This window comes from Streptosporangium brasiliense (genome assembly GCF_030811595.1).
GTDB lineage: Bacteria > Actinomycetota > Actinomycetes > Streptosporangiales > Streptosporangiaceae > Streptosporangium > Streptosporangium brasiliense.
The window spans coordinates 3,239,370-3,295,477 of the sequence record NZ_JAUSRB010000002.1 but is presented as its reverse complement, the minus strand read 5'-3'; the positions used below and the strand labels follow the sequence as shown (position 1 = coordinate 3,295,477).

The following is a 56,108-nucleotide window of genomic DNA, read 5'->3' as shown; positions in this document are numbered from 1 at the left end:
GACGTGGGCCGGTGGAAGCGGGCCGATCTGCGCACGGTGCTGCTCGACCGGATGCCCCAGGTCGTGGAGGACCCGGACGCCGCCGCCGACGGCATGGTGCCCGCGGTCCGCGCCTACCTGACCTTCCTGTCGGAGACCGACCGGCTCGCCAAGGGCTCCGCCTCGCTCAAGGACCTGCTCGCCGAGCTCGACGACCTCGAGGACGACTTCGTCGACGCGATGGAGGACCTCGTCGCCGAGCAGGACGACGAGGACGAGGAGGACGAGGAGGAGGACGAGGGGCTGGGCGACTTCGAGCCGTTCGCCGACGAGCTCGCCGAGCTGCCGACGATCCGGCTGCGTCCCGACGCCGAGCTGGCCGCGGCCACCCGGGCCGCACCGCTGATCGCCAAGGCGCGCGACCTCGCGGTCTGGGTCGGGTCCGAGCGCCGGGTGGGCGAGACGAGCCTGCTCACCGACGCCGAGATCACCGAGGCCCTGGCCGCCCTGGGGCTGCCCGCGCCCAAGGGGGGCGACAGGTCGCTGGCCGACTCGGTGCCCGCGCTCTGGAACATCTGGAACCTCGCCATCGACCTGGACTTCCTCCAGCCCGAGGGCGAAGACACCGTCAGCGCGGACGCCGACACCGCCGACTGGCCCTTCGAGGAGGACGACGACGCCCTCGACGTCTGGATGGCCGGCCTGCACTCGATCGACTACGGCGACCCCGAGCTCGAGGACGAGGACGCCACGATCGCCCTGTCGGGGCTGACCCGGGCGCTGCTGGTCCGGGTGCTCCTGGCGACCGGCTCCAAGCCGCTGGCCGAGCTCCGCACCGAGCTGGCCGAGGCCGCCGCCGAATACGACGAGCAGGGCGCCGAGGCCTGGGCCGCGGCCACCGCCCAGTACGGCGACCCGCTCAGCCCCGTCCTCGACTGGCTGGCCGGCTACGGCATGGTCGAGGTCGAGCACGACCAGGTACGGCTGACGCCGCTCGGCATGGAGGGCGTGGTCCACCTGGCCGACGACGCCGACATCGAGCTGGACGCCCGGCCCGCCATCGACGCGATGACGGCCCTGGACCTGCTCTCCTTCAGCGCGGAGCTGCCCGAGGAGGAGGCGGACGCCGAGTTCGCCGCCTGGATGGAGCTGCGCGAGCCCGACCGGGCCGCCAAGGAGCTGCTGGAGGCCGCGGCCGAGGACGACGCGGACGCCCTGGTCCGGGTCCAGGCGGCCAGCATGGTCGGCTCGCTCGGCGAGGTCGCCGTGCCCGCGTGGCAGGACGCCCTCGACGAGCCGTCCCTGCGCCCCTACGCGGCCACCCACCTGGCCCAACTCGGCGTCGACGACGCTCCCCCACCCACCCAGGCCGACACCCACTGGCTGATCCTCGACATGCTGACCATCTCCGCCGGTCTCGGCCGGCCGGAGTTCGTCAGCAGCCTCGACGACATCGGCAACGTGCCGAAACTGATCAACCTCCTCGACGTGATCTGGAAGGTGCCCCACCCGCACCTGGAGGAGCTGCTGGAGGCGATCGGCAAGGCCCACCCGGACAAGCAGGTGGGCAAGGCCGCCAAGCGGGCCCTGTTCAAGGCCCGTTCCACCAACAACTGAGGTGACGGGGGGTGAGCCGGGGCGGGCCACGGGAGCGTGGCCCGCCCCGGCCCACCTCCCCTGACCGGCCCGGCACGCCCTGACCGGCCCGCCGTACCCTGAGCCGCCCTGAGCCGCCCGGCCCACCCCGCCCGGCACGCTCCGGCCCGTCGGGCGCGCCCCGGCGTGCTCCGGCGTGCTCCGGCCCAGACCGGTCACGTGCGAGCACCTGCCCGGCCCGGCCCTGCCCGGTCACGTGCGGGCATCGGCTCGGCCCGGCCCTGCCCGGTCACGTGCGGGCATCGGCTCGGCCCGGTCACGCGCGAACACCAGTCCGGACCGGTCATGCGCGGGCTCCGGCCCGGTCCGGCCACGGGCACCGGCCCGCACCGCGGCGCCGGAGAGGCACCGACAAGAGACAGACGAGAGGGCAGACCATGACATATCCGGATCCGACTTACTTCGGCGACAAGGGCGAGATCAACGCGACCTACCGCCCGGCCGCCCACGCGCCCGAGCTGACCTACCGGTCCGGCAACATGGTGCACTACCTGGCGACGGGAGCCTCCACCAACGGCCAGTTCGGCCTCTACCGCTGGGAGATGGGGCCGGAGCCGAGCGGGCCCGACCAGCACTTCCACCGGTCGATCTCCGAGTCGTTCTACATCCTCACCGGAACGGTCCGGATCTACGACGGCAGCCGCTGGCTCGACACCGAGCCGGGCGACTTCGTCCACGTCCCCGAGGGCGGCGTCCACGCCTTCCGCAACGAGTCGGGCGAGCCCGCGTCGATGCTGCTGCACTTCGCCCCGGGCGCTCCCCGCGAGGGCTACTTCGAGGGCCTGGCGGAGTTCGCCGTCTCCGGCCGTCCCAGCGACGAGGAACTGGCCGCCTTCTACTTCCGCCACGACACCTTCTGGCTCTGACCAGATGACCCGTCGCCGTTCACCCGCACCGTGGCGGGCGGGCCCGCCCAGGCCCGGGGCGCCGGCCGCCGGCCGCCCCCGGGCGGTCCGGGGGCCCGGCGGCTAAAGAGGATCCGAAAGGGATCGTCTACTTCAAAACTATCTGCTACGGTCTCTCCTGTTACCTCATTCGACAGGAGTGCCCTCATGTCTGCCGCTTCCGCCCCTTCGGCGCCCCGGTCGCGCTGGCTCGCCCTCGGAGTGATCGCCACCGGGATGCTGATGATCGTCCTCGACGGCAGCATCGTGACCGTGGCGATGCCGGCCATCCAGAACGATCTGGGCTTCTCCCCGGTCGGCCTCAGCTGGGTCGTCAACGCCTATCTGCTCGCGTTCGGCAGCCTGCTGCTGCTGGCCGGACGGCTCGGCGACCTGATCGGCCGCAAGCAGATGTTCCTGGCCGGCACCGCGGTGTTCACCGCGGCCTCGCTCCTGGCCGGGGCGGCCACCTCCCCCGCCGTGCTGATCGCCGCCCGGTTCCTGCAGGGGATCGGCAGCGCGATGGCCGCCGCGGTCAGCCTGGGCATCCTCGTGACGCTGTTCACCGAGCCCCGGGAGCGCGCCAAGGCGATCGCCGTCTTCAGTTTCACCGGCGCCGCCGGCGCCTCGATCGGCCAGGTGCTCGGCGGCGTCCTCACCGACGCCCTCGACTGGCACTGGATCTTCTTCATCAACCTGCCGATCGGGCTCGCGGCGCTCGTGATCGCCGTACCCGTGCTGCCCGCGGACCGCGGGCTCGGCCTGGGGGCCGGGGCCGACGTCATCGGCGCCCTCCTGGTCACCGCCGGGCTGGTGCTGGGCATCTACACCGTCGCCAAGGTCGAGGAGCACGGCTGGACCTCGGCGCCCACGCTCGGCTACGGCGCCCTCGCCGCCGTCCTGCTCGCCGCGTTCGTCATCCGCCAGGCCACCGCGCGGAACCCGCTCATGCCGCTGCGGATCTTCCGCTCACGCAGCGTCTCGGGGGCCAACCTGGTCCAGATCCTGATGGTCGCCGCGCTGTTCTCCTTCCAGATCCTCCTCGCCCTCTACCTGCAGCGGGTGCTCCGGTACGGCGCCGCCGAGACCGGCCTCGCGATGCTCCCGGCGGCGGCGGTCATCGGCGCGGTGTCGCTGGGCGTCTCCGCCCGGCTCAACGCCCGCTTCGGCGAGCGCAACGTCCTGCTGGTGGGGATCGCGCTCCTGATCGGGGTCCTCGGGCTGCTCGCCCGTGTCCCCGTGCACGCGGACTATCTCACCGACCTGTTCCCGGTGATGCTGCTCGCCGCGGGCTTCGGGCTCGCCCTCCCGGCGCTGACCACGCTCGGCATGTCCGGCGCGGGGGACGACGACGCCGGGCTGGCCTCCGGACTGTTCAACACCACCCAGCAGATCGGCATGGCCGCGGGTGTCGCGGTGCTGTCCACCCTGGCGGCCTCCCGCACCGAGGGCCTGCTCGCCGCCGGCGAGAGCCGGGCCGTGGCGCTGACCGGCGGCTACCACCTGGCCTTCGCCACCGGTGCCGGGCTCCTCGTCGCCGCCTTCGTCGTCGCCCTCACCATGCTGGGCCGGCCCGAGCGGAGCCCCGCCGCGGAGCCGGAGGGCGGCAGCCCGGCCACCGCGCACGCCGTGATCGGCTGACCCCGCCACGGCCGACGACTGGCCCCACACCACCACCAGACGACTGACCCCACACCACGACCGACGGAAGGCTGATCCGATGAACACGGACACGAACACGAACGCGAACGAGAACGGGACCGTGCCGGCGGAAGAGGCGCCGAAGCCGGGCGCCGGGCCCGCGCCCCGCGTCCTCACGCAGGAGGAGCTGTCCGGGCTGCTGCGCGAGCAGCGGTCCGGGGTGCTGGCGAGCGTCCGGCAGAGCGGCCATCCGCACCTGTCCACCGTGCTCTACCACTGGGACCCCGAGGAGCGCGTGCTGCGGATCTCCACCACGGCCGACCGGCTCAAGACGCGCCAGCTACGGCGCGACCCGCACGCCGCCCTGCATGTCGACGGCCCGGACATGTGGTCCTTCGCCGTCGCCGAGGGGGAGGCGGAGGTGTCGGAGGTGACGGCCGTGCCGGGTGACGCCGTCGGGCGGGAGCTGCTGGCCCTGACGCCCGGCTTCGAGGATCCCGCGGACGAGGCGGCCTTCCTCGAGCAGATGGTGGCGGACCGGCGCGTGGTGATCAGGATCCGGGTGTCCCGCCTGTACGGAACGGCCCTGGACATCCCCGGCTGATCAGCCGCTCCCGCCGGCTGCCCCGGCGTACCCTCCCCCGGACCTCCCGGCCGGCCGTACCGGGAGATCGTTCACCGGGTTTCCTCGTGCCAGTCGGGCAGCGGACGGTAGATCGCCACACCGCTGTCCTCCAGCTCCTGGCGGAGCTTGAAGTACTCCTCGCCGAACGGGTCGACGCCGTTGAGCGGCATCAGGCCGCGGCGGATGGCCAGGTCGTGCGGGGCCAGCCCGGCGGCCTGGGCGAGATGCCGCTCGGCGGCCACCGGACGGCCGCCCCGGAACAGCCACGCCGCCAGCCGCGCGTGCAGCCGCGCCAGACGCTCGTCGTCGGTGGGGGCGCGCAGCTCCCGGACGGTCGTCCCGGCGTCGCCGTCGATCACCCACCTGCGCAGGGCGGCGGTGGCCCGCTCGGAGGACAGGCCGTTCATCGACCGGAAGGTGTCGGTGGCGGTCATGGTGTCCTGCGGCCGGGCGATCCGGCCCTCCTCGTCGATCCAGACCACGGTCGGCACGTTGATCACGTTGTAGAGCTCGGCGATCCGGCCGTCCGCGTCGATCACCGCGGGGTGGGTGACGTCGGCGAGCCACTCCCGCGCGTCCTGAGGGTCACGGTCGAGGGAGACGCTGACCACACTGAACCCGTGTCCGCCGAGCTCCCGGTGGAGGGCCTCCCAGGCGGGCAGGTCGTAGCGGCAGCCGCACCAGGAGGCCCAGAAGACCAGCGCGACCTTGGTGCCGCGCAGGCCGGCCAGCGGGCCGAAGTCCGGGGCCCGGTCGAGGGTGGGCCCGGCCGGCTCGCCGACCGCCACCACGCCCTCGTCGAGGTCGGCCACCGCCTGCCTGCCGAGCAGCCCGGCGAACCTCACCAGGTCCACACCGTCGCCGCTCTCGGCCGCCGCGGCGCGGAAGGACGGGATGCAGGCTTCTTCCCGGCACCAGCCGTGCGGCTTGCGCTCCCAGCCGAGGATCTTCACCCCGTGCGGCACGACCGGTCCGTCGATCTTCTCCTCGTGCCCGTCGGCGAGCAAGGTGATCATCTTCAACCCCCTGTTGGATAGCGTCACTCTCCAATTATTGGACAGCAGGGCTATCTAATCAAGAGGTAATCTCGGACCATGTGCCGGAAAAGCAGAAAACCCCCGGAAGCCGATGCTTCCGGGGGTTTCACCCATGTAGCCCCGACCGGATTCGAACCGGCGCTACCGCCTTGAGAGGGCGGCGTCCTAGGCCACTAGACGACGGAGCCTTGCAGAGATGACAGTGGTAGTCCCGACCGGATTCGAACCGGCGCTACCGCCTTGAGAGGGCGGCGTCCTGGGCCACTAGACGACGGGACCCTACACACTGTCGTCAGATCCGGGGGGACCGGATCTGGAGCATCCCCTTGGAAGGGGATGCAGCTGGGGTACCAGGACTCGAACCTAGAATAACTGAACCAGAATCAGTCGTGTTGCCAATTACACCATACCCCACCGCGTTTGACCCCCTTGCGGGGCTCGCTGGCGACTCCGAAAGAATAGCCCAGGTTGGGGGTCAAGGCCAAAACGATTGGCGACGGCAGGATCCACCTGGCGGCGGAGTGCAGCCGAGGGTCCGTTATGTAACGCTGCTTTCGGAGATCTGTCCGCATGTGAGGAGCCCACGCCTTGACCGAGAACCCGTTCTTCTCCCCCAGCACGCTGCCCTACAAGCTGCCCGACTTCACCCGGATCCGGGAGGAGCACTACCTGCCCGCCTTCGAGCGCGGCATGGCCGACCAGCTCCGGGAGGTCGAGGCGATCGCCGGCGACACCGGCCCGGCGACCTTCGCCAACACGGTCGAGGCCCTGGAACGCTCCGGCCAGATCCTGAAACGGACGGCGACGGTCTTCATGAGCATCGCCTCCTCCGACACGACCGACGGCATCCGGGAGATCGAGACCGAGATCCTCCCCAAGCTGACCAAGCACGGCGACGCCATCCACCTCAACCGCGCCCTCTACGCACGGATCAAGCAGGTCACCACGGAGGACCCGGAGGAGGCGTGGCTGCTGGAGAAATACCGCGAGGACTTCGTCCGGGCCGGCGCCGACCTGTCCGAGGCCGAGCAGGAGCGGCTCAAGGAGCTCAACGAGGAGCTGACCAGGATCGCCACCGCCTTCTCGCAGAATCTGCTGACGGCCTCCACCGCCTCGGCGCTGGTCGTCAAGGACGCCAAGGAGCTCGACGGGCTCTCCGAGAGCGCGATCAAGGCGATCGAGAAGGACGGCGAGTACGTCCTGCCGCTGCTCAACTTCACCAACCAGCCCGCCCTCGCCGAGCTGACCGACCGGCAGACCCGCAGGAGGCTGTACGAGCTGTCGGTGAGCCGGGCGCCGGAGAACTTCGACCTGGCCGTCAAGCTGGCGACGCTCCGGGCCGAGCGGGCCGCCCTGCTGGGCTACCCCAACCACGCCGCCTACTCCGTGGCCGACCAGACGGCCAAGACCACCGACGCCGTCGAGGAGATGCTCGGCAAGCTGGTGGGTCCGGCGGTGGCCAACGCCCGCCGCGAGGCCGAGCTGCTGAGCGAGCAGGCCGGCTTCCCCATCGAGGCGTGGGACTGGTCGTTCTACGCGGAGAAGGTGCGCAAGGCGCGCTACGACTTCGACAGCTCCGAGCTGCGCCCCTACTTCGAGCTGGACCGGGTGCTGCGGGACGGCGTCTTCCACGCCGCCGGCGAGCTGTACGGGATCACCTTCGCCGACCGGGACGACCTGACCGGCTACCACCCGGACGTGCGGATCTTCGAGGTGTTCAACGCCGACGGCTCGCAGCTCGGCCTGTTCGTGTTCGACCCCTACGCCCGGCCCACCAAGCGGGGCGGCGCGTGGATGAACAACCTCGTGGACCAGTCGCACCTGTTCGGCGAGCTGCCCGTGGTGATGAACAACCTCAACGTCACCAAGCCCGCCGAGGGCCCGACGCTGCTGACCTTCGACGAGGTCAACACCGCCTTCCACGAGTTCGGCCACGCCCTGCACGGGCTGTTCTCCGACGTCCGCTTCCCCCGGGTCTCCGGCACCGAGGTGCCGCGCGACTTCGTGGAGTATCCCTCCCAGGTCAACGAGATGTGGGCGACCTGGCCGTCGGTCCTCGCCAACTTCGCCAGGCACCACGAGACCGGCGAGCCGGTGCCGGCGGAGCTGCTGGAGAAGATGAAGGCCGCCGAGAAGTTCAACCAGGGCTTCGCGACCGTGGAGTATCTCGCCGCGGCGCTGCTCGACTGGGCCTGGCACAAGCTCGCCCCCGGCGAGACCGTCGAGGACGCCGAGGCGTTCGAGGCCGCGGCCCTGGAGCGCGCGGGCATCGCCTTCGACCTGGTCCGCACGCGCTACCGGACCAACTACTTCGCGCACATCTTCTCCAGCGGCGTGGGCGGCTACAGCGCCGGCTACTACTCCTACATCTGGAGCGAGGTGCTGGACGCCGAGAGCGTCGAGTGGTTCAAGGAGAACGACGGCCTCAAGCGCGACAACGGCGACCACTTCCGGTCCGCCCTGCTGTCGGTCGGCGGCTCCATGGACGTGATGACCGCCTTCCGCAACTTCCGCGGCCGCGACCCCCGCATCGAGCCCCTGCTGGAGCGCCGTGGCCTGCTGACCTGATCTCCGCCGGCCGCCGGGGTGGAGGCGCCTCCACCCCGGCGGCCGGTCAGGACTCCAGCTCGGCGATGGCCTCCTTGAGCCACCGCTTCTCGGCCTCACCGGTGGCCCGGGCGATCAGCAGCATGCCGCGGTGGAACGGGTCGGGGACCTCCTCGGCCCGCAGCGGCCGGCCGTCGCGGTAGAAGAAGCTGGCGGGGGCCTGCAGGAAGGCGAGGCGGCGGCGGAGCACCCCGGCCTGGTCCGCGCGGTCGGGCAGCTGGGCCAGGAAGGTCAGCAGGCCGAAGAAGCGGGTCTGGTCGCTGATGTCGAGGTCGGCGGGCTCCCGCAGCCGCCGCAGCAGCTCCGCCCGCCCGGCCTCGGTCAGGGTGAGGACCTGGCGGCGGGCCGCGCCCGCCCCCTCCTCCTCGTGCCGCTCCACGAGCCCGGCCTTCTCCAGCCGGGCGATCGCCGGGTAGAGGGCCCCGTCGCTGACCGGCCGCAGATGGCCGCTGAGCTGGAGGATCCGGGCCTTGAGCTCGTAGCCGTGCATCGGCCCCTCGCCGAGAAACCCCAGGATCGACAGGGTCAGGTCGCCGCTTGCCATGGAAGCATCGTAACGCTATACCTCTAAACGACATAGCTCGAAACGAGGTACAGCGTGAAACTGATCCGCCTTGCCCTGCCCGTCTACGTGGAGCTGCTGACCGCCGTGGTCGCGGTCGGCCTGATCGACCTGCTCTGGGTCTCCGGCCTGGGCAGCCGGGCCGTGGCCGCGGTGACGGTCGCGACCGCCACCGAGCACCTCGCCCTGGGTGTCATCCTCGCCGTCCAGACCGGGACCACCGTCCTGGTCGGCAGGCGGGACGGCCGGGAGCCGCTCACCCCGGTGATCCGTACGGCGTGGCTGCTCTGGGCGGCGGCCAGCCTGGCGGTGGCGGTCCCCGGGGTGCTGCTGCGCGAGCCGCTCGCCCGGCTCTTCACCGACGACGCCGCGACCGCCACCCTGACCGCCGACTTCTACCTGGTCTCCCTGGCCGGGATCCCGATCTTCTTCGCTCAGTCGCTGACCGACGGGATCTTCAAGGGGCGCGGCGACACCACCACCCCGATGCGCACCGCCCTGCTCTGCAACGCGCTGGTGATCGTCCTCGACCCGCTGTTCATCTACGGCCTCGACCTCGGCGTCCAGGGGGCCGCCGCGGCGACCGTGCTGGCCCGGGCGGTCACCCTCGCCGTCGCGCTGACCCTTCTCCTGCGGCGGACGCCCCGCGACCGTACGGCCCGCGCGGGCCGTACGGTCGCCGTGGAGATCGTCCGCACCGGCCTGCCCATGTCCGGGGACTTCCTGGCCCGGGCCCTGGCCGGCATGGTCCTGGTGGAGGTGGTCGGCGGGTCCGGCGTCGTGGCGCTGGCGGGTTACGGCATCGGGATGAAGATCATGCTGGCCGGGACGATGGCCTTCTACGCGCTCCGCCAGGCCGCCATGATCCAGACGGCCCGCTCCGGCGCGGCCGGGCCCGCCCTCGGGTACGGCCTGGCCGCGGGCCTGCTCGTCGCCGCCGCGCTCAACGCCGTCGCCGCGCCCGCGGTGGGACTGTTCACCGGCGATCCGGCGGTGGCCGCCGGAGCCGTGAGCTTCCTGCGCTGGATGACGCTCTATCTCGTCCCGTTCGGCGGCCTGATCTCCGCCGGCGGGGTGCTCCAGGCGAGCGGGAGAGGCGGCAGGCTGCTCACCGCCACGCTGACGGGTCTCGCGCTCCAGCTCCCCCTCGCCTACGCCCTGGGCGCCGCGCTCGGCCCCACGGGCGTCTGGCTGGCGATGGCGGCCGGAGCCACACTCTCGCTCGCCCTCACGCTCACCGCGGGGCCCGGCCGGCCGGACGGCCCCGCCGCCCCGGCCCCGGGCCCCGTCCGGCTGCCGCGGCTCAGCCCTGGAGCCTGGCGAGGGCGGCGCGGATCCGGTCCATCGAGCGCTCCCGGCCGAGCGCCTCGACCGACTCGAACAGCGGCAGGCCGACGGTCCGGCCGGTGACGGCCACCCGGACCGGGGCCTGGGCCTTGCCGAGCTTGAGGCCGTGCTCGGCCCCGACCTCCTCCAGCGCGGTCTTGAGCGACTCGGGGTCCATGTTGACCTTCTCCAGCCGGGCGAGGTAGCCGGTGAGGATCTCCGCGGCGGAGGTCTTCATGGCCTTGTCCCACGACGCCTGGTCGAAGACGGGCTCGTCCAGGAAGAGGAAGTCGACGTTCGCCGTGATCTCGGACAGGACCGCGATGCGGGTCTGGGCGAGCTCGGCGACCTTGGCGAAGGTCTCGCGGTCCCAGCTCGGGTCCAGCCACGGCTCGCAGCGGGCGATGAAGGTCGCCAGCGGCAGCGCCCGGATGTATTCGCCGTTGAACGCGCGGAGCTTCTTCTCGTCGAAGAAGGCCGGGGACGGGTTGACGTCCGACAGCTTGAACAGCGGCACCATCTCCGACCAGGGCATGATCTCCCGGTCGTCACCCGGGCCCCAGCCGAGCAGCATCAGGTAGTTGACCATGGCCTCGGCCAGGTAGCCCTCCTCGCGGTAGGACTCCAGGGCGACCTTGTCGCGGCGCTTGGACAGCTTCTGGCGCTTCTCGTTGACGATCACCGGCACGTGCGCCCAGGTGGGCGGGGTGACGCCGAGCGCCTCCCAGAGCAGCTGCTGCTTGGGCGTGTTGGACAGGTGCTCCTCGGCGCGGACCACGTGGCTGATCCGCATCTCGATGTCGTCGACCACGTTGGCCAGCACGAACAGCGGGGAGCCGTCGGCGCGGGCGACGACGAAGTCCTCCATCGCGTTGTTGGGGAACTCGACCGTGCCGCGGACCAGGTCCTCGACCACGGTGACGCCGTCGTCGGGGGTGCGGAAGCGGACCGCGCCCTCGGCCAGGCCCCGGTCACGGCAGAAGCCGTCGTAGCCCTTGTGCTCCGAGCCGGTGCGGGCCTTCACCTCGTCGCGGGTGCAGGTGCAGAAGTAGGCGCGGCCGCCGGCGACCAGCTTGGCGACCGCCTCGCGGTGCTGCTCCTCGTAGGCCGACTGGAAGTAGGGGCCCTCGAAGAACGGGCTGTCGCCGTTGATGCCGATCCACGCCAGCGCGGAGATGATGCCCTCGGTCCACTCGGGCCGGTTGCGGGCGGCGTCGGTGTCCTCGATGCGGAGCACGAACGTGCCGCCGGACTGCTCGGCCAGCGCCCAGTTGAACAGCGCCGAGCGGGCGCCGCCCACGTGGAACATGCCGGTGGGGGAGGGAGCGAAACGAACCCTAATCACGGGAGACCACCCGGTTGGTGAGAGTGCCGATTCCTTCGATGCCGACGCTGACCTCGTCGCCGATGTCCAGCGGACCGACCCCCTCGGGAGTCCCGGTGAGGATGACGTCGCCGGGGATCAGGGTCATGACCGCGCTCACGTGGGCGATCAGCGTCGGGATGTCGTACATGAGCTTGGAGGTGCGCGAGCTCTGCTTGATCTCGCCGTTCACCGTCGTGGTGATGCCCAGGTCGCCCGGGTCGAGCTCGGTCTGGATCCACGGGCCGAGCGGGCAGAAGGTGTCGAAGCCCTTGGCCCGGGTGAACTGGACGTCCTTCTTCTGCAGGTCCCGGGCCGTGACGTCGTTGGCACAGGTGTAGCCGAAGATGACCTCGTGGGCCCGCTCCGCGGGGACCTCCCGGCAGAGCCTGCCGATGACCACCGCCAGCTCGCCCTCGAAGTCGACCCGCCGTGACAGCCCCGTCGGGTAGGCGATGGCCTCCCCCGAACCGATCACCGAGGTGGACGGCTTCAGGAAGACCAGCGGCTCGTCGGGGACGTCGCCGCCCATCTCGCGGGCGTGGTCGGCGTAGTTTCTGCCGATCGCGACGACCTTGCTGGGCAGCATGGGCGCGACCAGCTTGACCTGCGAGAGCGAGTGACGCTCACCGGTGAACTGGATCGGGCCGAAGGGATGGCCGGAGATCGCGGAGACGAACTCCTCGCCGGGCCCGCCCTCGACCACGCCGAATCCGACACCCTCACCTGTGGAGAACCTCGCTATACGCACACGACAAGGCTAGTCGGGCCCGGGGTCCCGCCGGACCGCCGCCCGGCGCCGGGCCGCGGCGTGTCCGCCGTACGGCGCGCAGGCCGTCGTCCACCTTCACGGGTAACCCTGGGGCGGGTCAGCCTCAGCACACCCCACCAAACGGACTTCTCGCACATATCCATGATTCCCCCAGAAAAAGGTATGTCCTGGTTGCTGTTCTTATGGGGGGTATTACGCCCAGTAAGCAACTTCGGGGAAGAACTCGATCTTCCCCCGGGGGAAGGAATCGACGTGACCGAAGCCAACCCGGTGAGCACGCCGTCAAGGGGCGACGAGAGCACGGTGCCGCGGGCCCGGACCGACAGTCCTGGGGGCCGAGGGGATCTGATGACCCCCAGGGGCAACACGAGCATCGACAGCGGGGTCGTCGCGAAGATCGCGGGCATGGCCGCCCGCGAGGTCGCGGGTGTCTACGACATGGGCGCCGGCACCGCACGGGCGCTCGGCGCGGTCCGCGGCATCGTGGGCGGCGACAGGAGCGTCACACAGGGCGTGTCGGTCGAGGTGGGCGAGCGGCAGGCGGCGGTCGACCTCGACCTGGTGGTCGAGTACGGCGTGGCCATCCCCGACGTCGCCGCCGCCGTGCGCCGCAACGTGATAACGGCTGTCGAGCGCATGACGGGCCTTGAGGTGACCGAGGTCAACATCAGGGTCGACGACGTCCACATGCCCGGCCAGGAGAAGGAAGGCGACAAGGGCAGGGCGGAGGAGGCCGAGCCGGGACCGCGCGTCCAGTGAGCGACCTCGCCCACGAGATAGCCGACGCCGTACGGCGCTGCCCCGATGTCGCCGACCTGTCGAGCGGCCCGTTCGGGACCGTGGCGACCTACCTGCCCGGCGAGCGGGTGTCCGGCGTCGCCGTACGCGACCACGAGGTGGAGGTCGCCATCGTCGTCCAGATGGGACGGCCCCTGCCGGAGATCGCGCAAGAGGTGCGGACGGCGCTCGCCCCTCTGGTGGGCGACCGTCCGGTGAACGTCTATATCGGAGGTATTCGATGAACCGGTTCCCCATGTGGAGCATGGTCGGCATGCTCGTCGGCGTCGCCCTGGGCTTCGCGGCGGCCTTCGGCGGTCTCGGCGCGTTTCTCCTGGTGCTCGTCCTGGGTGCCGTCGGACTCCTCGTCGGCCGCATCGTCGACAGCGGCGAGATCGACCTGTCCCGGCTGGGCATGAGGCGGCAATGACCACCCCGGTCGGACACCGCGCCACGCCCTCCGAAGCCCCCGCCGACGTGCGCGGTCTCCCCGCGCAGCGGCCGGGCGGCACCTCGCCCGGCGACGCGGCCCGGTCCGCCGCGCCGGCCCGGCGGGTACGGCCGGCCGTACCGGCCGAGCGGCGCGGCAGGACGGACATCCCGGAGCGGGTGGTCTCGCGCATCGCGGCCCGCGCGGCCGGGGAGGTGGCGCGGGTGCGCGAGGTCCGCGAGCGGGGGCCGCTGACCTTCACCGGACGCACCCGCGCCACCGTGGACGGGGACCTCACGGCGCTGAGGCTGGAGGTGTCGGTGGAGTACCCCGCGCCGCTCCGGCAGCTCACCGAGGCGGTCCGGCGGCACGTCGCCGACCGGGTCGCCCTGCTGACCGGCCTGCACATCGGCCACATCGACATCGCCGTGACCGGCGTGGTGCCGCCTCCTCCGGAGGACGGCCCGTGACGGCCACCCCCGGTGCGCCCGGACCCGCCTCCGGGCCGGGCCCCGCACCGCGGCCACCTGCCGCACCCGGCGCGGAGCTCACGGAACAGGCCCCACCGCCCCCGCCCGCCGGGGTCCAGCGGAACCGGGCGGCCGACCGGGCGGCGAGCCGGGCCTTCCGTCCGCGCCGGGTGATCCCCGCCGTGATCACCGCGGCCCTGATGACCGTGATCGGCGTCCTGGTCGCGGTGGAGACGGTCTCCGCGCTCCTCGGCCGCCCGGTGCGCTGGGTGCCCTACGACAGGATGCTGAGCTGGGCGTCCTCGACACCGTGGAACGACCCGCGGGTGATGGTGGGGGCGAGCGTGGTCACCGCGCTGGGGCTGCTGCTGGTGCTGCTCGCGCTCGTGCCCGGACAGCCCAGGCTCATCCCCGCCCGGACCGGCGACCCCGACCTGATCATCGGCATGCGGCGCCACGGCTTCACCCGCGCCCTGGCCCACGCGGCCCGGCGGGTGCAGGGGATCGATCGCGCCCACGTGAGACTGCGCGGCCGGACCGCGCAGGTGACGGTGGACAGTCACATGTGGGACGTCACCGGGCTGGCGGAGGCCGTACGGCTGGCCGTCACCGAGCGGATCACCGCGCTCGCCCCGGTCGACGACTACGCCGTACGCGTGAACCTGCGAGGAAAGTGACCGCCATGGACAGGAAGACCGCGAGGGGCAACCGGCTGGGACTGCTCGTCATGGGGCTGCTGCTGACGGCCCTCGGCGCCCTCACGGTCGCCCGCGGCGCGGGCGCGCTCCCGCGGTCCCTGGCGCCCGCCCGCGAGCCGCTCCTCGGCGCCCCGGTGCGCGAGGCGTTCACCCGCCACGGCCCGTGGCCGTGGTGGGCGCTCGCCGCCGGTGGGATCGTGCTCGCCCTCCTCGGCCTGCGCTGGCTGCTGGTCCAGGGCCGGCACACCAGGCTGGGCGGCATCCGCCTGGCCAGCGGTCCCGGGGGTGTCACCGACATCGACGCCGGCAGCGTGTCCGACGCGCTGGCCGCCGACGTCAGCGCCCACCCCGCGATCCTCGGCGCCAGCGCCACCATGGTCGGCACGCAGGCGAACCCGGCGGTAAGGCTGCGCGTGGTGGCCGACGAGAACCTCCCGATGAGCGCGATCCGCGAGCAGTTGGACGGGGTGGCCGTCCCGCGCATGCGCCAGGCGCTGGAGACCGAGCACATCCCGGCCGTCGCCCAGGTGAGCCTGGAGGAACCGCCGCGGGCCCGCAGGACCGTCGCCTGACCGGACGGCGCCCTCCCCGAAGTCTCCGGCGGCGCTCACGGTGCGGCTCCGGCCGGTGGGGCAGGATGGTCTCATGAGCGTTGTCAAGATCAATGTGCTGACCGTCCCCGCCGAGCAGCGCGAGGAGCTCGAACGCCGCTTCTCCGGGCGGGCCGGGATGGTGGAGTCGGCCGACGGCTTCGAGTGGTTCGAACTGCTCCGCCCGGTGGAGGGCACCGAGCAGTATCTCGTCTACACCCGCTGGAGGTCCGAGGAGGACTTCACCCGGTGGACGGAGAGCCAGGCCTTCCAGCGGGGTCACACCCAGGCCGCCGCGGCCCCGGGCGCGCAGGGCCACGGCCACGCCGAGGCCCAGGCCCAGGGACACGGCCACGGCCAGGAGCCCGGCCAGGGGCACGGCCACGGCCAGGGCCCGGCCGCGACCGCGGCCACGCTCTGGTCGTTCGAGGTGGTGCAGAGCACCGGCCCCAAGGACGGCTCCTGACCAGGTGATCCGCCCCCGGCCCACCCGGGGCGCCACCGTCTCCACGGCGCTCGTCGCGAGGGGGGTGACGGCCGGTTTGGACAGGGCGGGCGTCAGCGGTCCAGCACGTTCGCCCGGATGCGGTCGGCGACGCCGCTGCGGACGAACCCGCCGGCCAGGCTGTCCGGCTTGCGCGCGGCCTGGTCCCTGAAGCACGCGATGAACTCCTCGCCGAGCCCCAGCCGCGGGTAGCGCTCCAGCACCTCGGCCCGGAGCTCGGCCGGGAAGTCCTCCGGCCGGCGACCGGAGACGTCCAGCGCGGTCGACAGCTCCAGCAGGTGGCCCTCGGGGTCCTGGGAGACATCCACCTTGTCCCACATGTGCCGCACGATCACCTCGGAGGCGCGCACCCGCCGCTCGACGGGCCATCCGGCCCCGGCGCCGAAGACCCACGCGAGGTGCCCGCCGGCCTCCTCGAACGGCACGGTGTGACTGTCGAACTCCTTGACCAGTCCGATGTCGTGCAGCATCGACGAGACGTACAGCAGCTCGGTGTCGAACGCGATGTCGTTCATCGCCGCGTAGGCCGCCGCCCACAGGTAGGACCGCACCGAGTGGTTCAGCAGGGCCGGCGAGCAGTAGGCGGTGGCGACCTCCAGCGCGCCGCGGGTGGCGGAGGTGTCGGGGATCACGATGTCGGCGAATCTCATGGGTCCAGCCTGCGCCACCGCGGGCACGGTCCGTGAGTGGCCGGAAAGCCAACCGTCGATAGGATCGCGCCATGGGGTTCAGGACGATCGCGGTGCTGCTGTTCGACGAGATTCCGCTGTTCGAGGCGTCGGTGCCGATCGCGGTCTTCGGGGAGCGGCGGGTCTCGCTGCCGGAGTTCGACGTGCGCGCGGTGTCCGCCGAGGGCGGTCCGGTCCGCTCCGACATCGGCATCGCCCTCGCCGCGCCCCACGGCCTGGAGGCCGTGGACGAGGCGGATCTGGTGGTCGTGCCGACCTGGCGGCGCCCGCTCGGCCGTCCGCCCGCGCAGGAGGCGCTGGAGGCGCTGCGCCGGGCCCACGGGCGCGGGGCGACGGTGGTCGGGCTCTGCCTCGGCACGTTCGTCCTGGCCGCCGCCGGCCTGCTGGACGGACGCACGGCCACGACGCACTGGCGCTACGCCCCGCTGCTCGCCTCGGCCCATCCGCGGATCCAGGTCAAGCCCGATGTGCTCTACGTGGACGAGGGCGACATCCTGACCTCCGCGGGCAGCGCGGGCGGCATCGACCTCTGCCTGCACCTCGTCCGCCGGACGTACGGCTCGCGGACGGCCAACGACATCGCCCGGAGCCTGGTGGTGCCGCCGCACCGGGCCGGCGGCCAGGCACAGTACATCGACCACCCGGTGCCGCCGCCCTCCGACGGCGACCCGCTCGGCGAGACCCTCGACTGGGCCCTGCGCCACCTGGACCAGGAGCTCACCGTGGACGCGCTGTCCGCCCGGGCCCTGATGAGCCGCCGCACCTTCGACCGGCGCTTCCGCCAGGTCACCGGGACCACGCCCACCCAGTGGCTGCTGCACCAGCGGGTCCTGCACGCCCAGCGGCTGCTGGAGACGACGCGGGAGCCGGTCGAGCGGGTGGCCCGCAGCGTGGGGTTCGCCTCGGCGGTGGCCCTGCGGCCCCACTTCCGCCGCCAGGTCGGGGTCTCCCCCACCGCCTACCGGGAGACCTTCGGCGACCCCGGCACGGCGGGCGCGGCGGCGCCCGCGGAGGAGCGACGGGCCGCCCGCGGACTGGCGTGATCGTCGCGGTGGATGGCCGGAAGGGCTATCACCCCGGCACGGCCCGCCCGGCCATGATGAGGGACATGAAGCGAGCACTGATCGTCATCGACGTCCAGAACGAATATTTCACCGGCAACCTGCCCATCGCCTACCCTCCGCGTGAGGAGAGCCTGGCCAACATCCTCACCGCCATGGACACCGCGCGCGAGCACGGCGTCCCGGTGATCGTGGTCAGGCACTCCGCGCCCGCCGAGTCCCCGCTGTTCGCCACCGGCAGCCACTCCTGGGAGCTGCACGAGGAGGTGGCGCGCAAGCCGTACGACCACCTGATGGACAAGACGATGGCCTCGTCCTTCGCCAGGACCGACCTGGCCGGGTGGCTGGACGCCCAGGGAGTCGACACGCTGACCGTCGCCGGATACATGACCCAGAACTGCGACGAGTCGACCGCCCGCGACGCCTTCCACCGGGGCATGGCCGTGGAGTTCCTGTCGGACGCGACCGGCACGCTCGCCCTGTCGAACCGGGCCGGCCGCGTGACGGCCGAGGATCTGCACAACAACGTACTGGTGGTGATGGGCTCCAACTTCGCCTCGGTGGCCACCACCGCCGAATGGGCCGACGCGGTCAAGTCCGACACCCTCCTGCCCCGCCCGAGCATCTGGGCCAGCACCCGGCCCACAGCGGAGTGACCGTACCCGCGAGGGTGCGCCGGTGAGCTGGACCGAGGAGCAAGGGAGCCCGCGAGGGTGCGCCGGTGGCTGGACCGAGGAGCGAGGGAGCCCGCGAGGGTGCGCCGGTGGCTGGACCGAGGAGCGAGGGAGCGCAGCGGACGAGCGACGAGGGAAGCCATCGGTTATCAGCACCCGAGCCGCGACGCGCAGCGTCGCCAACAACACAGCGGACGAGCGACGAGGGAAGCCATCGGTTATCAGCACCCGAGCCGCGACGCGCAGCGTCGCCAACAACACAGCGGACGAGCGACGAGGGAAGTCACCGGTTATCAGCACCCGAGCCGCGACGCGCAGCGTCGCGAATGGACAGGTGTCGCCGTCGAAGACGCCTTAAACGCCGGGCTCGCATCTAGTTGCTAACGATGTGCCGGAAGAGGCTCACCCAGCTTGACCGGTTTGGTGGGATTCGGACAGCATGATCCGCCCTCTTCGTCTGGCCTGGAAGGAACTGGCGTGCGCCGCCGCACCAAAGCACTCACTCTCTCCCTCGCCCTTCTCATGATCTGCGGCGCGGTGGCCGGCACAGCCGAGGCCTCGGACAAGGTCAAACGCACGAGCGAGTGCCAGGGCGACTGGTTACCGGCGACCCCGACGGCGCCGGACATCATGAACGGCGAGCTGGAGTTCCTGAACCTGTCCCCGGTGAAGGTGGGCAAGGACGTCAACTGGCGTACCGACCCCTACCGCAACCGCTCGTGGAGCATGGTCTTCCACTCGCTGCGCTGGATGGGCCGCCTGGTCGCCGACTACGAGACGACCGGGCAGACGGCCTATCTGACCCGCGCCACGGAGATCGCCAAGGACTGGGTGGCGGACAACCCCCGCCGGGGCGGCGCCAAGGCCAGCCCGTACGCCTGGCAGGAGCACCCGATCGCGCTGCGCGCCCCCGCGCTGGTCTGCCTCAGCAAGCACGTCAGCGCGTCCTGGCTGACCAGGAGCCTGGCCGAGCACGCCAAGGTGCTGTCCGACCCGAGCCTGTACGAGAAGGGCCACAACCACGGCATCGACCAGGACATCGCGCTGCTGGGCATCGGCTGCCGCTACGGCAACAGGGCGTGGTCCGGTCTGGCCGTCAGGCGGCTGACCGAGACGGTGAAGCTGGACGTCGACTCCCAGGGGGCGCTGCGCGAGCAGGCCCCGCGCTACGCGATCTACGTCCACGAGCGCCTCAAGGTCGCGATGGACGGGATCAAGGAGTGCGGCCGGAAGGTGCCCGCCGAGATCAGCCGGCGCTGGGAGTCGCTGGAGGACTTCATCTCCCACTCGACCCAGCCCAACGGGTTCATGGTCCCGATCGGGGACGGCGGCGCGGATGTGCGGCCGGTCGGGTACGACCACTCGAAGAAGGCCGTGCGGGTGTTCGGCAACGGCTACGTCTACGGGCGCACCGCCTGGGACAAGCCCGAGTCGGCGTTCTACTCCATCCGCTTCGGCCCCGGCCTGAAGTATCACGGCCACGAGGACCACCTCGGCGTGACCTACTACGCCCAGGGCCGTGACGTCCTGGTCGACGTCGGCTTCCACTCCTACGAGAACAGCGGCTACCGCCGCTGGACGATGTCCCCGGAGGCGCACAACACGCCGTCCGTCGTCGGCGCCCGGTTCCGGGGCAGGACCGCCACCGCTCTGAGCAGGTCCTCGATCGGGGAGGACCGGCAGAGCTACCGGCTGACCGACAGGGCCTACGGCGTGCCCAGGACCCGCTCGGTGCTGGTCAACCACGGAGACGACGTGATGGCCGTGCTGGACACGGTCCCCAAGGGCTCCCGGGTCCGCAACCTCTGGCACTTCGCCCCCGGGCTGTCCACCGTGTCGGACACCGGCGGCCGGATCGTGTTCAAGGACAAGAGCGGCTGGAAGGCGACGCTGGTCCAGGTGTCGATGCCGTCCTGCAAGCCGGTGAGCGGGCTGCAGGTCGTCCGCGGCCAGCAGAACCCCTACCAGGGCTGGGTCTCCCCCGCCTACCTGCAGAAGCAGGCCGCCCCGGCGGTCGTCTCCCCCGCCTCCGCGGGCGCGCTGCTCACCGTCGTGGTGCCGGGCACCGACAAGCCCTCGCTCTCCTGCTCCGGCGGCAAGGTGAGCCTGAAGACGTCCGAGGGCTCGGTCAGCTTCAAGGTCAGCGGCGCCGACCTCTCCTGAGCGCCGCTCCGCCGGGCCCCGGGACCCGGCGGAGCCCGAGGCGCGGCCGGGCCGTCCCGGCCCCGCACCTGCTCGGCGCAGACCCGCCCCGCCGGGGTAGGGCCGGGCCCGCCCCGCGGGGCACCGGCCGGGCCGGGCCGTACCCCACAGGGCCCGGATCAGTCCGCGGCGTGGCCGGCCCGGACCAGGCCGTAGGTGACGGCCTGCTCAAGGGCCTGCCAGGACGCCTCGATGATGTTCTCGTCGACGCCGACGGTGGCCCACTCGCCGGTCGCGTCGCTGGAGGTGATGAGCACGCGCGTTATCGCGTCGGTGCCGTGGGTGCCCTCCAGGATCCGCACCTTGAAGTCGATCAGCTCGACCTCGGCCAGCTCGGGGTAGAGCTTCTCCAGCCCCAGCCGCACGGCCCTGTCCAGGGCGTTGACCGGGCCGTTGCCCTCTCCGGTGGCCACGATGCGCTCGCCCTTGGCGTGCAGCTTGACCGTGGCCTCGCTGACCAGCTCGCCGCCGCGGGTCCGCTCGACGATCACCCGCCAGGACTCCACCGTGAAGTGGCGCCGGCGCTCGCCCGCCACGGTGTCGCGCAGCAGCAGCTCGAAGGAGGCGTCGGCGGCCTCGAAGGTGTAGCCCTTGGACTCCATGTCCTTGACCCGCTCCACCAGGTCGCGCGAGATCTCCGGCGACAGCTCGTAGCCCAGCTCGCGGCCCTTGAGCTCGACGGAGGCGCGGCCGGCCATGTCGGAGACGAGCATGCGCATGTCGTTGCCGACCTGGGCCGGGTCGATGTGCTGGTAGAGGTTGGGGTCCACCTTGATGGCGCTGGCGTGCAGCCCCGCCTTGTGCGCGAAGGCGGAGACGCCCACGTAGGGGGCGTGGGAGTTCGGGGTGACGTTGGTGACCTCGGTGATCGCGTGCGCGATCCGGGTCATGTCGGCCAGCGCCTCCGGCGGGACGAGGTCGAAGCCCCGCTTGAGCTGGAGGTTGGCCACGACGGTGAAGAGGTTGGCGTTGCCGGACCGCTCGCCGTAGCCGTTGGCGCAGCCCTGCACGTGGGTGGCGCCCGCCTTCACCGCGGCCAGGGTGTTGGCCACCGCGCAGCCGGTGTCGTCGTGGCAGTGGATGCCGACCCGGGCGGAGGTCTGCACGGCCGCGTGGACGACCTCGGCGAGCTCGTCGGGGAGCATGCCGCCGTTGGTGTCGCACAGGGCGATGACCGAGGCCCCCGCCTCGGCGGCGGTGCGCAGGACCTCCAGCGCGTAGGCTGGGTTGGACTTGTAGCCGTCGAAGAAGTGCTCGGCGTCGAGGAAGACCCGCTGTCCCTCCGCACGGAGGTGGGAGACCGTGTCGCGGATCATCGCGAGGTTCTCCCGGAGAGTCGTGCGGAGGGCCAGCTCCACGTGCCGGTCGTGGCTCTTGGCGACAAGGGTCACGACCGGCGCGCCGGATTCGCGCAGAGCGGCCACCAACGGGTCGTCGGCTGCCTTCACACCGGCCCGGCGGGTCGCGCCGAACGCGGCGAGCTGCGCGTGCTTCAGGTCGAGCTCTGTTTGGGCCCGCCTGAAGAACTCTGTGTCCTTGGGGTTGGCGCCCGGCCAGCCCCCTTCGATGAAGCCGACGCCCAGGCCGTCCAGGTGGCGGGCGATGGCCAGCTTGTCGACCACCGTGAGGTTGAGGCCCTCCTGCTGGGCGCCGTCACGGAGTGTGGTGTCGTACACGTGGAAGCGGTCGTCGGCCATGTCAGTCTCCTTCGCGGTTCGATGATTCGCCGCGCGCTCATCCGGCTCCGAAAACAAAAAAACCCCTCACGGACGTGAGAGGTCTGCGCGCTGGCGGTGTCCCTTTTCAGCCAGCGCGCCTGCCGATAATGAGCAGACCGTAGAACATGATGCTCTGGAGTCTGCCACACGCTGACACCATTTGACACATCGATCTCACGATCCGAGATGTACGGTCCGCCGACACGGGCTCGGGCCTCAGCCGCGAACCGGCCGCCGGTGGCGACAATGGCCCCATGAAGGCGACTTATCTCGACCCTGCCGTCGGGCAGTACCTGCTCGCGCACACCACCCGGCCCGACGACGTTCTCGACGCGCTCGCCGTGGAGACCCGCGAGGCCACCGGCGACAGCGCGGTCATGCAGCTCTCCCCCGACCAGGGGCCGTTCCTCACCATGATCACCCAGCTCAGCCGCGCCGGGAACGTGGTGGAGGTGGGCACCTTCACCGGCTACTCGTCCATCTGCCTGGCCCGGGGCCTGGCTCCGGGCGGCAGGTTGACCTGCTTCGACCTCAGCGAGGAGTGGACGGCGATCGCCCAGCGCTACTGGGACAAGGCCGGGGTCGCCGACCGCGTGGAGCTGAGGATCGGCCCGGCCGCCGAGCGCCTGGAGGAGTTGCCCGGCGGGCAGAGCGTGGACCTGGCGTTCATCGACGCCGACAAGGCCGGCTACCCCGTCTACTACGAGATCCTGCTGTCCCGCCTCGCCCCGGGCGGCCTGATCCTCGCCGACAACACCCTGTGGAGCGGGAGGGTCGCCGACCCCACCGCCGACGACGACGACACCCGGGCCATCCGCGAGTTCAACGACATGGTCATGGCCGACGGCCGGGTGACCTCGCTGATGCTCCCCATCGCCGACGGGCTCACCATGATTCGAAAGCACTGACGAGGAGTTCCCCGAATCCCGGGCGGGCGCAAATCTTTACGGTTACTTTGAGTCGCGTGTCAAACACGTTGCGCCCACCCGCGCGGAGGGGAAGATTGAGACCATGGGACTGCTCATGGACAGACCTGTCACATACCAGATCACCGATCAGACGGAGGTCGAACGCCTCTATCTCGAACTCGTCGATCGATTCGAGAAGCATCGGATCGAGATCATCGACGGCCGGATCGTGGTGAGGGAGTTGCCTACGCTCACCCACGCCCGAATCATCTACCAGCTGCTGCTCCAGCTCATCTCGGTCGCCACCGAGCAGGGGCTGGAGCTCCTTCAGGAAGCCAAGATCTTCCTGAACGCCCAGGCGGATCGCTATGAGCCGGATCTCATCGCCGTTCCGGCCAAGGCACGGCAGTGGGATCCCAACCACGTATACGCGGACTCCACTTTCCTGGTCGTCGAGGTGGTGTCTCCGAGCAGCATCAAAGATGATCACGTCATCAAGCCTCGGAACTGCGCCCGGGCAGGGGTTCCGCTCTATCTGGTCATCGACGCACTCGACGACAAGGTCAGATTGCTCAGCCGTCCGAGCGAGGACGGATACACCCACGAGGTCTCCGTGAAACTCGGCGACCCGTTCGACCTGCCCGCGCCGTGGAACCTCACGATCGACACGGGCAGGCTGATCGAGATGTGAGTCACGCGAGGAGAGCCCGGCCAGGTGGGAGGCCGGGCTCTTCTCGTGTCCGGGTCAGCAGATCTTGTGGACCCAGCCGTGGGCGTCGGGACGGGAACCGTACTGGATGCCGACCAGCTCCTCGCGGATCCTGGCGGTGACGGGGCCCTGGGTGCCGTCGCCGACCGTCCAGGCGCGGTCGGCGCCCTTGACCGAGCCGACGGGGGTCACGACCGCCGCGGTGCCGCAGGCGAAGACCTCGGTGAGCTCGCCGGACTCGCAGCCCGCCTGCCACTCCTCGATCGACAGGCGCCCCTCCTCGGCGGTCAGGCCCAGCTCGGAGGCGAGGGCGAGGATCGAGTCGCGGGTGATGCCGGGCAGGAGCGTGCCGGTGAGGGCCGGGGTGAGCAGGCGGTCGCCGTAGACGAAGAACAGGTTCATCCCGCCCATCTCCTCGACGTAGCGGTGCTCGGCCGCGTCGAGCCAGACCACCTGGTCACAGCCCTGCTCGACGGCCTGGCGCTGGGCGACGAAGGCCGCCGCGTAGTTGCCGCCGCACTTGGCGAAGCCGGTGCCGCCGGGGGCGGCGCGGGTGTATTCGGTGGACAGCCAGACCGAGACGGCCTTGCTGCCGCCGAAGTAGGCGGCCGCCGGGGAGGCGATCACCATGTAGCGGTAGGACCGGGACGGGTAGTTGACGCCGAGCGCGGCCTGCGTGGCGATCATGAAGGGGCGCAGGTAGAGGCTGTGCCCCGGGGTGGTGGGGACCCACTCGCGATCGGTCTGGACGAGGAGCTCCAGCGACTCGACGAACGCCTCCTCGGGCAGCTCCGGCATGGCCATCCGCACCGCCGACTGGTTGAAGCGGGCGGCGTTGGCGTAGGGCCGGAAGGACGCGATCGCGCCGCTCTCCTGACGGTAGGCCTTCAGGCCCTCGAAGAGCTCCTGGGCGTAGTGGAAGACCGCGGTCGCCGGGTCCAGGCTCAGCGGGCCGTACGGCGTGAGCCGCGCGTCGTGCCAGCCCTCCCCCTCGGTGTAGTCGATCGAGATCATGTGATCGGTGAATGCCTGCCCGAACCCGGGGCTCGCCAGTACCTGCTCACGCTCGGCTGCGGTGCGAGCGTGGTCGGAGAGCTGCACGTCGAAGCTGAGCTTCTGAGCGGTGGTCATGGCGGAGATCCTTCTCTTGAGGCGGTCTGCCCTTGGGTCCATTCTGCGGTGGACCCAGGTAACGGGAAACTACTGCATCTGTGTCGAAAACCGGCACTGCCGGGATAAAACGAAGACGCGCCTGGCAGCTTCTGTGAGCCGCCAGACGCGTCTGGGTGGGGGAGGCGGCTCTGTCAGCCGGCTACTCGGGCGGTGATGTCGTCACCGATCTCGTGAGTGGTCCGGCCGGTCCAGCCGGTGAGCCGCTCGACCAGGTCGTCGGCGACGGCCTGCTCGACCTTGGCGGCCTCGTCGGCCAGCCCGAGGTGGTCCAGGAGCATGGCGACCGACAGGATCGTGGCGGTCGGGTCGGCCTTGCCCTGGCCCGCGATGTCGGGGGCGCTGCCGTGGACCGGCTCGAACATGCTCGGCGCGGTCCGGTCGGGGTTGATGTTGCCGCTGGCCGCCAGGCCGATGCCGCCGGCGACGGCGGCGCCGATGTCGGTGATGATGTCGCCGAAGAGGTTGTCGGTGACGATCACGTCGAACCGCTCCGGCTGGGTGACGAAGAACATCGAGGCCGCGTCGACGTGGCAGTAGTCGGTCTGGACGTCGGGGTATTCCAGGCCGACCCGGTCGAACGTGCGGGCCCAGAGGTCACCGGCGTAGGTGAGCACGTTGGTCTTGTGGACCAGCGTCAGCTTCTTGCGGGGACGGGCGAGCGCCTTGTCGAAGGCGTAGCGGACGACGCGCTCGACGCCGAAGGCGGTGTTCAGCGACTCCTGGGTGGCGACCTCGTGCGGGGTGCCGCGGCGCAGCACGCCGCCCGCGCCCGCGTAGAGGCTCTCGGTGCCCTCACGGACGACGACCATGTCGATGTCCTCGGGGCGGGCCTTGCCCAGCGGGGTCTCGACGCCGGGGAAGAGCTTGACCGGACGGAGGTTGACGTAGTGGTCGAGCTCGAAGCGGAGCCTGAGCAGCAGGTCGCGCTCCAGGATGCCCGGCGGCACGCTGGGGTCGCCGATCGCGCCGAGCAGGATCGCGTCGTATCCGCGCAGCTCGTCCAGGACCGCGTCGGGAAGGGTCTCACCGGTCCGGTGGTAGCGCTTGGCGCCGAGATCGTAGGTGACGGTCTCCACCTTCGTGCCGACCGCTTCGAGCACCTTCAGGCCCTCGGTGACGACCTCGACTCCGATCCCGTCCCCGGGGATGACTGCCAGACGAATGTTGCGCGAATCCATGCAGGCACCTTACCGGTCCGTCTCGGTAATCGAACACCGATCTCACCCATCGGACATTTTCGCGCGTACGGGACCTCATGATCCACAGCAGTCTCGACCCCTGTGATCCCTTTGTCCGCTTTTGCGACGTATTGACCCTTTCGTTAAGTTTCGTTATGGTCCTCTGCATTCGAACCGATGCCTAATCCGCCGGGCCGTCCCCCCTTCGGCCTGCGCGGAGCCGGGGAACCACTTCCGGGACCCACGGCCGCCCAGGACTCCGCGCTTCGCCTGGCGGAGCCATGTCCTGAGCCGCCTTCACGGATCCCTTGGGGCGAATCAGCGCTTCGCGCGCCGTAGGGCGGCCTCCACGCCCGAGCCCGACAGCTAACCCGGCCGGCCCTATGGAAGGAACCATCCTGTCCGGCAAGATTCGCCCCCGCGTCCTGTCCCTGCTCGTCGCCGGCACCGCCGTGCTCGCGACCCCGTCTCTCGCGCTGGCCGACTCCCCCAAGGCCGACTCTCCCAAGGCCCCCGCCCCCGCCCCCGTCACCGCCACCGCGCCGCTCACCGGGCCCAAGCTCAAGGAGATCATCACCAAGGATGCTCCCGTGCCCGCCTGGAAGAAGGCCGTGAAGTGGGCCATGTCCAAGCGCGGCACGCCCTACGTCTGGGGCGGCACCGGCAACGGCGGCTTCGACTGCTCCGGCCTGATGCTCCGCGCCTACGGCGCCGCCGGGATCAAGCTGCCCCGCGTGGCCGCCGCCCAGTACGCGGCGTTCTCCAAGAAGGTCTCCTGGAAGAACCTCAAGCCCGGCGACCTCGTCTTCTTCCACAATCTCGGGCACGTCGGCATGATCACCAAGCCGGGTTACATGGTCCACGCCCCGCAGACCGGCGACGTGGTCAAGGAGGAGAAGCTCAACTCCTGGCGTCGCAGCACGTTCGTCGGCGGCGTCCGCCCCGACCGCACGGGCGTCAAGCTCGCCGCCGAACAGGCCAAGCTCGCGGCCCAGCCCGCCCCCACGATGCTCCAGGCCACCCCCTGATCCCCGGAGGGCGCCGGTCACCCGGACCGGCGCCCCGCGGGTCGGAATGAGAGCCCTACCCGGCTAGCGGGTGGGAGCGCCCCCGTTGTCGCGGCGGTCCAGGGCGGTCTGGAGCGCGTCGGCGGCCTCGTCTTCGGCGTCTTCGGGACGGTTCCAGGGATACATGTCGTACATGGCGATTCTCATCTCGGTCGCATGCGGGCAGGGAGAGATGGTCCGGACTCCGGTCACGGATCGGACCGGGCCTGAGTGCCGCGGGTCCGGATCGCGGACCGGCGGCGCGGGGCCGGCGTGCGCCGCCACACCGCGGCGGGCTGCCGGCCTGCCCTGTCAGGCCCCGCCGCGGCAGGTAATGAGTGCGAGAACCTGGCGCATTTCCTGCCAGGTTACCTGCCCGTACGGACACCGTCCCGCACTCCGTACACACTTCTCACATGCTGAGACGCACAACGGCTGCCGCCCCCGGCTTCCCGGGGACGGCAGCCGTCGCCGTACGCGCTAGTCGGCCAGGTCGACCGAGCGGCCGCTGTCGGCGCCGATCTCGGCGCCGATCACGTCGAGCACGTCGGCCGGGATGGCGGAGTCGACGGTCAGCGCGATGAGGGCCTTGCCGCCCTTCGCGTCCCGGGCCACCTGCATCGAGGCGATGTTGATGCTGTGGTCGCCGAGGATGCGGCCGACGACGCCGACGATGCCGGGGCGGTCGGTGTAGGTGAAGAACGACAGGTGGTCGGTCGGCTCGATCTCCATCTGGTAGCCGTTGACCTCGACGATCTTGGTGATCTGACGCGGGCCCGACAGGGTGCCCGAGACCGAGACCGTGCGGCCGTCGGCCAGCACGCCGCGGACGGTGACGACGTTGCGCCAGTCGGGGCTCTCGGAGCTGGTGACCAGCTCGACGGTCACGCCGCGGTCCTTGGCCAGGAGCGGGGCGTTGACGTAGGTGACCGAGTCTTCGACCACGTCGGTGAAGATGCCCTTGAGCGCCGCCAGCTCCAGCACGCGGACGTCCTGGGAGGCGATCTCACCGCGGACCTCGACGTCGAGCCTGGTGGCGACCTCGCCCGCGAGGGCGGTGAAGACCCGGCCGAGCTTCTCGGCCAGCGGCAGGCCCGGCTTGACGTCCTCGGCGACGACGCCGCCCTGGACGTTGACCGCGTCCGGCACGAACTCCCCGGCGAGGGCGAGCTTCACGCTGCGCGCGACCTGGGTGCCGGCCTTCTCCTGGGCCTCGTGGGTGGAGGCGCCCAGGTGCGGGGTGACGACGACCTGGTCCAGCTCGAACAGCGGGCTGTCGGTGACCGGCTCCTTGGGGAAGACGTCGATGCCGGCGCCGGCGACGCGGCCTTCCTTGATCGCCGAGTAGAGCGCGTTCTCGTCGATGATGCCGCCGCGGGCGACGTTGATCAGGCGCACCGACGGCTTGACCGTGTGGAGCTCCTTGTCACCGATGAGCCCGATGGTCTCCTTGGACTTGGGCAGGTGCACGGTGATGAAGTCGGCCTCGCGCAGGGCCTCCTCCAGCGAGACCAGGCGGACGCCCATCTGCGCGGCGCGGGCCGGCTGCAGGTAGGGGTCGTAGGCGATCAGCTCGACGCCGAACGGCTGCAGGCGCTGGGCGACGAGCTGGCCGATCTTGCCGAGGCCCAGGATGGCGACGACCTTCTCGTCGAGCTCCACACCGGTGTACTTCGAGCGCTTCCACTCGCCGCCCTTGAGCGCCAGGTGCGCCTGGGCGACGTTGCGGGCGGAGGCGAGGATCAGCGCGACGGTGTGCTCGGCGGCGCTGGTGATGTTGGAGGTGGGCGCGTTGACGACCATGACGCCGGCCTTGGTGGCGGCCTCCACGTCCACGTTGTCCAGGCCGACGCCGGCCCGGGCGACGACCCGGAGCTTGGGGGCGGCCGCGATGGCCTCGGCGTCTACCTGCGTGGCGCTGCGCACGATGAGCGCGTCCACGTCGGCGAGGGCGGGCAGGAACTGGGCGCGGTCGGCGCCGTCGGTGTGGCGGACTTCGAAGTCCGCGCCCAGGACCGCGAGACCGGCCTCGGAGAGTTCCTCTGCGACCAGTACGACGGGCTTGTTCACAGGCTAGATCCTTAGAGACGTGGCGGCTGCTGCACGGACCTCACGTATTCTATCGGCGCTTGTGAACGCGTTCACGAGTGTCCCGCGATCCGAGACGGTCACCTGGGGTACCCACCCCCGGAGCATCCATGCGCGGAAAATTCAACTTGGTATTGCTCCAGAGAAAAGTTCACGATTACCCTCATAAGCCGTGGTCCCCTACCTATCGTTCCTCATATGAGCATCGGGAACCCCGCCCTCGGCGATGTGCTCGCGCAGCACGGCGGCCCGCACCGGCTGCTGGCGGCGCTTGCCGAATGGGGACTCCTGGTTGCCGTGCGGCCGGACCGCTCCGTCGTGCTCGGCACGACGCAGGCGGGTGACCGGGTGCTGCTCGGATACACCTCGGCGAGCACCTACGCACGGCACCGTGGCAACCACTCGCTGTCGGCCTGCGACGCCGACACCATCCTCGACATCCAGCGCGTCACCGGTGTGCGGGAAATCGTGATCGACGCCGCGGGCCCGGCGGCCGCCGCCGTGCCCATCGAGGATCTCCAGCGCTACCTGCAGTCGACCCGCACCGGCCCCACGCCGGCGCTGTCGGGCGTGGCCCTGACGGCATACGCGACCGGGGCGATGGCCACGGTCTCGCGTCCGCAGAACCCCCCGGCGGCCCGCCGGCCGGAGTACCCGGTGGCACGCCCGCCGGAGACCCCGGTCGCCCGCCAGCCGGAGTTCCCGGTCGCGCGCCCGCCGGAGGCCCCGGTGGCACACCCGCAGCGGGCCTCCGTGCCGGCCGCGCCCGCCCAGCCGTGGATCCCCGCGCCCCGCCCCCACCTGTCGGGGCCGATGCAGATGGTGGACCCCGGCTACCGGCGGTGCGAGCACCCGATCCTGCCCGCGCTGCGCGTGGCGATCTCGCACGTGCTCGCCGACTACCCGCTCGTCCACCACGTGTGGATCTCCGAGGCCCGCACCTCCTCCGGCGCCCCGGGGATCATGCTGCACGTCAAGGTGCACATGTCGGCCGCCGAGGACGTGGTCCGGGACATCCACCGCGGGGTCCGCGCCCGGCTGCCGCAGCTCGCGGCGAGCGAGGCGCCGATCCTCATGGCCCGGGTCGCCGACGCGCGCAGCGAGCAGCGGATGGTCGAGGTCGGCGCCCACGTGGTCTGCGCCGACGTCACCGGCTGACAGAACCTCCGCGCGGGGACGGCCGTCCCACGACGGTGTGTCGGGAACGGCCGTGCGGACAGCCCGCCACCCCCGACGGGGACCACCTCCGCCGCGGCGCCGGCCGGACGGACCCGCCCGGGTCCGGCCGGCCGCGGCCACCGGCGGCCTTGCGCCGCCGCTATCCGGTACGGCGGGCCGGCGTCATCCTCGTCCGGGTGAACGCCCCCGCCAGCCGTCCGCTCCGGCGCCGGGCGCTATCCGGTGCGGCGGGCCAGCGTCACCCCGGTCCGGGCGGAGAGCCCCGCCACGAGGGCGGCCAGCACCGGCAGGCCGACCACGATCGCCGCCAGGAAGAGCCAGGGGATCTCGATCGTCGGCGGCGTCGAGGGGAGCGTCAGGGTCTGCCGGCCGAGATCCGTTGTGACGACCGTGGAGTAGCCCCACTCGGCCGTCAGGGACCACGCCCCGGCGATCCCCGTGACCGAACCGGCCACCGTGCCGATCAGCACGCCGAGCCCCGCGATGAATCCGGCCTGCCCGGCGACGACCAGCCGGCGCGTCCCCGGCGGGGCTCCGACGGCGGCCATCGTCGCCAGGTCGGGCCGCATGTCGGCCGCCGCGAGCCCGGTGGCGACGAACGTGCCGCCCAGCACCAGGACGAGCGCCGCCCCCAGGAGCAGCCACAGCTGCGGGATGATCTCCTGCTCGAACCCGGTCTGGACGTGAACGTCGGTCCCCGGGGCCACCCCGTTGAGCTCCCACTCCAGGTCGAGCTCCTGCTGGCGGGTGGGCCGGTAGGAGGCGGGGTCGATGTACAGGATGCGGGGCCGCGTCTCCAGCCCGGTGGCCTGGACGGCCGCGAGAGGCAGCACCGCGACGGCATGCCGGGGGTCGGCGGCCGTGGCCACGACCGCGGGGACCGAGAGGTCGCCGCCGGACAGCCCGGACACCCTGCCGAACGACGACACCTCCAGGGGCAGTCGTCCCTCCCGCACCAGACTCGGATCGAACACCACCGCCTTCCCCGAGGCGAAGGCGGCCGCCGCCGCCGGGTCCCGCCTGCCCTGGACGAGGGCCAGCAGCCGCCCGTCCCCGATCGGCAGTCCGTCCATGTCGTAGGAGAAGTGCCTCCCCTTCTCATCGCCGGACCGAACGGCCAGGCCGAACGCGTTCCCTTCGGCGTTGTACGCCTCGGCCGCCTCGATCGGCCGCACCCCCGGCAGCCTCCGCTCGACGACGGCCTTCAGCTTGTCCCATCGGGCGTCGTCGAAGCCCCTGCCGTAGACGGCTGTGGTCCCGACGGGGCGAGTGACCTGGAAGGCGTCGCGATACTTGGCGTAGTCGCTGTTGAAGGCGGTCCCCAGCGCGGTGACCGCGGCCGCGGCGGTCATGACCGCCGCGACGGCGGAGGCGGTGCGGCCGCGATGGCGGGAGGCGTCGCGGGCAGCCAGCCGGAACGGGAGCGGGAGCCGGGCGGCCGCCCGCGCGGCCTCCCTGACCAGCCTGGGCGCCAGCGCGACCAGTCCGAACTGGGTGAGGACGGCGGCGGCGAGGACCCAGACCGCGCTGAACCTGATGGCGGACACGGTGGCCGCGATCCCGGCAGCGATCAGGAGCAGGCCCAGCACCGGGCGGCCCACCCGGTCGCGCGCCCGGCTCCGGCGCCCGCCGAGCACCGCCGCCACGTCCTGCCGGGCCGCCTGTACGGCGGGCACCACGGCGGCGGCGGTCCCGCTGGCCGCGCCGAGGAGCGCGACGGCCACGACGGGCGTCCAAGGGATCTCCAGGGGGCCGACCCCGCCGATCAGCCGGCCCGCCTCCAGCACGGCCGACAGTGACGCCAGGCCGACGCCGAGGGCCGTGCCGAGCACCGCGGCGCCGCCGCCGAGGACGACGCCGTCGGCAAGGACGATCATGCGCAGGTGTCCCGGTGAGCCCCCCTGCGCGGCGACGAGCGCGAGTTCGCGGCGGCGTCTGCGGAGCCCGACCGCGAAGGCGGGACCGGCGAGCAGCACCACCTCCAGCACGATCATGGTCCCGGCGAGGCCGATCGCCACCGTCCGGTCCACGTCGCGCGAGGGTCCGTCGAACTGGATCCCGGCCGGCGGATCCTCGATGACGGCACGTGACTGCACCAGCAGCCCGACGGCGTTCAGCCGCTTGACACCGGCCCACGTGACCGGTCCCGCGGTGTCGGCCAGCCAGCCGTTGCCGTAGCCGTCCCTCCTGTCGAGGAGCAGGCTGCCGGGCAGCCCCACGATCTCCCTGCTCCTGGTCTGGTGCGGGTGCTCGACCACTCCGACGACCCGCACCGCCTTCTCCTCCCGCAGGACGGACAGCGGCGCGCCGAGACGGGCCCCCCGCTCCAGCATCGCGGGGGTCACCGCGACCTCCTGGACCGAGGTCGGCAGGCGGCCCTCCACCAGGCGATACATGCCCGCCGTCAGGGGGTCTCGCAGATCCAGCTCGCGCGCGCTCACGCGGTCGTGCCCGTCCGGGGCGCGGAAGTCGACGCTGCCCTCGTTCGCGGGCAGGAGCCGGGCTCCGGGGCCGAGCAGCCCGGCCAGCTCGGCCTGCGTCCACGGCCTCGTGGAGACGGGCCCCCTCGCGGTCGGGCAGCACCAGCCCGAAGGATCCTGCTCCAGCCTGCCGCGTCCCTCCGTCGTCCGGAGACGGGCGTCGGCCGCCCCGATATTCGCCGTGAGGCGCTCCCGCGGGGTGAGGTCCGCGGTCTCGGCGAAGGTCAGCAGTCCGGTGATGACGAGGACCGGCAGGGCGATCATCGTGATGATCAGGGCGGTGCGGCCCCTGGCCCGCAGGGCGTCCCTGCGGGAGATCCGCAGCGCGGCGAGGAGGGCGCTCATGCCGTCCTCCCGTCCCACGGACCGCGGGTCGCCGCTGTGTCCCGCGCGTCCGTCCGCTCGCTCATCGGGCGCTCTCCAGAGGGACGGCGGTGGAGTCGGTGATCTCGCCGTCGCGCAGGAAGACCACCCGGTCGGCCCAGGCGGCGTAGCGCGGTTCGTGGGTGACGAGCAGCGCGGTGGCTCCCGCGTCGCAGCGGGTGCGCAGGAGTTGGAGGATGTCGTCGCCGGTCGGGGTGTCCAGCGCGCCGGTGGGCTCGTCGGCCAGGATCAGCCGGCGCTCGCCGACCAGGGCGCGGGCGATGGCGACCCGCTGGCGCTGACCGCCGGACAGCTCGTCGGGGAAGCGGTCGGCGACGTCGGCGAGACCGACCTCGGCGAGTGCCTCCGTCGCCTCGCGGCGGGCCTGCCCGGCCCTGATGCCGTCCAGCTCGCGCGGGAGCATGACGTTCTCCACAGCGGTCAGTGACGGGATCAGGTTGAGGTCTTGAAAGACGTAGCCGACGTGCCTGCGGCGGAGCCGGGCGAGCTCCTTGGCCGGCAGGCGCGACAGCGGGGTGCCCTCGACGGTCACCTCGCCCGAGGTAGGCAGGTCGAGCCCGCCGGCGAGGTTGAGCAGGGTGGACTTGCCGGAGCCGGAGGGCCCCATCACCGCCACCAGCTCTCCGGCGGCGACGTCCAGGCTGACGTCTCGCAGCGCCGTCACGGCCTGCGGTCCGTCACCGTGCACGCGGCTGACGCCCGCGAGCCGTACGACCGGGTCGAAACTCATCTCTGCTTCTCCTGCGTCTGGGGGGAGGCCGTGAGCACGGCCTCGCAGTGGTCGAGCCAGCGCTGCTCGGCCTCGGCCTGGAAGATCATCGAGTCGAGCACCAGCCGCTGCGCGGCTCCCTCGGCGCTCGCGCGCTTGGCGCGGGTGAGCTCCTGCAGCGTGCGCATGGTGGCGCCGCGCTGGGCCTGGATGACGGGCCGCACGTCGGCGGCGGCGGTGACCGCCATCGCGAGCTTGATGACCAGCTCGTCCCGGGGCCGGTCGGCCTGGGCGACGGGGGTGCTGAACCATCGCTCCATCTCGGTCCGACCGGCCTCGGTGATCGTGTAGACGACCCGGCCCTGGTCGTCCTGCTCGCCAGGGGTCACCAGACCGTCGCGTTCCATGCGCGAGAGCGTCGTATAGACCTGGCCGATGTTGAGCGGCCAGGTCGCCCCTGTGGACGCCTCGAACTCGGCACGCAACTGGTAGCCGTAGCGGGGCCCCTGGCTCAGCAGGGCGAGCAGCCCTTGTCGGATCGCCATGCATACTGAGTATGCATACTCAGTATGGTCACGGCAAGCGAGGCAAGAGATCCGCATATTCTGGACAGGCTCCGCTCCTGGGGCTGATACTCGGGAGATGAGCTCGCCGACGCCCCCGTCCCGCGCGTCCGATGGGGACCGCGACCGTGCGATCAACGAGCTCCGCGACCGCGCCGTCGAGGGCCACCTCTCGCACGAGACCTTCCTCGGCCGTGTCGACATGGCACTGCGCGCGCGCAGCCAGGGGGAGCTCGACAGCCTGGTGGCCGACCTGCCACAGCGGGGCCGGTTCCGCCGCATGGTGACCGAGATCGTCTCCTCGGCCTCCGACTTCACCAAGCGCGTGGAGTCGGCCTGGCGGCGTCCCCGGCTGCCCCGGCTCGCGCTGCCCGGCGACAGCCGCACCCGCTACGTGGTCGGCCGCGGCTCGGCCTGCGACCTGGTCCTGGCCGACCTGACCGTCTCGCGGGTGCACGCCGAGCTCCGCCGCGACGACGACGGCTGGATCGTCGTCGACCTCGGCTCGCTCAACGGCACCCGGCTGAACGACTGGCGCCTGGTCGGGCCGGCGAAGGTCCGCCCGGGAGACGTCCTCTCCTTCGGCGACTGCATGTTCCTGGTGATCACACCCCAGCTGATCTGAGCGTCTCCGCGGTGAGGGAGTAGCGCGCCGTCAGCAGGACGCTGACCCCGGCCGCGAGCGCGGGCAGCAGCGTGCCACCGTACAGCGCGGCCATGACCGCCGCCTCGGGCTGCGCCACCGGCGTGCCGGGGTCGGACTCCACGAACCCGGCCGCGCCGAGCAGCCAGCCGAGCACCAGCGCGCCGAGCGCGAAGACCACGGTCTCGCAGGCCGTCCAGAGGCCGGTGAACACCCCGGCGCGGCGCTTGCCGGTGGCCAGCGCGCCATGGGCGATCACGTCCGACAGCATGGAGAACTGCAGCAGTTGGAGCCCCGCGTAGCCGACGCCCACGACGAGCACGCACACGTGCGCGTAGACCGGCCCGAGCTCCCCGGCGAACGCCAGCCCGACCGTGCCCGCCGTGAACAGCGCCGCCGCGAGGATCATCGCCCCGCGCTTGTCGTAGCGCCTGGACAACCGGACCCACGCCGGCATCGTGACCAGCAGCGGCCCGACGACACACAGGAAGAGCGTGGTGGTCGCCCCGGGGTCGCCCAGGACGTAGGTGGCCAGGTACGGCGCGCCTGCCAGCAGGGTGCCCGCGGCGAACATCTGGGCGCAGCTCAGGCCGAGCAGCACCATGAACGGCCGGCTGGAGCGGGCCGCCGCGAACTGGGCGCGGATGGACGCCTCCGCCTCCACCCTGGCGACCATCGGCGCGCGGGCCGTGCCCGCGAAGGAGGTGAGCATGGAGACCAGCAGCACCGCCCCGACGACCAGGCCCATGAGCCGGTAGCCGGCGGCCTCGGTGCCGGCGATCGCCGGCGCGACGGCCCCGGACAGCAGGATCGCCAGGCCGACGAAGACCATCTTCCACTGCAGCAGCGCCGAACGCTCGTGGTAGTCGTCGGTCATCTCGGCGGCCATCGCCTTGTAGGGCACCTCGTAGAAGGCGTAGGCCGTCGCGGTGAGGAAGTAGCAGACGGCGACGTACAGCGCGGCCGGAGTGCCGGTGAGCGGCGGGCCGGCGAACGTCAGCGCGAACGCCACGGGCAGGGTGAGCGCGCCCAGGAGCATCCACGGGCGGCGCGCGCCCATCCGGGAGGCCGTCCGGTCGGAGCGCTGGCCCACCCAGGGATTGATGAGCATGTCCCACACCTTGGGGAGGAAGACCACGATGCCGGCCAGCCACGCGGGGACCGCCAGCACGTTGGTCATGTAGAACAACAGCAGCAATCCCGGGACCGTGGAGAACGTCGCGGTGGAGACTGAGCCGATGCCGTAGCCGATGCGGACCCCGCGCGACACGGTGACGACGGCGGGAGCGGGCTCCGATGTGACCATGGCCACATTCAATCGCAGCAAGCGACCGCTCGGCAGTCCGGAAGATACGAATATTTCCGTATTGTCACCCAGCCCGCGATTCCCGATGATCTCCGCAAACCCCCTTAGGCCCCGGGAGAAACCGTGCGCCCCTCACGACGGACCACAATCTCTGTCTCCGCCCTCCTTCTCGCCAGTCTCGCCTGGGCCTCGGCCCCGGCGAGCGCGCTCGAACCCGCCTCCGGCGTCACCGATCTGGTCAAGGACATCGACCAGATCCTCAGCGACGCCCGGCTGACCCCCGCACGGGCGGGAGTGGTGGTCAAGAGCGCCGCCTCCGGCGAGGAGCTCTACGCCCTGGACTCGGGCAAGATCCTCACCCCCGCCTCCAACGCCAAGCTGGTGACCTCGGCCGCCGCGGTCGAGACCCTCGGCCTGGACTACCGCTTCACCACGAGCGTGCTGTCCAGCGGCCGCCGGGCCGGCTCGGCCCTCGCCGGGAACCTCTACCTCCGGGGCACCGGCGATCCGACCCTCCTGGCCGCCGACTACGACGCGCTGGCCGCCCGCGTCGCCGCCTCGGGGATCAAGGTGGTCACCGGCAAGCTGGTCGCCGACGACACCTGGTTCGACTCGGTACGGCTCGGCACCGACTGGGCCTGGGACGACGAGCCGTACTACTACGCGGCGCAGATCTCCGCGCTGACCGCCTCGCCGAACACCGACTACGACGCCGGGAGCGTCATCGTCTCGGTCGCCCCCGGGGACGCCGCGGGCGGGCCCGCCAAGGTCTCCACCACCCCCGAGACCGACTACCTGAAGATCGACAACCGGGCGACGACCGGGACCGAGACCGACGTGCTGGTCGAGCGGCAGCACAGCACCAACACCGTGGTGATCACCGGGACCGTCGCGGAGAAGTACGACGAGTGGGTCGCCGTCGACGACCCCACCGGATACGCCGCCTCGCTCTTCCGCAAGGCACTGGCCAAGCACGGCGTGCGGGTGCTGGGATCCACCGCCCGCGAGGCGGCCCCGCAGGGAGCCGCCACCGTGGTCTCGCACGAGTCGATGCCGCTCAGCGAGCTGCTCGTGCCGTTCATGAAGCTCAGCAACAACATGCACGCCGAGATCCTGACCAAGGCCATCGGCCGCAAGGTCTCCGGGGTCGGCACCTGGAGCGCCGGGCTCGCCGCCATCACCTCCTTCGCCCGGGCCAACGGCATGCCGACGCTGCGCTTGCGGGACGGCTCCGGCCTGTCCCGGGTGGACGGTCTCACCCCCGGCGGCGTCACCGGCCTGCTGATCGCGCTGCGCGCCAAGCCCTGGTTCTCCACCTGGTACGGCTCGCTGCCGATCGCCGGTGACCCCGACCGGATGGTCGGCGGCACGCTCCGGAGCCGGATGCGCGGCACGCCGGCCGCCGGCAACGTCCACGCCAAGACCGGTTCGCTGACCGGTGTCACGTCCCTGTCCGGCTACGTGACCAGCGCGGACAACGAGCCCCTGGTCTTCTCCGTCATGCTCAACCAGTTCCTGTCCGGCTCCCCCAAGGACATCGAGGACAAGATCGCCATCCGCCTCGCCCAGTTCAGCCGGACCGCCCCGGCCGACGTGGCGAGCGTCCAGCTCCGCCAGGCTCCGCAGGAGTCGGCCGACGTCGAGTGCTCCTGGCTCAAGCCCGTCGGCTGCTGAGCCGCCGGCCGCCTCCCCGCCGCGCGGCGGCGGGGAGGCGGGGAGGCGGGGAGGCGGTAGGTGGGAACGGTCCCAGACGCTTCTCATGCCACTCCGGTTTACCTGGAACTCACAATTAATATCCGGAATTTAGTGACAAGGGGGATGTGTCACCGACAGAATGCGGAGCCATCCAGCGTCCACCCCACTGGAGGAACCGATATGCGCAGACCGCTAGGGGTACTCGCGTGCCTCGGGAGCCTGGCGGCACTCAGCACGCCGGTCACGGCCCACGCCGCGACGGCGTCGCAGACCGCATGCCGCGTGTACGCGGCCGCTCCCTACGTCACTGCCGCCGGGAAGATCCAGGCGTCGGCCGCGCGGCTCGGCTGCGGCGACACCGCACTGGTCCGCATCCGTGTCAAGCGCGCCGAGGCCGGCCCCGACCCGGTCGTCAGAAGCGCCTCCCGCAGGGGCGGCAACGGGCGGGTCACCGTCGCACTGCCGTGCGCCCCCGGCGTCTACTACGCGGTCGCCACCGACTACCGCGGCCACTCGGGCACCTCCAAGGCCGCCCGGCTGTCCTGCTCCCCCACGGGCACGCCGTCCCCCACCGCCACCCCCACCCCCACGGCGACCTCCTCGCCCAAGCCTTCGGCGACCCCCACCCCCACGACTCCCCCGCCGGCCGGCACCGTGGGGACGGCCGAGGAGAACGAGGTCGTGCGGCTGACCAACGCCGAGCGGGCGAAGGGCGGCTGCCAGCCGCTCAAGCACGACGCGCAGCTCCGCAAGGCCGCCTACGGCCACTCGGCCGACATGGCGGAGCAGGGCTACTTCAGCCACACCTCCAAGGACGGCCGCAGCTTCATGGACCGCATCCGAGGGGCCGGCTTCACCGGCGGGTCGGGCTGGGCGGAGAACATCGCCATGGGCCAGCCGACCCCGGCCGCCGTGGTCGGCTCCTGGATGAACAGCTCGGGCCACAAGGCCAACATCATGAACTGCAAGTACACCCTCATCGGTGTCGGCGCGGCCAAGAACGCCAAGGGCCAGATCTACTGGACCCAGGTCTTCGCCGCCAAGTAGGGCCCCGGCCCCCGCCGGAGACGACAGCGACAGCGACAGCGACAGGAACGGCGACGCCCCCGTGACGGATGACCGTCACGGGGGCGTCGCCGTACGGGCGGGCCCGTTCACCCACGGGCCGCCGGCGGCCCGGTGCTACTTGAGCCAGCTCATCATCGGGCGGAGCTTGGCGCCGGTCTTCTCGATCGGGTGCTGGGCCAGCTCGTCGCGGTAGGCGGTGAACTTCTTCTGGCCGCCGTCGAACTCGTCCACCAGCTCCTTGGCGAACTCGCCGGACTGGATCTCGGCGAGGATGCGCTGCATCTCCTTCTTGGTCTCCGGCGTCACGACGCGCGGGCCACGGGAGTAGCCGCCGTACTCGGCGGTGTCGGAGACCGACCAGTACATCTTGTGGATGCCGCCCTCGTACATCAGGTCGACGATCAGCTTCATCTCGTGGAGGCACTCGAAGTAGGCGACCTCGGGCTGGTAGCCGGCCTCGATCAGGGTCTCGAAACCGGCCTTGATCAGCTCGGACACGCCACCGCAGAGGACGGCCTGCTCACCGAACAGGTCGGTCTCGGTCTCCTCGGTGAAGGTCGTCTTCAGCGCGCCGGCGCGGGTGCCGCCGATGCCCTTGGCGTAGGACAGCGCGAGGTCCCAGGCGCTGCCGCTGGCGTCCTTCTCCACCGCGACGAGACACGGCACGCCGCGGCCCGCGGTGTACTGGCGGCGGACGAGGTGGCCGGGGCCCTTGGGGGCGACCATCGCGACGTCGACGCCCTCGGGGGCCTCGATGAGGCCGTAGCGGATGTTGAGGCCGTGGCCGAAGAAGAGGGCGTCGCCCTCGACGAGGTTCGGGGCCACGTGCTCGGCGTAGAGGTGCCGCTGGATGTGGTCCGGCGCCAGGATCATGGTCAGGTCGGCCTCTTCGACGGCCTCCGACGGGGTGACCACCCGCAGGCCGTCGGCCTCGGCCTTCTCCCGGCTCTTGGAGCCCTCCGGCAGGCCGACCCGGACGTCGACGCCGGAGTCGCGCAGGGACAGGGCGTGGGCGTGGCCCTGGCTGCCGTACCCCAGGACGGCCACGTGCCTACCCTGGATGATCGACAGGTCGGCCTGGTCGTCGTAGAAGATCTCAGTCACTTGCTTAACCTTTCAGGTTTCTCTGCTTACGCGGTCCGGTCCAGGGCCCGGAGCGAACGGTCGGTTATGGAACGGGCGCCGCGGCCGATGGCCACCATGCCCGACTGGACGAGCTCCTTGATGCCGAACGGCTCCAGGAGCTTGATGAAGGCCTGCAGCTTGTCCGGCGTGCCGGTGACCTCTATGGTCACCGCGTCAGGGGCGACGTCAACACACCGCGCGCGGAAGAGGTTGACCAGTTCCAGCACGCTGGAGCGGGTCTCGGAGTCGGCCCGCACCTTGATCAGCGTGAGCTCGCGCTGCACGGCCTGCGCCGGGTCGAGCTCCACGATCTTCAGCACGTTGATCAGCTTGTTGAGCTGCTTGGTGACCTGCTCCAACGGCAGGTCCTCGACGTTGACCACGATGGTCATCCGCGAGATGTCCTCGTGCTCGGTCGGCCCGACCGCCAGCGAGTCGATGTTGAACCCCCGGCGGCTGAACAGCGACGCGACGCGCGCGAGCACGCCGGGCTTGTTCTCCACCAGCACGGAGAGCGTGTGCCTGCTCATGCCTTCCTCCTCGCCTGACGGCCCGCCCGCGCGTCCGCCGGGCAGCCGCGCCCGTCTGCCGGTCCGCTTCGATCACTCACCGCTAGTCCTCGCTGTCCCAGACCGGCGCCATGTCGCGCGCGAACTTGATGTCGTCGTTGCTGGTCCCGGCCGCCACCATCGGCCAGACCATGGCGTCCTGGTGGACCACGAAGTCGACCACGACGGGCACGTCGTTGATCTCCATCGCCTTCTTGATGGTCGCGTCCACGTCCTCCGGCCGCTCGCACCGCAGGCCGACGCAGCCGTAGGCCTCGGCCAGCTTCACGAAGTCGGGGATCCGGCGGACCGTCTGCAGGTCGGTGTTGGAGTAGCGCTGGTTGTAGAACAGCGTCTGCCACTGCCGGACCATGCCGAGGTTGCCGTTGTTGATGATCGCGACCTTGATCGGCACGCCCTCGATGGTGCAGGTGGCCAGCTCCTGGTTGGTCATCTGGAAGCAGCCGTCGCCGTCGATGGCCCAGACCGTGGTGTCGGGGCTGCCCATTTTGGCACCCATCGCCGCCGGGAGCGAGAAGCCCATCGTGCCGGCGCCGCCGGAGTTGATGAAGGTGCCCGGGTTCTCGTAGCCGATGAACTGGGCGGCCCACATCTGGTGCTGGCCGACGCCCGCGGTGTAGATGGCGTCCGGCCCGACGATCGCGCTCAGCCGCTCCATGACGTACTGCGGGGCCAGGGAGCCGTCCTCGAACTCGTCATAACCCAGCGGGTAGGTCTCCCGGTAGGCGTCGAGCTGGGTCCACCACTCGCTGTAGTCGCCCTTGCGGTCCTCGTTGCGCACCGCGGTGATCAGCTCGGAGAGGACCTCCTTGCAGTCGCCCACGATCGGGACGTCCGCGTGCCGGTTCTTGGAGATCTCCGCCGGGTCGATGTCGGCGTGCACGATCTTGGCGTGCGGGGCGAAGGTGGACAGCTCACCGGTGACGCGGTCGTCGAAGCGGACGCCGAGCCCGATGATCAGGTCGGAGCGCTGCAGCGCCCCGACCGCCGGCACCGAGCCGTGCATGCCCGGCATGCCCAGGTGCTGGCGGTGGCTGTCGGGGAAGGTGCCGCGCGCCATGAGCGTGGTGACCACGGGGATGCCGGTCAGCTCGGCGAACTCCATCAGCTCCGCCGCCGCCCGCGCCTTGTGGACGCCGCCGCCGACGTAGAGCACGGGCCGCCTGGCGTCGGCGATCAGCTTGGCCGCCTCCCGGATCTGCTTGGAGTGCGGCCGGGTCACCGGGCGGTAGCCCGGCAGCTGCATCACCGGCGGCCACTGGAAGACCGTCTTGGAGGTGAGCGCGTCCTTGGAGATGTCGACCAGCACCGGTCCCGGGCGCCCCGTCGCGGCGATGTGGAACGCCTCGGCGATGGTCCTGGCGATGTCGGCCGGGTCGGTGACCAGGAAGTTGTGCTTGGTGATCGGCATGGTGATGCCGGAGATGTCGGCTTCCTGGAACGCGTCGGTGCCGATGGCGTTACTGGGCACCTGGCCGGTGATCGCGACGATCGGGACCGAGTCCATGTAGGCGTCGGCGATCGGGGTGACCAGGTTGGTCGCGCCCGGACCGCTGGTGGCCATGCAGACCCCGACCCTGCCGGTGGCCTGCGCGTAGCCCTGCGCCGCGTGGCCGGCCCCCTGCTCGTGCCGGACGAGCACGTGCCGGACCTTGGCCGAGTCGTAAAGGGGATCGTAGGCGGGGAGAATCGCGCCGCCCGGGATCCCGAACACGGTGTCGACCCCGACGTGCTCCAGCGCTCTGACGAGGGCCTGGGCTCCTGTCATCTGTTCGGTCATCGGCTCGTTCCTTGTATGGCTCAGCAAGTTTGGCGGCATAAAAAATGCCCCATTCCACCTGGAACGGCGGAGCTGGGGCGGCGCGCAGGTCGAAGTGCTTCGCTATCGGCCTGCGCGCCGGCGAAGTACTACGAGAATCCCACTGTGATGCATGGCTCCACCATGGCCGACAGAGTGTGTCTGCGTCAAATTCATGGGACAGGAGTCTCAAAGTCCGAGATGGCGGACACGGGGCGGACGCCCTCCTCGCCGGGCTCCGCAGTGGCGGGACAGCCCGGGAGGGTGAGCAAGGACACACCCGTCACCGGCCGTGTCACGCGGCCGGACGCCACGCGGGAACAGCCCGGCGCCGCGCGAAACCAGCCGGCCGGGCCACGTGGGACGGCCCTGGCCGGTCAGACGCCGCTGTGCAGGCTGGACAGGCTGGTGCGCATGAGCGAGTCGACCCCGCGGGCGGCCATCGGCCGCGCCACCAGGAAGCCCTGCCCCCGGGTGCAGCCCATCTCGCGCAGCAGCTCCAGCTGCTCGGGGCGCTCGATGCCCTCGGCGACCACGATCAGCCCCAGATCGTGGCCGAGCCGTACGATCGTGCGGGTCAGCAGCGTCAGCGTCTCGTCGCGGCCGAGCCCGGACACGAACGACGGATCGATCTTGATCATGTCCACCGGGAGCTGCCTCAGGAACGCCAGTGAGGCGTAGCCGGTGCCGAAGTCGTCGATGGCCAGCCGTACCCCGAGCCGGCGCAGCTCCGACAGCCGGGTGATGGTCTCCTCGGCGTCTTCGACCAGCATCTCCTCGATGACCTCAAGGGTCAGCGCGCTGGGCGGCAGGCCGCTCTCGGCGAGCGCCGACTCGACGGTCTCCACGAAGCGCGGCGCCATGATCTGCCGGGCCGACAGGTTGAGCGACAGCCCGATGTCCCAGGAGGACGCGCGCCAGGCGGCCACCTCCCGGCAGGCCTCACGCAGGATCCACTCGCTCAGCGGGACGATCAGGCCGGTGTCCTCGGCCGGGCCGAGGAACTGCTCGGGCGGCACGAACGCGCTCCCCCGCCACCAGCGCACCAGCGCCTCGACGGCGGTGACGCGCGAGGTGGCCAGGTCCACCACCGGCTGGTACTCGATGGCGAACTGGTTCTCCAGCAGCGCCCGCTGCAGGTCGGCGGCGAGCTCCAGGCGGCGCACCACATCGGCGTGCATGTGCGCGGCGAACACCTCGACCCGGCGCCCGCCGAGGTCCTTGGCCCTGGCCATCGCCACGTCGGCGTTGCGGATCAGGTCGGCCGAGGACACGTCGTCGTCGGCGAAGGCCACCCCGACGCTCGCGGTCAGCGCCACGTCGCGGTCGGCGACCCGGAACGGTTCGGAGGAGACCGTGCGGACCAGCCGCTCGGCCAGGTCCACCGCCGTCTGGGCGTCCACCGCGGCCTCCAGCAGCACCGCGAACTCGTCGCCGCCCCAGCGGGCCAGGGTGTCGTCGGCCCGTACGGCGGCGCGGAGCCTGCGGGCGGCCTGACCGAGCAGGTAGTCGCCGCTGGCGTGGCCGACCGAGTCGTTGACCGCCGTGAAGCCGTCCAGGTCCAGGAACACCACGACGGCGCTGCTCGCGCCGGGACGGACCAGCACCTCGCGGGTGCGCTCCTCGAAGTAGGCCCGGTTCGGCAGGCCGGTGACGCCGTCGTGGAAGGTCAGGTGGGCGACCTGGTTGCGCAGCGCCTCCTGGTCGCTGACGTCACGGGTGGTGACCAGCAGCAGGTCCTCGCCGCGCACGTGCCGGGTGGCGACCGACTCGGTGGGCCGCCAGGTGCCGTCGGCGGCCCGGACCCGGCAGGCGATCATGCAGGTGCCCGGCGCCTCGACCGGCTCCTCGTCCAGGCTCATCGCGCGCAGCGCCACCTGGATGCCGGGCGCGTCCTCGGGGTGGATGTAGTCGAAGACCGTCCGGCCGACCAGCTCCTCCGGGCGATAGCCGTAGGTGATCTCGACGCCCTCGCCGATCTCCCGCACCACGCCGTCGTAGTCGCACAGCAGGACCACGTCGCCGGTGCTCTCGGCCAGGTCCTGGAGCTGCCGCTCGCCGAGGTCCACCAGGCGCCGCATCCGGCCCGTCTCCAGCAGCACCACGAACATGCGCACCACCAGGACGCCGACGATCGACGCCGCCACGACGGCCAGGACCACGACCGGCCCCTGCACCCGGCCACCGAGCACGCGCAGGAGCACGACCACGGTGGCCAGCGCGACGAGGATCAGCGGCAGGGCCGCGATCAGCGAGGAGGCGGCGGGGCCGACAGACGGCCGCCGGTCGTTGTCGGGGTCCATGGCGCGTGCCGTGCGCCGGCTCCACGGGACCGCCGCGAGCAGCAGGAAGGCCGCCGGCGCCGGCCACACCCCGAGCGGCGACGGGGCGTCGCCCACCCGGGCCAGCGCGGTGACCGTCTCGGCCGCCGTGATGGCCCCCAGCACGGCCAGCGCCGCCAGGCCCATCGGCCAGGCCGAGCGCCGGACCGGCACCACCACCGGGCCCACGGCACAGGCGAGGATCAGGCACACCAGCGGCGGGGCGACGGTGACCGCGAAGGTGCCCGCGTCGTCGGCGTGGCGGTAGGCCGGGCCCAGCAGGAGGACCCAGCCGATCACGAAGAGCGAGGCGGCGCACATGTAGGAGTCGGCGAGGTCGCGCAGCAGCGCCCGCCCGTGCGACGGCCGGGTGGCCGACAGACCGGTGCCGACGGTGAGCATCGCCGTGCCGACGAGGACCACCAGGTCGGCGAAGGTCACGACGAAGGGTGTGCCGTCCGCGAGCGGCCGCACCCCGATCCCGACCAGCCAGGTGACCGAGCCACCGGCCAGCCAGCGCCAGGCCGGCGCCCTGCGCCGGTCGGCGCCCCGTACGACCGCGACGGACAGCGAGACGGCGGCGATCGCGGCGGCGACGACACCCGCCACCGCGCCGACGATCACGGCCGGAGCACCACTGAGAAGGGCGGCAACGAGCCCCGCCGCGCCGGTCGCGGCGGCGGCGGTCAGCGCTACCCGGGGGTCACGCCAGCGGATCAATGTCGTCTGCCCATCAGTGTCGGTTCGTCTCGCTTCCGCGACGGCACACGGCCAGTGTGTGCTCTCCGGCCGGTACGGGTGGTGACAACGCCGCAGTCGTCACCGATCTGATAACCATGCGAGCGATCAGGATCGCAGTTAATCACCGTACGCACCGGAGGTCACGGGGCAGCCACGGTCCGGATTCCTTTCCCGGTCGGTACGGACAGCGGTCAGTAAACACCTGGTGGGAACGGGTCAATAACGTTACAGATCACAGTCAGTATGAGCCGGTAATCAGGTTTTTGAGCGGTTCGCCCGCCAGATAGCGCAGGAGCTGGGAGCGGAGGAGCCTCAGCAGGCGCCGCCCGGACGCCGGGGTGCTGCCCGCGACGTGCGGGGTGATGAACACCCCCGGCGCCGTCCACAGCGGATGCCCCGGGGGCAGCGGCTCGGGATCGGTGACGTCGAGCGCGGCCATGATCCGGCCCTTCTCCAGCTCGGTGACGAGCGCGCCGGTGTCCACCACCCCGCCCCTGGCCGCGTTCACCAGCACGGCGCCGTCCTTCATCGCCGCCAGGAAGTCCGCGTCCACCAGCCCGGCGGTCGCGGGGGTGGAGGGGACCAGCAGCACCACCACGTCCGCCCGGGGCAGCAGCTCCGGCAGCTCGTCCTGGCCGTGCACCTGCCCCCGCGCGGTCCTCGCCACCCGGATGACGTCCACCTCGAAACCGTCCAGCCGCCGCTCCAGCGCCTCGCCGATCGAGCCGTAGCCGACGATCAGCACCGTGGAGTCGGCCAGCACACCGGTGTGGCGGTAGGTCCACTCGCCCTCCCGCTGGGCGGCGGCGAAGCCGGGGAACTCCCGCAGCACGGCGATCATGGCTCCCACCGCCCACTCCGCCGTCCCGGCGTCGTGCACGCCCCGCGCGTTGCACAGCACCGTGCCCTCCGGCAGGTGCGGCCGGTAGGCGTCCACCCCCGCCGTGACGGTCTGCAGCAGACGCAGCCGGGACATCCGGCCGAGCAGCTCCGGCACCCGCGCCACCGTCAGCAGCGGCGGGATCCAGACCTCCACCTCCTCGGCCCCGTCGGGGACCGGCCCGGTGCCGTCGTAGACGACGCACTCCACATCGGGTAGATCGCTCAGGACGTCGGCGGCGGCTTCGGAGGGCACCCAGATCTTCATGGCTGCATTATCCAAGGGAAAGTCCTGGAACCTCCCGCCGTACACAGCGGTATGAATGAAGGAGGAGGTTCGCATGTCCCGGATGGCACAGCTGGCTCCCGTCCCGGCCTCGGCCCTGGTGGCGGCTCTGGTGGCGGCGCTGTCGGCAGGATGCTCGGCGCCCTCTGCCGGGTCCGCCGACACGGCGCGGACCCCGGCCGCCACCGTGACCGGCGCTCCCCCCGGCCGGCCGCGCACCCTGGTGGAGGATCTGGCCGTGCCCTGGGGGCTGGCGTTCCTGCCCGGCGGCGACGCCCTGGTGACCGAGCGCGACACCGCCCGGCTGCTGCGGGTCACCGCGGCCGGGAGGACCACCGAGGTCGGCACGGTCGACGGTGTCCGCCCCGACGGCGAGGGCGGCCTGCTGGGCGTGGCGGTCTCCCCCACCTTCGAGAAGGACCGCTTGGTCTTCCTCTACTTCACCTCCGCCCGGGACAACCGGATCGTGCGCTACCGCTACGACCGGAGCCTGACCGGCGCCACCGTGATCCTCGACGGCATCCCCAAGGGCGCCATCCACAACGGCGGCCGGCTGGCCTTCGGCCCCGACGGATATCTCTACGCCACCACCGGCGAGACCGGGGACAGGGCCCTGGCCCAGGCCCTCGGCTCGCTGGCCGGCAAGATCCTGCGCATGACACCGGACGGCAGGCCCGCCCCCGGCAACCCGTTCGGGAACGTCATCTGGAGCTACGGCCACCGCAACGTCCAGGGCCTGGCCTGGGACCCGTCCGGCCGCCTGTACGCCAGCGAGTTCGGGTCCGACGCGTTCGACGAGATCAACCTCATCAGGAAGGGCGGCAACTACGGCTGGCCGGAGGTCGAGGGCGTCGGCGGCGGCTCCCGCTACGTCGACCCGGTCGTCACCTGGAGCACCGACGAGGCGTCCCCCTCCGGCATGGCCTACGCGGACGGCTCCCTTTGGGTCGGCGCCCTGCGCGGCGCCAGGCTCTGGCAGGTCCCCCTCGCCGCCGACGGCACGGCCGGGACCCCCGTAGCCAGGTTCGAGGGCCGGTACGGCAGGCTCCGCGCGGTCGCCGCCGCACCCGGCGGCCTTCTGTGGATCGGCACCAGCAACAAGGACGGCCGCGGTACCCCCCGCCCGGGAGACGACCGCCTTCTCGTCGTGACGCCGTAGCGTCCGCGGGGCGGGCCGCGCGTACCCCGCACGCACGGCCTGCGGGCCCCGGGAGCGCGTGCGTGAACCGCCGCGCGCGGCCGGCGGGCCGCGGGACTACTCGTCCTGGCCGTCCTGGGCGGGGGTGTCGGCCTGGTCGTCCTGGGTGGGGGTGGCGGCGGGGACGCACTTGAGGTCGGTCTCGGGCTTGTAGACGGTCTTCTCCGTCTCCCGCTTGACCTCCTTGCCGTCCTGCTTGAAGATCCGGGTCACGTCGATCGTGAAGCCCTGCTGGCCGGCCATCGGGATGCACCCGGGGCCGCTGTCGGTCGCGCTCTTGAACGGGGTGAGGTCGTAGCGCTCGGAGGAGATCGACTCGATGTCGTAGCGCTTGGTGCTCCAGAAGGCGACCGTGACCCCGGTGTCGGTGTAGGAGGTCTTCACCAGCACGCCGTACTTGGAGTCGTTCTTCCAGCGGAAGTCCGGCGCGGGCCAGGAGACCGTGGACTCGCGGCCGGCCGGGTAGCGGGAGATGTAGAACTCGTGCGCCACGTGCTGGACGTCTTCGAAACCGCCGAAGAACACCGCGTTGTACATGGTGGTGACGAACTGGGAGATGCCGCCGCCCACCGAGTCGACCAGCCGGCCGCCCTGGATCATCGGCGCCGGGACGAAGCCCCGGGCCGTGTCGCGCTGGCCGATGACGCCGTTGAGCGAGAAGGTCTCGCCGGGCTTGACCAGGTAGCCGTCCAGGAGCTTGGCGATCGTGCGGATGTTGGTCACCCGGGGCAGGCAGCAGTCGTACGGGGTGGTGAACTCGCTGACCTTCTCCTTGATGCCGAGCTTGCGCGCCTCGGCCTCGGAGATGCGGGGCTGGACGGTCGTGAGGGTGACGGGGACGGTCCGGCTGCCGCCCTCGGCGACCAGCCGCGCCACGTCCTCGGCGAGCCTGCCGTCGTCGATCCCCTTGCCGCTGCGGCCGGGGACCAGCTCGGGCCTGGCGCCGACGATCCGGAAGGTGGGCTCCCGGGGGGCCAGGGCCGGGTCGACGAGCTTGCCCTCCACGGTCGCGACCGCGTTCGTGGCGTCGAACACCGGCCGCATGCCGCCGGAGTTGTCGGGCTCGAATGACAGGTGGGCGGCGAGGGTCTCCACCGGGAGCTGGGCCCGCCTGCCCGCGTGGGTCAGGGTGAGCGGGCCGGACAGGGCCTTGTCCGCGTCGGCGGCGGTCTCCTTGACGACCTCGGCCGTCACCCTGGGCTTGATCACCGAGACGGGCAGCTCGACCTCGCCGGCCGGCCCCAGGAAGGCTTTCCCGATGGCCCGGGCCGCGGCCTCCCGCTCCAGCTCACGGCCGTCGCGGGGGGTCACCGCGACCGGCTTGACGCCCTCGAAGGTGACCGCGCCCTCGCGGACCTTGAGGTCGATCTTCTTGGCCAGGGCCGTGACGGTGCTCTGCATCCGCTCGGGGTCGACGGAGACCTTGGGGCTCAGCTCGGTGGTGCCGGTCAGTGCCCGCCAGACCTCCATCGGGGTGGGGAAGCCGCTGGAGACCTGGTCGATGGTGGCGACGACGTCGAACTCCAGCCCGGCCTTCCCGGGATCGATGGAGTATTTCCTGCCCGCCGCCCGCAGGATCATCTGCTCGCCCGCCTCGCCGGGCAGCCGGTCCCTGAGCTTGTCGGCCGCCTCGGTCGCGGTCAGGCCGCCGATGTCGACGCCGTGGACGCGGGTGCCGGGCAGCATCTTGCCGGACATCACGACGGCGGGTACGGCGTAGGCGAGGCCGGCCAGCAGCAGCAGGAGCGTGACGGCGACGGCGATTCTGCGGCCCCGGCGACGGCGCGGCGGATCCTCGTAACGGGGCGAATCCGGCTGCCGGGCCTCTCCGTCACCGCCGGGCGGGGGCTCCTCGCGCGGGGACCGCTGCGGGAGGGGCCGCTCGGGCGGGGTGGCCATCTGCCAGGGCTGGGGCGGCGCGGCCGCGGGCGGCAGCCCGGCCGGCCCGGTGCCGGGCCCGGGGGGCCGGCCGAACCCGGAGGGTCCCCCGGGCCGGTCGCCTCCGGAGGGGCCGAAGATGTCGGGCGAGACGCCCGGCGGGAGCCGCGACCCGCCCTTGGGCCGCTCGCCGGGAGGCTGGCCGGGATCGCGGGCGCCCGGCCGGACCGGGCGCGAGGGGAGGGGCACCGCCGCGAACGGGTCCGTCGGTGGGTCTATCGACGCTCCGGCGTTCCGCACGGCCTCCGGTACCTCCTGCTGCTCTGCGATTTTTACCGGTGTCAACCCTAAACCAGATCCATCGGCCGAGGCCCGAAAAGCAGTAACGAATCAGCCCGTCCACCGGTAACGGTGCTCGGGCCGCCCGGCGGTGCCGTATTTCGGCCTCAGCTCGGCCTGGCCCGCCGCGCACAGATACTCCAGGTAGCGGCGGGCGCTGACCCTAGACAGCCCGGTGAGCGCCGCCGCCTCGGCCGCCGACACGTCGGTGCCGGTCTCCCTGAGCGCGTCGGCGACCAGGCCGCAGGTGGTGGCCGACAGTCCCTTGGGCAGCGGCGGCGGCCCTCCCCTGGCCGCGCCGAAGAACCGGTCCACCTCGTCCTGGCGGACCTCGGACCCGACGGCGGCCAGTTGCCTGCGGGTGTCGGCGTACTGGCCGAGGCGCTCGGTGAGCGCCCCGGCGGTGAAGGGCTTGATCAGGTAGTTCACCGCGCCGCCGCGCATGGCCGCGCGGACCGTGTCCACGTCGCGCGCGGCGGTGATCACCAGGACGTCGACCGGGTGGGACACGCCCCTGAGCGTCGTGAGGACGTCGAGTCCGGACATGTCCGGCAGGTAGATGTCCAGCAGCACCAGGTCGGGGCGGTGCTCGGCGACCGCCGCGATCGCCGCCCTGCCGGTGTGCACGGCGTCGACCACCGTGAACCCGGGCACCCGGGCCACGTAGCCGCTGTGGATCCTGGCCACCATGAAGTCGTCGTCCACGACGAGCACGCGGATCATCGCGGCGCCCCCCGGTCCGTGGTTCCGCCGGGCCCACCGGTCCGCTCGTCGTCTCCCCGCCCGGCCTCCCGCGGCGGGGTCCCGGCCGGCCCGTCGTCCCCCCGCCCGGCCCGCCCGTCGTCTCCCCACCCAACCGGCCCGGCCGCCCGCGGCGGGGTCCCGGCCGGGTCCTCGCGCCGGGGCAGCAGGGCCGTGAAGACGGCGCCGTCGGCGTTGTGCACCCGCACCCAGCCGCCCCGGCGCGAACACGCCTGACGGGTCAGGGCCAGGCCGAGGCCGCGCGGGCCCGCGTGTGCGATCTTGGTGGTGAAGCCCTCGCGGAAGACCTCCTCGGCCAGGCCGGGAGTGATCCCCGGCCCGGAGTCACCGACCCGGACGTGCAGGCCGTCTGTCTCGGCGCGGACCGAGACCTCGACCGTGCCGCCGACCTCATCCAGCGCGTCGAGGGCGTTGGCCACCAGGTTGCCCACCACCAGCACCGCGTCGTGGGGGTCGCCGAGCATGCCCTCCTCCACCCTGGAGTCCTCGGCGAGCACCAGGGACGCGCCCCGCTCGGCCGCCTCGGCCGACTTGGCCAGCAGCAGCGCGGCCAGGGTCGGGTCGGCGACCTTCTCCCGGATGCCGGACGCGTACCGGCCGTAGGCCTCGGAGGTCTGGGTGATGTAGTTGACGGCCGTCTCGTGCTCGCCGAGCTCCAGCAGGCCGACCACGGTGTGCATCCGGTTGGCGAACTCGTGGGCCTGGGCGCGCAGCGCGTCGGTCGTGCTGCTGGCCTGGTCGAGCTCGCGCGCCAGCCGTACCAGCTCGGTCCGGTCGCGCAGGGTGACCACCCAACCGCTGGGCTGCTCGCGGACCGCCACCGGGGTCCGGTTGAGCACGAGCACACGGTCGCGGTGGAGCACCACCCGGTCGTCGCCGGGGTCCGCGCCGTCCAGCACGTCCCGCATCCGGTCCGACAGGGGCATCTCGCGCAGCTCCCGCCCGACGTCGTGGGCCGAGAGACCGAGCAGGTCGCGGGCCGCGTCGTTGACCAGCGTCACCCTGCCCTGGAGGTCGAGGGCCAGCACCCCCTCCTTCACGCCGTGCAGCACGCCCTCGCGCTGTTCGAGCAGGGCGGCGATCTCCCGGGGCTCCAGTCCGAAGGTCTGGCGGCGGACCCGCCGGGCGATCAGCCCGGCGGCCGCCGACCCGGCGAGGAGCACGGCGAGCACGGTCCACAGCAGCGGCGGCAGCGCCGAGCCGAGCTCCTCGGCGACGGTGTCCTGGAGCACCCCGACCGAGGCCAGGCCGATGACCCGGCCGGAGGAGTCGAAGATCGGCGCCTTGCCGCGCACGGAGCGGCCGAGGGTGCCGGTCTGGATGCCGGTCCAGGTCCGGCCGCTGGTCAGGATCTCCGAGCCGTCGGTGGACAGCCGCTTGCCGATCAGGGCCGTGTTGGGGTGCGCGTAGCGGATCTGCTCCCGGTTGGCGATCACCACGTAGTCGGCGCCGGTGGCCGCCTGCACCCCCGCCGCGATCGGCTGCAGGCTCACCTCCGGCCGGGGCCGGGTGAACGCCTCGCGGACCTGGGGCAGCCCGGCGACGGACTCGGCGATCGCCAGCGCGCGCTGCTGGTACTGCCGGTCGAGCTGGCTGCGGGTGTGTTCCATCCAGACGCCCGCCGTTCCGCCCACCGCGAGGAAAACGATCACCGTCTGCAGCATGAACAGCTGGGTGCCGAGGGAGGCGTTGAGAATGCGTCGCACGAGTGAACTCCCTGGTCAGGGACCATGAAAGCAGCTGGAGATAACAGCGCGGTCGCGGCGGCCGTGACCGGCGCGACCAATACGACCGATACGACGGCAAGCTCGCAAAGGATCGACACCGTTACCTGGGACGCTCAGCATCCTCACCACGCTTTTCTTCAAGCTGTTTGGAGTTGACCATGCGTCTTCGGAGACTCGCCGCCCTGGCGGCCCTGTCCCTCGCCGCCCTCACCGCGTGCGGCTCGGGGGCGGGCTCGGGCTCCAGCGTCGGCACGCTGAAAATCATGGCCCCGGCCTCGCCCGGCGGCGGCTGGGACCAGACCTCCCGCACCGCGGAGCAGGTCATCACCTCGGCGGACCCGTCCCGCAAGGTGGAGGTCTACAACGTCCCCGGGGCGGGCGGCACCATCGGCCTGGCCCAGCTCGCCGGGGAGAAGGGCAACGGCAACCTGCTGATGACCATGGGCCTGGTCATGCTCGGCGCGGTGGAGCAGAACAGGTCGAAGGTCACGCTGGCCGAGACCACGCCCATCGCGAAGCTGACCGAGGAGTACGAGATCATCGTGGTCCCGGCCGCCTCGCCGTACAAGTCGCTGGCCGACCTGGTGACGGCGTGGAAGGCCGGACCGGCGAAGATCGCGATCGCGGGCGGCTCCGCCGGCGGCACCGACCACATCGTGGCGGGCCTGATGGCCAAGGCCGCCGGGATCGACCCCAAGCAGGTCAACTACATCGCCCACTCCGGCGGCGGCGAGGCGCTCAACGCGCTGCTGGGCAACAAGGTCGCGATGGGCGTCTCCGGCATCGGCGAGTTCGCCGAGCACGTGAAGTCCGGCAAGCTCCGGGCCCTCGGCGTGACCTCGCCGGCCCGCCTCGACAGCGTCGACGCGCCCACCCTGAAGGAGGGCGGCCTGGACGTCGAGCTGGCCAACTGGCGCGGGTTCGTGGCCCCGCCCGGACTGGACGACGCCGCCAAGAAGACCCTGACCGACCTGGTCACCAAGATGCACGACTCGCAGGCGTGGAAGGACGCGGTGGCCAAGAACGGCTGGATCGACTCCTTCCAGACCGGCCGGCAGTTCGCCGACTACCTCGCGGCCGAGCAGGCCAAGGTCAAGACCATCATCGCGGAAATGGGACTCGTCTCCTGATGTACTCCACCGAAGATCCGGCCGGCGCCACCGAGCGTGGCGCCGCCCCGGCGCACTCATGGCGGCGGCCCGAGCTCGTCCTGGCGCTGGTCGTCCTCGGGCTGGGCGCGTTCGTGATCCTGGGGACCGCGGACGTCAGCGCCGCGGGCTCCTCGCTCGGGCTGGGGCCCCGGTTCTTCCCGGTCCTCGTCGGCTCGGCGCTGCTGCTGATCGGGCTGTGCTACGTGATCGACGTGATCCGGGGCGGCCACGGCGACCCCGAGGAGAGCGAGGACGTCGACGCCGGCGCCCGGGCGGACTGGCGGACGGTCGCGCTGGTGAGCGTGATCTTCCTGGCCTTCGCCGGGCTGCTGGACCTGCTCGGCTGGATCATCGCGGGGGCGCTGCTCTTCTTCGGCCTCTCCGTGGTGCTCGGGGCCACCCGGCGCCTGCACGCGGGTGTGATCGCGATCGTGCTGTCCACGGTCACCTACCTGGCCTTCGTCAAGGGCCTGGGCGTGACGCTGCCCGCGGGGCTGCTGTCGGGGGTGGTCTAGGTGGAGTCGTTCCAGCTCCTGATGGAGGGGTTCGCGACCGCGCTGACCCCGGTCAACCTGCTCTACGCGCTGGTCGGGGTCACCCTCGGCACGCTGGTCGGCGTGCTCCCCGGCATCGGCCCGGCCATGACGGTGGCGCTGCTGCTGCCGATCACCTTCACCGTCCCCCCGGCCAGCGCGTTCATCATGTTCGCCGGCATCTACTACGGCGGCATGTACGGCGGGTCGACCACCTCGATCCTGCTCAACACGCCCGGTGAGAGCTCCTCGATGATCACCGCGCTCGAGGGCAACAAGATGGCCAAGCGCGGCCGGGCCGCCCAGGCGCTGGCCACCGCCGCCATCGGCTCCTTCGTCGCGGGCACGATCGCCACCGGGCTGCTGGTCGTCGCGGCCCCGCTGGTGGTGGACTTCGCGATCTCCTTCGGCCCCGAGGACTACTTCGCGCTGGCCGTCCTGGCCTTCACCGCGGTGTCGTCGGTGCTGTCGCGCTCGGTCGTGCGCGGGCTGGCCTCGCTGGGACTCGGCCTGGTCATCGGGCTGATCGGCATCGACCAGCAGACCGGTCAGGCGCGGCTGACCCTGGGCGTGCCGCAGCTGCTCGACGGCATCGACGTGGTGATCGTCGCGGTCGGCCTGTTCGCGCTGGGCGAGGTGCTCTACGTCGCCTCCCGGCTGCGGCACAGCGAGCCGGAGGTCACCCCGGTGGGCCGGGCCTTCCTCGGCCGCTCCGACTGGTCGAGGTCCTGGCGGCCGTGGCTGCGCGGCACCGCGCTCGGCTTCCCCTTCGGGGCGCTGCCGGGTGGCGGCGCGGAGATCCCCACCTTCCTGTCGTACTCGATCGAGAAGCGCCTGGCCCGCGGGACCGCCCGCGAGGAGTACGGCAAGGGCGCCATCGAGGGCGTCGCCGGCCCCGAGGCCGCCAACAACGCCTCGGCGGCGGGCACCCTCGTCCCGCTGCTCACCCTGGGCCTGCCCACCTCGGCGACCGCCGCGATCCTGCTGGCGGCCTTCCAGCAGTACGGCCTGCAGCCCGGTCCCCAGCTCTTCGACCACAACCCGGCGCTGGTCTGGGGCATGGTCGCCTCGCTGTTCATCGGCAACACGATGCTGCTGGTGCTCAACCTGCCGCTGGCCCCGCTCTGGGCCCGGGTGCTGCACATTCCCCGGCCCTACCTGTACGCGGGGATCGTGCTGTTCGCCGTCCTGGGCGTCTACGCACTCAACTCCTCCTGGGTGGAGCTGGTCATCCTCTACATCTTGGGCATGCTGGGCTTCGCGATGCGCCGTTTCGGGCTCCCGGTGGCCCCGGCCGTGATCGGCATGATCCTGGGCCCGATGGCCGAGATCCAGCTCCGCCGGGCCCTGGCCATCGGCGCGGGCGACGTGACGGTCCTGGTCAAGAGCCCGGTGGCGGCGGTGCT

49 protein-coding genes, 3 tRNA genes and 1 riboswitch (2 of these 53 cut by a window edge) are annotated in these 56,108 nt (G+C 71.7%); of the genes, 27 read left to right on the top strand and 25 right to left on the bottom strand.

Translation table 11 applies throughout. The features are described 5' to 3' along the window. The 4 genes from J2S55_RS23810 to J2S55_RS23795 form a co-directional block, all read left to right on the top strand. On the top strand, positions 1 to 1,596 hold the 3' portion of the coding sequence (locus J2S55_RS23810) for a hypothetical protein (RefSeq protein WP_306865007.1). 144 nt of this gene lie to the left of the window's left edge; only the last 1,596 of its 1,740 coding nucleotides appear in the window; the start codon falls outside the window, past its left edge; its stop codon occupies positions 1,594 to 1,596. A 416-nt stretch (positions 1,597 to 2,012) separates the two neighbouring features. Continuing rightward, positions 2,013 to 2,501: a cupin domain-containing protein gene (locus J2S55_RS23805; RefSeq protein WP_306865005.1), complete on the top strand. Its 489-nt coding sequence runs from the start codon at positions 2,013 to 2,015 to the stop codon at positions 2,499 to 2,501. Between the two features lie 186 nt (positions 2,502 to 2,687). Further along, entirely contained in the window at positions 2,688 to 4,160 is a 1,473-nt protein-coding gene (locus J2S55_RS23800; protein ID WP_306865003.1) for an MFS transporter, read from the top strand. 79 nt (positions 4,161 to 4,239) lie between these two features. Continuing rightward, positions 4,240 to 4,764: a PPOX class F420-dependent oxidoreductase gene (locus J2S55_RS23795; protein WP_306865000.1), complete on the top strand. Its 525-nt coding sequence runs from the start codon at positions 4,240 to 4,242 to the stop codon at positions 4,762 to 4,764. 71 nt (positions 4,765 to 4,835) lie between these two features. On the opposite strand, the gene J2S55_RS23790 is transcribed toward J2S55_RS23795, so the two are convergent. The 4 genes from J2S55_RS23790 to J2S55_RS23775 all read right to left on the bottom strand — a co-directional run bounded on the left by J2S55_RS23790 (position 4,836) and on the right by J2S55_RS23775 (position 6,236). Further along, a complete protein-coding gene (locus J2S55_RS23790; protein ID WP_306864997.1) occupies positions 4,836 to 5,828 on the bottom strand; it encodes a TlpA disulfide reductase family protein in 993 nt (330 codons plus the stop codon). Between the two features lie 109 nt (positions 5,829 to 5,937). Further along, positions 5,938 to 6,010 (bottom strand) — tRNA-Glu (locus J2S55_RS23785). Between the two features lie 15 nt (positions 6,011 to 6,025). Then, positions 6,026 to 6,101, bottom strand: a tRNA-Glu gene (locus tag J2S55_RS23780). 63 nt (positions 6,102 to 6,164) lie between these two features. Then, positions 6,165 to 6,236: transfer RNA gene (locus tag J2S55_RS23775), tRNA-Gln, on the bottom strand. A 174-nt stretch (positions 6,237 to 6,410) separates the two neighbouring features. Between J2S55_RS23775 and J2S55_RS23770 the strand changes: the two genes are divergently transcribed. Next, positions 6,411 to 8,390 carry a M3 family metallopeptidase gene (locus J2S55_RS23770; protein WP_306864995.1) on the top strand — a complete coding sequence of 660 codons (1,980 nt, stop codon included), beginning with the start codon at positions 6,411 to 6,413 and terminating at the stop codon, positions 8,388 to 8,390. Positions 8,391 to 8,436: 46 nt separating this feature from the next. Here the strand turns inward: J2S55_RS23770 and J2S55_RS23765 are convergent, their stop codons facing one another. Continuing rightward, positions 8,437 to 8,973, bottom strand: a complete 537-nt coding sequence (locus tag J2S55_RS23765) for a PadR family transcriptional regulator (RefSeq protein WP_306864992.1) — start codon at positions 8,971 to 8,973, stop codon at positions 8,437 to 8,439. Positions 8,974 to 9,027: 54 nt separating this feature from the next. Here J2S55_RS23765 and J2S55_RS23760 point away from each other — a divergent pair, with 54 nt between their 5' ends. After that, positions 9,028 to 10,401, top strand: coding sequence for an MATE family efflux transporter (locus tag J2S55_RS23760; protein ID WP_306864990.1), 1,374 nt, complete (start codon positions 9,028 to 9,030; stop codon positions 10,399 to 10,401). Here J2S55_RS23760 and gltX read toward each other — a convergent pair. After that, positions 10,295 to 11,626 carry a glutamate--tRNA ligase gene (gene gltX / locus J2S55_RS23755; RefSeq protein WP_306875548.1) on the bottom strand — a complete coding sequence of 444 codons (1,332 nt, stop codon included), beginning with the start codon at positions 11,624 to 11,626 and terminating at the stop codon, positions 10,295 to 10,297. The genes J2S55_RS23760 and gltX overlap by 107 nt on opposite strands. Positions 11,627 to 11,654: 28 nt before the next feature. Beyond that, entirely contained in the window at positions 11,655 to 12,431 is a 777-nt protein-coding gene (locus J2S55_RS23750) for a fumarylacetoacetate hydrolase family protein (protein ID WP_306864987.1), read from the bottom strand. A 369-nt stretch (positions 12,432 to 12,800) separates the two neighbouring features. Here J2S55_RS23750 and J2S55_RS23745 point away from each other — a divergent pair, with 369 nt between their 5' ends. The 7 genes from J2S55_RS23745 (at position 12,801) to J2S55_RS23715 (ending at position 15,883) form a co-directional block, all read left to right on the top strand. After that, positions 12,801 to 13,211 carry an Asp23/Gls24 family envelope stress response protein gene (locus J2S55_RS23745; RefSeq protein WP_306875545.1) on the top strand — a complete coding sequence of 137 codons (411 nt, stop codon included), beginning with the start codon at positions 12,801 to 12,803 and terminating at the stop codon, positions 13,209 to 13,211. Next, positions 13,208 to 13,474 carry an Asp23/Gls24 family envelope stress response protein gene (locus J2S55_RS23740; protein WP_306864984.1) on the top strand — a complete coding sequence of 89 codons (267 nt, stop codon included), beginning with the start codon at positions 13,208 to 13,210 and terminating at the stop codon, positions 13,472 to 13,474. The genes J2S55_RS23745 and J2S55_RS23740 overlap by 4 nt, the downstream gene beginning before the upstream one ends. Next, positions 13,471 to 13,659, top strand: coding sequence for a hypothetical protein (locus J2S55_RS23735; protein WP_306864981.1), 189 nt, complete (start codon positions 13,471 to 13,473; stop codon positions 13,657 to 13,659). Before J2S55_RS23740 ends, J2S55_RS23735 begins: the two co-directional genes overlap by 4 nt. Continuing rightward, on the top strand, positions 13,656 to 14,129 hold the full coding sequence (locus J2S55_RS23730) for an Asp23/Gls24 family envelope stress response protein (RefSeq protein ID WP_306864979.1): 474 nt from the start codon (positions 13,656 to 13,658) through the stop codon (positions 14,127 to 14,129). The genes J2S55_RS23735 and J2S55_RS23730 overlap by 4 nt, the downstream gene beginning before the upstream one ends. Further along, entirely contained in the window at positions 14,126 to 14,806 is a 681-nt protein-coding gene (locus J2S55_RS23725) for a DUF6286 domain-containing protein (RefSeq protein WP_306864976.1), read from the top strand. The genes J2S55_RS23730 and J2S55_RS23725 overlap by 4 nt, the downstream gene beginning before the upstream one ends. A 5-nt stretch (positions 14,807 to 14,811) precedes the next feature. Further along, positions 14,812 to 15,399: a hypothetical protein gene (locus J2S55_RS23720; protein ID WP_306864973.1), complete on the top strand. Its 588-nt coding sequence runs from the start codon at positions 14,812 to 14,814 to the stop codon at positions 15,397 to 15,399. A gap of 73 nt (positions 15,400 to 15,472) precedes the next feature. Then, the gene (locus tag J2S55_RS23715) at positions 15,473 to 15,883 is read left to right on the top strand and encodes an antibiotic biosynthesis monooxygenase family protein (protein ID WP_306864970.1); all 411 of its coding nucleotides are present in this window, start codon (positions 15,473 to 15,475) and stop codon (positions 15,881 to 15,883) included. Positions 15,884 to 15,975: 92 nt separating this feature from the next. Here J2S55_RS23715 and J2S55_RS23710 read toward each other — a convergent pair whose 3' ends face one another. After that, on the bottom strand, positions 15,976 to 16,572 hold the full coding sequence (locus J2S55_RS23710; protein ID WP_306864968.1) for an HD domain-containing protein: 597 nt from the start codon (positions 16,570 to 16,572) through the stop codon (positions 15,976 to 15,978). Between the two features lie 71 nt (positions 16,573 to 16,643). Between J2S55_RS23710 and J2S55_RS23705 the strand changes: the two genes are divergently transcribed. The 3 genes from J2S55_RS23705 to J2S55_RS23695 all read left to right on the top strand — a co-directional run bounded on the left by J2S55_RS23705 (position 16,644) and on the right by J2S55_RS23695 (position 20,509). After that, positions 16,644 to 17,654, top strand: coding sequence for a helix-turn-helix domain-containing protein (locus J2S55_RS23705; protein ID WP_306864965.1), 1,011 nt, complete (start codon positions 16,644 to 16,646; stop codon positions 17,652 to 17,654). 65 nt (positions 17,655 to 17,719) lie between these two features. Further along, the gene (locus J2S55_RS23700; protein WP_306864963.1) at positions 17,720 to 18,328 is read left to right on the top strand and encodes a cysteine hydrolase family protein; all 609 of its coding nucleotides are present in this window, start codon (positions 17,720 to 17,722) and stop codon (positions 18,326 to 18,328) included. A 495-nt stretch (positions 18,329 to 18,823) separates the two neighbouring features. Beyond that, positions 18,824 to 20,509, top strand: a complete 1,686-nt coding sequence (locus tag J2S55_RS23695) for a heparinase II/III domain-containing protein (protein WP_306864961.1) — start codon at positions 18,824 to 18,826, stop codon at positions 20,507 to 20,509. Positions 20,510 to 20,667: 158 nt separating this feature from the next. Here J2S55_RS23695 and cimA read toward each other — a convergent pair whose 3' ends face one another. Beyond that, positions 20,668 to 22,245 (bottom strand): citramalate synthase, encoded by a 1,578-nt coding sequence (gene cimA, locus J2S55_RS23690; protein WP_306864959.1) that lies wholly within the window; start codon positions 22,243 to 22,245, stop codon positions 20,668 to 20,670. A gap of 275 nt (positions 22,246 to 22,520) precedes the next feature. Between cimA and J2S55_RS23685 the strand changes: the two genes are divergently transcribed. Both J2S55_RS23685 and J2S55_RS23680 read left to right on the top strand, forming a co-directional pair. After that, entirely contained in the window at positions 22,521 to 23,174 is a 654-nt protein-coding gene (locus tag J2S55_RS23685; RefSeq protein ID WP_306864958.1) for an O-methyltransferase, read from the top strand. A gap of 115 nt (positions 23,175 to 23,289) precedes the next feature. Next, the gene (locus J2S55_RS23680) at positions 23,290 to 23,865 is read left to right on the top strand and encodes a Uma2 family endonuclease (RefSeq protein WP_306864956.1); all 576 of its coding nucleotides are present in this window, start codon (positions 23,290 to 23,292) and stop codon (positions 23,863 to 23,865) included. Positions 23,866 to 23,919: 54 nt separating this feature from the next. On the opposite strand, the gene J2S55_RS23675 is transcribed toward J2S55_RS23680, so the two are convergent. Further along, the gene (locus J2S55_RS23675; protein WP_306864953.1) at positions 23,920 to 25,014 is read right to left on the bottom strand and encodes a branched-chain amino acid aminotransferase; all 1,095 of its coding nucleotides are present in this window, start codon (positions 25,012 to 25,014) and stop codon (positions 23,920 to 23,922) included. Positions 25,015 to 25,187: 173 nt separating this feature from the next. Continuing rightward, entirely contained in the window at positions 25,188 to 26,234 is a 1,047-nt protein-coding gene (locus tag J2S55_RS23670; protein ID WP_306864951.1) for a 3-isopropylmalate dehydrogenase, read from the bottom strand. Positions 26,235 to 26,402: 168 nt separating this feature from the next. Further along, positions 26,403 to 26,630: riboswitch (cyclic di-AMP (ydaO/yuaA leader) on the top strand. Here J2S55_RS23670 and J2S55_RS23665 point away from each other — a divergent pair. Continuing rightward, positions 26,618 to 27,262, top strand: a complete 645-nt coding sequence (locus J2S55_RS23665) for a C40 family peptidase (RefSeq protein ID WP_306864949.1) — start codon at positions 26,618 to 26,620, stop codon at positions 27,260 to 27,262. (Overlaps the previous riboswitch by 13 nt.) A 63-nt stretch (positions 27,263 to 27,325) precedes the next feature. On the opposite strand, the gene J2S55_RS23660 is transcribed toward J2S55_RS23665, so the two are convergent. Both J2S55_RS23660 and serA read right to left on the bottom strand, forming a co-directional pair. Then, the gene (locus tag J2S55_RS23660) at positions 27,326 to 27,448 is read right to left on the bottom strand and encodes a hypothetical protein (protein WP_306864946.1); all 123 of its coding nucleotides are present in this window, start codon (positions 27,446 to 27,448) and stop codon (positions 27,326 to 27,328) included. A gap of 312 nt (positions 27,449 to 27,760) precedes the next feature. Further along, the gene (gene serA, locus J2S55_RS23655) at positions 27,761 to 29,350 is read right to left on the bottom strand and encodes a phosphoglycerate dehydrogenase (RefSeq protein WP_306864944.1); all 1,590 of its coding nucleotides are present in this window, start codon (positions 29,348 to 29,350) and stop codon (positions 27,761 to 27,763) included. Positions 29,351 to 29,566: 216 nt separating this feature from the next. Here serA and J2S55_RS23650 point away from each other — a divergent pair, with 216 nt between their 5' ends. Then, entirely contained in the window at positions 29,567 to 30,526 is a 960-nt protein-coding gene (locus tag J2S55_RS23650) for a hypothetical protein (protein WP_306864941.1), read from the top strand. A 236-nt stretch (positions 30,527 to 30,762) separates the two neighbouring features. On the opposite strand, the gene J2S55_RS23645 is transcribed toward J2S55_RS23650, so the two are convergent. From J2S55_RS23645 to J2S55_RS23635, 3 genes are all read right to left on the bottom strand, one after another. Then, the gene (locus J2S55_RS23645) at positions 30,763 to 33,372 is read right to left on the bottom strand and encodes an FtsX-like permease family protein (RefSeq protein WP_306864938.1); all 2,610 of its coding nucleotides are present in this window, start codon (positions 33,370 to 33,372) and stop codon (positions 30,763 to 30,765) included. A 61-nt stretch (positions 33,373 to 33,433) separates the two neighbouring features. Further along, entirely contained in the window at positions 33,434 to 34,141 is a 708-nt protein-coding gene (locus J2S55_RS23640) for an ABC transporter ATP-binding protein (RefSeq protein WP_306864935.1), read from the bottom strand. Beyond that, entirely contained in the window at positions 34,138 to 34,665 is a 528-nt protein-coding gene (locus J2S55_RS23635) for a PadR family transcriptional regulator (RefSeq protein ID WP_306864932.1), read from the bottom strand. The genes J2S55_RS23640 and J2S55_RS23635 overlap by 4 nt, the downstream gene beginning before the upstream one ends. Before the next feature lie 97 nt (positions 34,666 to 34,762). On the opposite strand from J2S55_RS23635, the gene J2S55_RS23630 reads away from it, so the two are divergent. Further along, complete coding sequence (locus J2S55_RS23630) at positions 34,763 to 35,308, top strand: FHA domain-containing protein (RefSeq protein ID WP_306864930.1); 546 nt, start codon at positions 34,763 to 34,765, stop codon at positions 35,306 to 35,308. Here the strand turns inward: J2S55_RS23630 and J2S55_RS23625 are convergent. Continuing rightward, positions 35,289 to 36,632, bottom strand: coding sequence for an MFS transporter (locus J2S55_RS23625; RefSeq protein WP_306864928.1), 1,344 nt, complete (start codon positions 36,630 to 36,632; stop codon positions 35,289 to 35,291). The genes J2S55_RS23630 and J2S55_RS23625 overlap by 20 nt on opposite strands. Positions 36,633 to 36,755: 123 nt before the next feature. Between J2S55_RS23625 and dacB the strand changes: the two genes are divergently transcribed. Then, entirely contained in the window at positions 36,756 to 38,306 is a 1,551-nt protein-coding gene (dacB, locus tag J2S55_RS23620) for a D-alanyl-D-alanine carboxypeptidase/D-alanyl-D-alanine endopeptidase (RefSeq protein ID WP_306864924.1), read from the top strand. Between the two features lie 201 nt (positions 38,307 to 38,507). After that, positions 38,508 to 39,374, top strand: coding sequence for a CAP domain-containing protein (locus J2S55_RS23615; RefSeq protein ID WP_306864921.1), 867 nt, complete (start codon positions 38,508 to 38,510; stop codon positions 39,372 to 39,374). A gap of 135 nt (positions 39,375 to 39,509) precedes the next feature. Here J2S55_RS23615 and ilvC read toward each other — a convergent pair whose 3' ends face one another. From ilvC to J2S55_RS23590, 5 genes are all read right to left on the bottom strand, one after another. Beyond that, complete coding sequence (gene ilvC, locus J2S55_RS23610) at positions 39,510 to 40,490, bottom strand: ketol-acid reductoisomerase (RefSeq protein WP_306875543.1); 981 nt, start codon at positions 40,488 to 40,490, stop codon at positions 39,510 to 39,512. Between the two features lie 35 nt (positions 40,491 to 40,525). Continuing rightward, on the bottom strand, positions 40,526 to 41,050 hold the full coding sequence (gene ilvN / locus J2S55_RS23605; protein WP_306864917.1) for an acetolactate synthase small subunit: 525 nt from the start codon (positions 41,048 to 41,050) through the stop codon (positions 40,526 to 40,528). 82 nt (positions 41,051 to 41,132) lie between these two features. Then, positions 41,133 to 42,908, bottom strand: a complete 1,776-nt coding sequence (locus tag J2S55_RS23600; protein ID WP_306864914.1) for an acetolactate synthase large subunit — start codon at positions 42,906 to 42,908, stop codon at positions 41,133 to 41,135. Positions 42,909 to 43,264: 356 nt separating this feature from the next. Beyond that, positions 43,265 to 45,925: a putative bifunctional diguanylate cyclase/phosphodiesterase gene (locus J2S55_RS23595; protein ID WP_370879794.1), complete on the bottom strand. Its 2,661-nt coding sequence runs from the start codon at positions 45,923 to 45,925 to the stop codon at positions 43,265 to 43,267. Between the two features lie 262 nt (positions 45,926 to 46,187). Beyond that, positions 46,188 to 47,096 carry a 2-hydroxyacid dehydrogenase gene (locus J2S55_RS23590; RefSeq protein ID WP_306864910.1) on the bottom strand — a complete coding sequence of 303 codons (909 nt, stop codon included), beginning with the start codon at positions 47,094 to 47,096 and terminating at the stop codon, positions 46,188 to 46,190. 73 nt (positions 47,097 to 47,169) lie between these two features. Here J2S55_RS23590 and J2S55_RS23585 point away from each other — a divergent pair, with 73 nt between their 5' ends. Continuing rightward, positions 47,170 to 48,273 carry a PQQ-dependent sugar dehydrogenase gene (locus J2S55_RS23585; RefSeq protein ID WP_306864908.1) on the top strand — a complete coding sequence of 368 codons (1,104 nt, stop codon included), beginning with the start codon at positions 47,170 to 47,172 and terminating at the stop codon, positions 48,271 to 48,273. Between the two features lie 96 nt (positions 48,274 to 48,369). On the opposite strand, the gene J2S55_RS23580 is transcribed toward J2S55_RS23585, so the two are convergent. From J2S55_RS23580 to J2S55_RS23570, 3 genes are all read right to left on the bottom strand, one after another. Next, entirely contained in the window at positions 48,370 to 50,490 is a 2,121-nt protein-coding gene (locus J2S55_RS23580; RefSeq protein WP_306864905.1) for a VanW family protein, read from the bottom strand. Between the two features lie 90 nt (positions 50,491 to 50,580). Continuing rightward, positions 50,581 to 51,252: a response regulator gene (locus J2S55_RS23575; protein WP_306864902.1), complete on the bottom strand. Its 672-nt coding sequence runs from the start codon at positions 51,250 to 51,252 to the stop codon at positions 50,581 to 50,583. After that, positions 51,249 to 52,997 carry an ATP-binding protein gene (locus J2S55_RS23570; protein WP_306864899.1) on the bottom strand — a complete coding sequence of 583 codons (1,749 nt, stop codon included), beginning with the start codon at positions 52,995 to 52,997 and terminating at the stop codon, positions 51,249 to 51,251. Before J2S55_RS23570 ends, J2S55_RS23575 begins: the two co-directional genes overlap by 4 nt. A gap of 179 nt (positions 52,998 to 53,176) precedes the next feature. Here J2S55_RS23570 and J2S55_RS23565 point away from each other — a divergent pair, with 179 nt between their 5' ends. The 3 genes in view from J2S55_RS23565 to J2S55_RS23555 are tightly spaced (each overlapping or abutting the next) and all read left to right on the top strand, a layout consistent with a single transcriptional unit that may run on beyond the window. Further along, complete coding sequence (locus J2S55_RS23565) at positions 53,177 to 54,148, top strand: tripartite tricarboxylate transporter substrate binding protein (RefSeq protein WP_306864895.1); 972 nt, start codon at positions 53,177 to 53,179, stop codon at positions 54,146 to 54,148. After that, a complete protein-coding gene (locus J2S55_RS23560; protein WP_306864892.1) occupies positions 54,148 to 54,684 on the top strand; it encodes a tripartite tricarboxylate transporter TctB family protein in 537 nt (178 codons plus the stop codon). The genes J2S55_RS23565 and J2S55_RS23560 overlap by 1 nt, the downstream gene beginning before the upstream one ends. Then, positions 54,685 to 56,108, top strand: partial view of a tripartite tricarboxylate transporter permease gene (locus tag J2S55_RS23555; RefSeq protein ID WP_306864889.1) — the 5' portion only. Its footprint extends 76 nt past the window's final position; only the first 1,424 of its 1,500 coding nucleotides appear in the window; its start codon is at positions 54,685 to 54,687; its stop codon lies beyond the right edge, outside the window.

What these genes read in the sequence shown, in the direction of transcription:
- J2S55_RS23805 (WP_306865005.1), top strand. Translation starts at nt 2,013, where the DNA reads ATGACATATCCGGATCCGACTTACTTCGGCGACAAGGGCGAGATCAAC.
- J2S55_RS23800 (WP_306865003.1), top strand. Translation starts at nt 2,688, where the DNA reads ATGTCTGCCGCTTCCGCCCCTTCGGCGCCCCGGTCGCGCTGGCTCGCC.
- J2S55_RS23795 (WP_306865000.1), top strand. Translation starts at nt 4,240, where the DNA reads ATGAACACGGACACGAACACGAACGCGAACGAGAACGGGACCGTGCCG.
- J2S55_RS23765 (WP_306864992.1), bottom strand. Translation starts at nt 8,973, where the DNA reads ATGGCAAGCGGCGACCTGACCCTGTCGATCCTGGGGTTTCTCGGCGAG.
- gltX (WP_306875548.1), bottom strand. Translation starts at nt 11,626, where the DNA reads ATGTTCCACGTGGGCGGCGCCCGCTCGGCGCTGTTCAACTGGGCGCTG.
- J2S55_RS23745 (WP_306875545.1), top strand. Translation starts at nt 12,801, where the DNA reads ATGACCCCCAGGGGCAACACGAGCATCGACAGCGGGGTCGTCGCGAAG.
- J2S55_RS23735 (WP_306864981.1), top strand. Translation starts at nt 13,471, where the DNA reads ATGAACCGGTTCCCCATGTGGAGCATGGTCGGCATGCTCGTCGGCGTC.
- J2S55_RS23730 (WP_306864979.1), top strand. Translation starts at nt 13,656, where the DNA reads ATGACCACCCCGGTCGGACACCGCGCCACGCCCTCCGAAGCCCCCGCC.
- J2S55_RS23720 (WP_306864973.1), top strand. Translation starts at nt 14,812, where the DNA reads ATGGACAGGAAGACCGCGAGGGGCAACCGGCTGGGACTGCTCGTCATG.
- J2S55_RS23715 (WP_306864970.1), top strand. Translation starts at nt 15,473, where the DNA reads ATGAGCGTTGTCAAGATCAATGTGCTGACCGTCCCCGCCGAGCAGCGC.
- J2S55_RS23710 (WP_306864968.1), bottom strand. Translation starts at nt 16,572, where the DNA reads ATGAGATTCGCCGACATCGTGATCCCCGACACCTCCGCCACCCGCGGC.
- J2S55_RS23705 (WP_306864965.1), top strand. Translation starts at nt 16,644, where the DNA reads ATGGGGTTCAGGACGATCGCGGTGCTGCTGTTCGACGAGATTCCGCTG.
- J2S55_RS23700 (WP_306864963.1), top strand. Translation starts at nt 17,720, where the DNA reads ATGAAGCGAGCACTGATCGTCATCGACGTCCAGAACGAATATTTCACC.
- cimA (WP_306864959.1), bottom strand. Translation starts at nt 22,245, where the DNA reads ATGGCCGACGACCGCTTCCACGTGTACGACACCACACTCCGTGACGGC.
- J2S55_RS23685 (WP_306864958.1), top strand. Translation starts at nt 22,521, where the DNA reads ATGAAGGCGACTTATCTCGACCCTGCCGTCGGGCAGTACCTGCTCGCG.
- J2S55_RS23680 (WP_306864956.1), top strand. Translation starts at nt 23,290, where the DNA reads ATGGACAGACCTGTCACATACCAGATCACCGATCAGACGGAGGTCGAA.
- J2S55_RS23675 (WP_306864953.1), bottom strand. Translation starts at nt 25,014, where the DNA reads ATGACCACCGCTCAGAAGCTCAGCTTCGACGTGCAGCTCTCCGACCAC.
- J2S55_RS23670 (WP_306864951.1), bottom strand. Translation starts at nt 26,234, where the DNA reads ATGGATTCGCGCAACATTCGTCTGGCAGTCATCCCCGGGGACGGGATC.
- J2S55_RS23665 (WP_306864949.1), top strand. Translation starts at nt 26,618, where the DNA reads ATGGAAGGAACCATCCTGTCCGGCAAGATTCGCCCCCGCGTCCTGTCC.
- J2S55_RS23660 (WP_306864946.1), bottom strand. Translation starts at nt 27,448, where the DNA reads ATGAGAATCGCCATGTACGACATGTATCCCTGGAACCGTCCCGAAGAC.
- J2S55_RS23650 (WP_306864941.1), top strand. Translation starts at nt 29,567, where the DNA reads ATGAGCATCGGGAACCCCGCCCTCGGCGATGTGCTCGCGCAGCACGGC.
- J2S55_RS23645 (WP_306864938.1), bottom strand. Translation starts at nt 33,372, where the DNA reads ATGAGCGCCCTCCTCGCCGCGCTGCGGATCTCCCGCAGGGACGCCCTG.
- J2S55_RS23640 (WP_306864935.1), bottom strand. Translation starts at nt 34,141, where the DNA reads ATGAGTTTCGACCCGGTCGTACGGCTCGCGGGCGTCAGCCGCGTGCAC.
- J2S55_RS23635 (WP_306864932.1), bottom strand. Translation starts at nt 34,665, where the DNA reads ATGGCGATCCGACAAGGGCTGCTCGCCCTGCTGAGCCAGGGGCCCCGC.
- J2S55_RS23630 (WP_306864930.1), top strand. Translation starts at nt 34,763, where the DNA reads ATGAGCTCGCCGACGCCCCCGTCCCGCGCGTCCGATGGGGACCGCGAC.
- J2S55_RS23625 (WP_306864928.1), bottom strand. Translation starts at nt 36,632, where the DNA reads ATGGTCACATCGGAGCCCGCTCCCGCCGTCGTCACCGTGTCGCGCGGG.
- J2S55_RS23615 (WP_306864921.1), top strand. Translation starts at nt 38,508, where the DNA reads ATGCGCAGACCGCTAGGGGTACTCGCGTGCCTCGGGAGCCTGGCGGCA.
- ilvN (WP_306864917.1), bottom strand. Translation starts at nt 41,050, where the DNA reads ATGAGCAGGCACACGCTCTCCGTGCTGGTGGAGAACAAGCCCGGCGTG.
- J2S55_RS23600 (WP_306864914.1), bottom strand. Translation starts at nt 42,908, where the DNA reads ATGCCGCCAAACTTGCTGAGCCATACAAGGAACGAGCCGATGACCGAA.
- J2S55_RS23590 (WP_306864910.1), bottom strand. Translation starts at nt 47,096, where the DNA reads ATGAAGATCTGGGTGCCCTCCGAAGCCGCCGCCGACGTCCTGAGCGAT.
- J2S55_RS23585 (WP_306864908.1), top strand. Translation starts at nt 47,170, where the DNA reads ATGTCCCGGATGGCACAGCTGGCTCCCGTCCCGGCCTCGGCCCTGGTG.
- J2S55_RS23575 (WP_306864902.1), bottom strand. Translation starts at nt 51,252, where the DNA reads ATGATCCGCGTGCTCGTCGTGGACGACGACTTCATGGTGGCCAGGATC.
- J2S55_RS23565 (WP_306864895.1), top strand. Translation starts at nt 53,177, where the DNA reads ATGCGTCTTCGGAGACTCGCCGCCCTGGCGGCCCTGTCCCTCGCCGCC.
- J2S55_RS23560 (WP_306864892.1), top strand. Translation starts at nt 54,148, where the DNA reads ATGTACTCCACCGAAGATCCGGCCGGCGCCACCGAGCGTGGCGCCGCC.